The sequence below is a fragment of the Maricaulis sp. B-26 genome (assembly GCF_056857855.1).
In genome coordinates this window covers 226,948-274,506 of record NZ_JBSXNX010000020.1, presented here as the reverse complement: position 1 = coordinate 274,506, position 47,559 = coordinate 226,948, and the positions used below count along the sequence as shown (strand labels likewise).

Annotated in this window: 42 protein-coding genes and 1 tRNA gene (1 of these 43 only partly in view); 13 read left to right on the top strand and 30 right to left on the bottom strand. The window is 62.6% G+C overall.

All coding sequences use genetic code 11. The features are described 5' to 3' along the window. Nucleotides 1-304 precede the first annotated feature (304 nt). From AC13HB_RS07785 to AC13HB_RS07720, 14 genes are all read right to left on the bottom strand, one after another. Nucleotides 305-808 carry an RNA pyrophosphohydrolase gene (locus tag AC13HB_RS07785; RefSeq protein WP_482949174.1) on the bottom strand — a complete coding sequence of 168 codons (504 nt, stop codon included), beginning with the start codon at nt 806-808 and terminating at the stop codon, nt 305-307. Between the two features lie 2 nt (nt 809-810). Next, nucleotides 811-2,151 (bottom strand): divergent polysaccharide deacetylase family protein, encoded by a 1,341-nt coding sequence (locus tag AC13HB_RS07780; protein ID WP_482949173.1) that lies wholly within the window; start codon nt 2,149-2,151, stop codon nt 811-813. 156 nt (nt 2,152-2,307) lie between these two features. Then, a complete protein-coding gene (locus AC13HB_RS07775; RefSeq protein ID WP_482949172.1) occupies nt 2,308-3,612 on the bottom strand; it encodes a S41 family peptidase in 1,305 nt (434 codons plus the stop codon). A gap of 30 nt (nt 3,613-3,642) precedes the next feature. Further along, on the bottom strand, nt 3,643-4,863 hold the full coding sequence (locus tag AC13HB_RS07770; protein WP_482949171.1) for a murein hydrolase activator EnvC family protein: 1,221 nt from the start codon (nt 4,861-4,863) through the stop codon (nt 3,643-3,645). A gap of 31 nt (nt 4,864-4,894) precedes the next feature. Further along, nucleotides 4,895-5,365, bottom strand: coding sequence for a 23S rRNA (pseudouridine(1915)-N(3))-methyltransferase RlmH (rlmH, locus tag AC13HB_RS07765; RefSeq protein ID WP_482949170.1), 471 nt, complete (start codon nt 5,363-5,365; stop codon nt 4,895-4,897). Next, nucleotides 5,366-5,692 (bottom strand): ribosome silencing factor, encoded by a 327-nt coding sequence (gene rsfS / locus AC13HB_RS07760; RefSeq protein WP_482949181.1) that lies wholly within the window; start codon nt 5,690-5,692, stop codon nt 5,366-5,368. 128 nt (nt 5,693-5,820) lie between these two features. Further along, nucleotides 5,821-6,825 carry an L-histidine N(alpha)-methyltransferase gene (gene egtD, locus AC13HB_RS07755; protein ID WP_482949169.1) on the bottom strand — a complete coding sequence of 335 codons (1,005 nt, stop codon included), beginning with the start codon at nt 6,823-6,825 and terminating at the stop codon, nt 5,821-5,823. A 31-nt stretch (nt 6,826-6,856) separates the two neighbouring features. Next, nucleotides 6,857-7,450 carry a nicotinate-nucleotide adenylyltransferase gene (locus AC13HB_RS07750; RefSeq protein WP_482949168.1) on the bottom strand — a complete coding sequence of 198 codons (594 nt, stop codon included), beginning with the start codon at nt 7,448-7,450 and terminating at the stop codon, nt 6,857-6,859. After that, complete coding sequence (proB, locus tag AC13HB_RS07745; RefSeq protein ID WP_482949167.1) at nt 7,447-8,574, bottom strand: glutamate 5-kinase; 1,128 nt, start codon at nt 8,572-8,574, stop codon at nt 7,447-7,449. Before proB ends, AC13HB_RS07750 begins: the two co-directional genes overlap by 4 nt. After that, nucleotides 8,571-9,620, bottom strand: coding sequence for a GTPase ObgE (gene obgE, locus AC13HB_RS07740; protein WP_482949166.1), 1,050 nt, complete (start codon nt 9,618-9,620; stop codon nt 8,571-8,573). Before obgE ends, proB begins: the two co-directional genes overlap by 4 nt. Before the next feature lie 63 nt (nt 9,621-9,683). Further along, nucleotides 9,684-10,214 (bottom strand): GNAT family N-acetyltransferase, encoded by a 531-nt coding sequence (locus tag AC13HB_RS07735; protein WP_482949165.1) that lies wholly within the window; start codon nt 10,212-10,214, stop codon nt 9,684-9,686. 117 nt (nt 10,215-10,331) lie between these two features. Beyond that, nucleotides 10,332-10,601, bottom strand: a complete 270-nt coding sequence (rpmA, locus tag AC13HB_RS07730) for a 50S ribosomal protein L27 (RefSeq protein ID WP_482949164.1) — start codon at nt 10,599-10,601, stop codon at nt 10,332-10,334. A 15-nt stretch (nt 10,602-10,616) separates the two neighbouring features. Continuing rightward, nucleotides 10,617-11,300 (bottom strand): 50S ribosomal protein L21, encoded by a 684-nt coding sequence (locus tag AC13HB_RS07725; RefSeq protein ID WP_482949163.1) that lies wholly within the window; start codon nt 11,298-11,300, stop codon nt 10,617-10,619. Between the two features lie 206 nt (nt 11,301-11,506). Then, entirely contained in the window at nt 11,507-11,824 is a 318-nt protein-coding gene (locus AC13HB_RS07720) for a hypothetical protein (RefSeq protein ID WP_482949162.1), read from the bottom strand. A 250-nt stretch (nt 11,825-12,074) separates the two neighbouring features. Here AC13HB_RS07720 and AC13HB_RS07715 point away from each other — a divergent pair. Both AC13HB_RS07715 and AC13HB_RS07710 read left to right on the top strand, forming a co-directional pair. Then, nucleotides 12,075-12,164 (top strand) — tRNA-Ser (locus AC13HB_RS07715). Nucleotides 12,165-12,257: 93 nt separating this feature from the next. Then, entirely contained in the window at nt 12,258-13,397 is a 1,140-nt protein-coding gene (locus AC13HB_RS07710; protein ID WP_482949161.1) for a LacI family DNA-binding transcriptional regulator, read from the top strand. Here AC13HB_RS07710 and AC13HB_RS07705 read toward each other — a convergent pair. Genes AC13HB_RS07705 through AC13HB_RS07690 form a run of 4 tightly spaced genes read right to left on the bottom strand, consistent with a single transcriptional unit; the run spans nt 13,394 to nt 19,477 of the window. Next, on the bottom strand, nt 13,394-14,956 hold the full coding sequence (locus AC13HB_RS07705; RefSeq protein WP_482949160.1) for a tryptophan halogenase family protein: 1,563 nt from the start codon (nt 14,954-14,956) through the stop codon (nt 13,394-13,396). The two genes, AC13HB_RS07710 and AC13HB_RS07705, sit on opposite strands and share 4 nt — an antisense overlap. A gap of 28 nt (nt 14,957-14,984) precedes the next feature. Continuing rightward, nucleotides 14,985-16,499, bottom strand: coding sequence for a tryptophan halogenase family protein (locus AC13HB_RS07700; protein WP_482949159.1), 1,515 nt, complete (start codon nt 16,497-16,499; stop codon nt 14,985-14,987). Next, a complete protein-coding gene (locus AC13HB_RS07695; protein ID WP_482949158.1) occupies nt 16,492-17,925 on the bottom strand; it encodes a tryptophan 7-halogenase in 1,434 nt (477 codons plus the stop codon). The genes AC13HB_RS07700 and AC13HB_RS07695 overlap by 8 nt, the downstream gene beginning before the upstream one ends. A gap of 22 nt (nt 17,926-17,947) precedes the next feature. After that, nucleotides 17,948-19,477 (bottom strand): tryptophan halogenase family protein, encoded by a 1,530-nt coding sequence (locus AC13HB_RS07690; protein WP_482949157.1) that lies wholly within the window; start codon nt 19,475-19,477, stop codon nt 17,948-17,950. 143 nt (nt 19,478-19,620) lie between these two features. Between AC13HB_RS07690 and AC13HB_RS07685 the strand changes: the two genes are divergently transcribed. The 3 genes from AC13HB_RS07685 to AC13HB_RS07675 all read left to right on the top strand — a co-directional run bounded on the left by AC13HB_RS07685 (nt 19,621) and on the right by AC13HB_RS07675 (nt 27,221). Next, entirely contained in the window at nt 19,621-22,788 is a 3,168-nt protein-coding gene (locus AC13HB_RS07685) for a TonB-dependent receptor (protein ID WP_482949156.1), read from the top strand. 240 nt (nt 22,789-23,028) lie between these two features. Next, nucleotides 23,029-25,572 (top strand): glycoside hydrolase family 3 protein, encoded by a 2,544-nt coding sequence (locus AC13HB_RS07680; protein WP_482949155.1) that lies wholly within the window; start codon nt 23,029-23,031, stop codon nt 25,570-25,572. A gap of 71 nt (nt 25,573-25,643) precedes the next feature. After that, nucleotides 25,644-27,221, top strand: coding sequence for an MFS transporter (locus AC13HB_RS07675; RefSeq protein ID WP_482949154.1), 1,578 nt, complete (start codon nt 25,644-25,646; stop codon nt 27,219-27,221). Here the strand turns inward: AC13HB_RS07675 and AC13HB_RS07670 are convergent. Beyond that, nucleotides 27,218-28,147, bottom strand: a complete 930-nt coding sequence (locus AC13HB_RS07670) for a TSUP family transporter (RefSeq protein ID WP_482949153.1) — start codon at nt 28,145-28,147, stop codon at nt 27,218-27,220. The two genes, AC13HB_RS07675 and AC13HB_RS07670, sit on opposite strands and share 4 nt — an antisense overlap. A 357-nt stretch (nt 28,148-28,504) precedes the next feature. Between AC13HB_RS07670 and AC13HB_RS07665 the strand changes: the two genes are divergently transcribed. The 6 genes from AC13HB_RS07665 to eda are packed head-to-tail and all read left to right on the top strand — an operon-like array spanning nt 28,505 to nt 35,830. Continuing rightward, entirely contained in the window at nt 28,505-30,151 is a 1,647-nt protein-coding gene (locus AC13HB_RS07665) for a sodium/sugar symporter (protein ID WP_482949152.1), read from the top strand. A 37-nt stretch (nt 30,152-30,188) separates the two neighbouring features. After that, a complete protein-coding gene (gene zwf / locus AC13HB_RS07660) occupies nt 30,189-31,658 on the top strand; it encodes a glucose-6-phosphate dehydrogenase (RefSeq protein ID WP_482949151.1) in 1,470 nt (489 codons plus the stop codon). After that, on the top strand, nt 31,642-32,370 hold the full coding sequence (pgl, locus tag AC13HB_RS07655; protein WP_482949150.1) for a 6-phosphogluconolactonase: 729 nt from the start codon (nt 31,642-31,644) through the stop codon (nt 32,368-32,370). The genes zwf and pgl overlap by 17 nt, the downstream gene beginning before the upstream one ends. A gap of 13 nt (nt 32,371-32,383) precedes the next feature. Beyond that, nucleotides 32,384-34,234 carry a phosphogluconate dehydratase gene (gene edd, locus AC13HB_RS07650; protein ID WP_482949149.1) on the top strand — a complete coding sequence of 617 codons (1,851 nt, stop codon included), beginning with the start codon at nt 32,384-32,386 and terminating at the stop codon, nt 34,232-34,234. Continuing rightward, nucleotides 34,231-35,205 (top strand): glucokinase, encoded by a 975-nt coding sequence (gene glk, locus AC13HB_RS07645; protein WP_482949148.1) that lies wholly within the window; start codon nt 34,231-34,233, stop codon nt 35,203-35,205. Before edd ends, glk begins: the two co-directional genes overlap by 4 nt. A 1-nt stretch (nt 35,206) precedes the next feature. Next, complete coding sequence (gene eda / locus AC13HB_RS07640; RefSeq protein WP_482949147.1) at nt 35,207-35,830, top strand: bifunctional 4-hydroxy-2-oxoglutarate aldolase/2-dehydro-3-deoxy-phosphogluconate aldolase; 624 nt, start codon at nt 35,207-35,209, stop codon at nt 35,828-35,830. Between the two features lie 66 nt (nt 35,831-35,896). Here eda and AC13HB_RS07635 read toward each other — a convergent pair whose 3' ends face one another. From AC13HB_RS07635 to AC13HB_RS07590, 10 genes are read right to left on the bottom strand one after another with little or no spacing between them, the layout of a single operon-like run. Next, on the bottom strand, nt 35,897-36,592 hold the full coding sequence (locus tag AC13HB_RS07635; protein ID WP_482949146.1) for a PASTA domain-containing protein: 696 nt from the start codon (nt 36,590-36,592) through the stop codon (nt 35,897-35,899). A gap of 22 nt (nt 36,593-36,614) precedes the next feature. Continuing rightward, nucleotides 36,615-37,757, bottom strand: coding sequence for a PASTA domain-containing protein (locus AC13HB_RS07630; RefSeq protein ID WP_482949145.1), 1,143 nt, complete (start codon nt 37,755-37,757; stop codon nt 36,615-36,617). Then, entirely contained in the window at nt 37,754-38,419 is a 666-nt protein-coding gene (locus AC13HB_RS07625) for a hypothetical protein (protein WP_482949144.1), read from the bottom strand. The genes AC13HB_RS07630 and AC13HB_RS07625 overlap by 4 nt, the downstream gene beginning before the upstream one ends. Then, nucleotides 38,412-39,437 carry a hypothetical protein gene (locus AC13HB_RS07620; RefSeq protein WP_482949143.1) on the bottom strand — a complete coding sequence of 342 codons (1,026 nt, stop codon included), beginning with the start codon at nt 39,435-39,437 and terminating at the stop codon, nt 38,412-38,414. Before AC13HB_RS07620 ends, AC13HB_RS07625 begins: the two co-directional genes overlap by 8 nt. A gap of 48 nt (nt 39,438-39,485) precedes the next feature. Beyond that, the gene (locus tag AC13HB_RS07615) at nt 39,486-40,025 is read right to left on the bottom strand and encodes a hypothetical protein (RefSeq protein ID WP_482949142.1); all 540 of its coding nucleotides are present in this window, start codon (nt 40,023-40,025) and stop codon (nt 39,486-39,488) included. Nucleotides 40,026-40,056: 31 nt separating this feature from the next. Beyond that, nucleotides 40,057-40,806, bottom strand: coding sequence for a hypothetical protein (locus AC13HB_RS07610; RefSeq protein ID WP_482949141.1), 750 nt, complete (start codon nt 40,804-40,806; stop codon nt 40,057-40,059). 15 nt (nt 40,807-40,821) lie between these two features. Then, nucleotides 40,822-41,292, bottom strand: a complete 471-nt coding sequence (locus AC13HB_RS07605; protein WP_482949140.1) for a hypothetical protein — start codon at nt 41,290-41,292, stop codon at nt 40,822-40,824. Between the two features lie 11 nt (nt 41,293-41,303). Then, complete coding sequence (locus AC13HB_RS07600; RefSeq protein ID WP_482949139.1) at nt 41,304-43,070, bottom strand: OmpA family protein; 1,767 nt, start codon at nt 43,068-43,070, stop codon at nt 41,304-41,306. 17 nt (nt 43,071-43,087) lie between these two features. Next, complete coding sequence (locus AC13HB_RS07595; RefSeq protein ID WP_482949138.1) at nt 43,088-43,666, bottom strand: peptidylprolyl isomerase; 579 nt, start codon at nt 43,664-43,666, stop codon at nt 43,088-43,090. Then, nucleotides 43,659-44,741: a hypothetical protein gene (locus AC13HB_RS07590; RefSeq protein ID WP_482949137.1), complete on the bottom strand. Its 1,083-nt coding sequence runs from the start codon at nt 44,739-44,741 to the stop codon at nt 43,659-43,661. The genes AC13HB_RS07595 and AC13HB_RS07590 overlap by 8 nt, the downstream gene beginning before the upstream one ends. 245 nt (nt 44,742-44,986) lie before the next feature. Here AC13HB_RS07590 and AC13HB_RS07585 point away from each other — a divergent pair, with 245 nt between their 5' ends. After that, nucleotides 44,987-46,051, top strand: a complete 1,065-nt coding sequence (locus AC13HB_RS07585) for a helix-turn-helix domain-containing protein (protein WP_482949136.1) — start codon at nt 44,987-44,989, stop codon at nt 46,049-46,051. Between the two features lie 106 nt (nt 46,052-46,157). Further along, a complete protein-coding gene (locus AC13HB_RS07580; RefSeq protein WP_482949135.1) occupies nt 46,158-46,649 on the top strand; it encodes a hypothetical protein in 492 nt (163 codons plus the stop codon). 165 nt (nt 46,650-46,814) lie between these two features. On the opposite strand, the gene AC13HB_RS07575 is transcribed toward AC13HB_RS07580, so the two are convergent. Continuing rightward, on the bottom strand, nt 46,815-47,559 hold the 3' portion of the coding sequence (locus AC13HB_RS07575) for a peptidoglycan-binding domain-containing protein (RefSeq protein WP_482949134.1). The gene runs 167 nt beyond the window's last position; the window shows 745 of its 912 coding nt (coding positions 168-912); the start codon falls outside the window, past its right edge; it ends in the stop codon at nt 46,815-46,817.

Below are 47,559 nucleotides of genomic sequence, written 5' to 3'. Positions count from 1 at the left end.
CGTTCTCGCACCGCTCGAGGCCCGGCCTGGTTCGCCGGGGGTGCGGGGAGTACGGAGCCTGCCCGTCTCTGCTGACTGACCAAAGCAGGGCCCGGTGGTGGCCATCGGTTCGGAGAGGCAGCAAAAGCGCTGACTGTCTGTCCGGACCGGTTTCGAGAGGGAGCCCGTGAGGGCTCCGGTAAATCTCCGTGTGCAGGATGTCCCTGATGTCACTCACACCTAAAGCACTAAACCGGCATCAGCCGGCATCCTGCACCCCTCATACCGCCAGACGGAAACGCCGTGGCGCCATTCCTGCTGCGGGCTAGCTGGCGACGGGCGTCGAAAAAGGGCGGAACGCCTCGGCGACCCGTTCATAGATATCCCGTTTCCAGGGAATGATGAGTTCGGGAATTTCCGACAGCGCGCCCCACCTCCAGGCGTCGAACTCGACCTCGGCATGGGCATCCAGCCGCACATCGCTGTCGGAACCGGTGAAGCGCAGCGCGAACCAGCGCTGTTTCTGGCCGAGATGGCGTTTCTTGTGAAAGCGCGGATCCTCGCGCACGTCGGGGGGATAGTCATAGGCCAGCCAGCCGGGAATCTCGCCGAGTAGCTCGACCTTTTGCGGGGCGATCCCGGTTTCCTCTTCCAGCTCGCGCAGGGCCGCAGCGGCTGCGTCCTCGCCGGCGTCTATGCCACCCTGGGGCAATTGCCAGTTCCACGGCGGAGGTGTGCCCTCGCGCCGGCCGAGCCAGACTTGTCCGTGAGGGTTGAAAAGGGCGATGCCGACATTCGCCCGGTGATGCGGATAGGGATCGTCGGCCACGGTCAGTGTCCGCTGGACGCCGAGGCCCCCGACGTCTCCGCCGCGTCGCCATTATCGGCCCAGCGATGCTCGGCTTCGCCCTCGGAGGCGTGCCCGCCGCTTGAACCCGCTGCTTCCGACTCGAGCCTGGCTTCCAGCCGCCGGCGCGCCATGATGGCCGAGGGCGGGGCCAGCTGATAGCCGCGCATATCGAGACCTTCCGCCCATTCGCGCACCTGGTCGACAGTCGCGGGATAAGCGAAGCCGGTGCCGAGGGCGGACCCGTTCTGGATGGCCAGGGCCTCCAGGGCGAGCAGGCGGTCGTCGATGGCGGCCGGGCTCAGATCCTCGTCGAGTATCCGGTCGGCGATGGCGTATTCGATATTGGTATTGGCGGCGGCACCCTCGATGGCGCTGCGCCGTCCGCCTCCGTCATGGAGGAAGGAGACGCCGCGGGATTCGAGATCGGAGAAGACCTGCTCCATCGCGCCCGGCGAGGCGGAGAAGCGCGCGCCGAGATAATTGGTGACGCCGAAATAGCCCGTGGCCCGGCTCAGGACCCAGGTCAGGCGGCGGCCATTCTCTTCGGCGCTGCCGTCGGCCAGAAGCGTATGCGGGCCCGGATCATTGTTCGGATAGTCGAAGGGCTCCATCGGCGCCTCGATCAGGACTTCGTGTCCGGCCGCGCGGGCCCGGTCGATCCAGCCCTGCAGGTCGCGGGTATAGGCGGCGAAGGAGAGCGCGACTTCCGGCGGCAATTCCTCGATCGCGGCCTCGGTGACGGTGCGGTTCAGACCCATGCCGCCCACGACGATACCGATGGTCGGCGCATTGGGGTCGCCGTGGAAGGGGCGGGCATAAGCCCGCGAGGGGCGTAGCCCGTCGGCGCCGATGACCGGCAGCGGTCCGCCCGGGCCCGGTTCTGTGAGGCGTGCGATCGGTGCCGGCGGGAGGGCGTTCGGATTGGCGGCGACATTCCGGGCTGCCGCGGCCTGCGCTGCTTCGGCGGATGCAGGGTCCGAACCCTGGCCGGTCTCGCGAGCGGGAGCGGGCGGTGTTTCGAAGCCGTCGGAGACACCGTTCAGGCTCGGCTCGGCTTCAGCGTCCGGTTCGACGAAGCTGATCGCGCCGGCCGGAGCGCGGGCGGTCTCGCCGCTATCCACCATGATGGCGGGTACGGGCTCGAACCCGCTGCGCGAGCGCGGCGGATTGGTATTGGCTTCACCGAATATGGCAACACCGGCGATCCCGAGGGTCAGAATCGCAGCGGTCGCGACGCCGGCTATCAGCGGCGCGCGGATCGAGAGCAGGGGCTCGGCATGTCGAAGAACGGCTGTCTGCATGGCGCTGGCACGAATTCGCATTGGCGTGAACGCGTCCGCGGAACGGACGAGTCGATTCACGCTCAAATTGCCAGCCGGGGCTGTAAGAAACGGTTAACGACGTCGGTGCAATTCGCGTCAATAAAAAGCGGCCCCGGTCCGCATGGGAGCCGGGGCCGCCGAACCGTCGAAACTGGCTTACTGCAGCGAGGCTTGCTGGCGCGTCATGGCGCTCTGAAGAATCTCCAGCGCGCGGGCAAGCTGATAATCCTCGTCCTCGGGCCAGTCGGCCGGCGGCTGTTCGATGGCCGCGATATCGGCATCGGCGCGATGGTCGCCATTCTCGTTCTCGAGGGCGCCGGGCAGATCGGCTTCCGAGGCGACCTGGTCGGGCTCGTGCTCCTCGTCGATCGGGAAGGAGGAAATCTGGATGTCCGGCTCGATACCGGTCGCCTGGATAGAGCGGCCGGCCGGCGTGTAGTAGCGGCCCGTCGTCAGGCGCAGCGCGCCGTCGCGGCCGCCGCGCAGCGGGATGATGGTCTGCACGGAGCCCTTGCCGAAGCTGGTCATGCCCACCAGTTCCGCGCGTTCGCGGTCCTGCAGGGCGCCGGCGACGATCTCGGCCGCGCTGGCGGAGCCCTCATTGATCAGGATCACGATCGGAGCGCCGTTCAGGCGGTCGCCGGGACGGGCATTATAGCGCTGTGTGTCGCGCGGATCGCGGGTGCGGGTCGAAACGACTTCTCCGCCATCCATGAAGACATCGGTAACGCCGATCGCCTGGTCGAGCAGGCCGCCGGGATTGTAGCGGACATCGATGATCAGGCCCGGCAGTTCGCCGCCATACTCTTCCTCGAGCTCGGTAATGCCCTCATAGACCATTTCCGTCGTGCGCTCGTTGAAGCCGGCAATGCGCATGTAGGGCAGGCCTTCCTCGAGACGCCAGGCCACGGTGCGCAGCGGAATGGTGTCGCGCACGAGGGTGACGTCGAACGGGTCTTCGTCGTCGCGCGCAATGGTGATGGTGATCGGATCCCCGACCGCACCGCGCATCATGGCGACGGCATCGTCCACCGAAATGCCGACGATATTCTCGCCGTCGACGGCGATGATGCGGTCATTGGTGCGCAATCCGGCGCGTTCAGCCGGCGTTTCGCTGATCGGGGAGACAATGGTGATGAAGTCGTCGCGGCGGGTCACTTCCATGCCGAGACCGCCGTATTCGCCGCGCGTGGTTACACGCAGGTCTTCATAGGCGTCGGGGCTGTGATAGCTGGAATGCGGATCGAGCGAGGACAGCATGCCCTCGATCGCCGCCTCGATGAGTTCGGCCTGGTCGGTATCGGTCACATAATCGGCTTCGACGCGGCTGAGCACGTCTCCGAAGAGTTCGAGCTGCCGGAAGGCTTCCGTACGGTCTTCCTGGCTGCCTTCGGCGGAAACCGCGATCGCGATCGCGCCGACGGCAAAAGCCACCATTGAGGCGAAGACATTGATACGCATTCGAACTCGCGTCCTTTGAGCGCGACAGGGCTAGCCGGTCCCTGAGGTCTGCCGGATCCAGGGACCCGGGTCGACCGCATTTCCGTTACGACGCAGCTCCAGATACAAATCCGGTGCCGCTTGCGTCTGGTCGGGCATGGCGCCGACCGGTTCCCCGGCCAGGACGCTCTGTCCGGCGCTGGCATAGGTGACCGCCATGCCAGCAAGGACAATATAGTAGTCATCCCCGACATTCAGTATCAAGAGACCGCCGTAGGTGTTGAACGGTCCCGCGAACTCGACACGAGCGTCGAAAGGAGAGACTACCTGCGCCCGGGCCCGTGTCCGAATGAAAATTCCTTCAGATGGTGTGCCATCCGGGGTCACCTCGCCATAGCGAAAGGCGACCTCGCCCGCGACCGGCATCTGCAGGCGGCCCCTGGCATCGGCAAAGCGCAGCGTTTCCAGAGGTGCGCTGGGCGGGCGCGCCGCGACCATGTCGCGCGGCGGACGGATACGCGGTGCGGGAATGGCGTCTTCCGCCTCGCGCCGCCTCGGACTGACCGTCGGCAGGACTTCCGCCATCCGGCTCAGCTCGCCGATCAGGGAGCGGATCGAGCGAGCGCGCTCACCGGCCGTGCTCGAGGCTTCCAGATAGCTGACCGCTTCATTGCGGCGGCGCGCCTCCAGCGCCCGGCGTTCTGCGATCAGGACTTCCAGTTCGAGGCGTTGGGTGGCGAGGCTCTCTTCGGCCAGGTCGAGGGTGGATTGTTCCTGCTCGATCTCGTCCCGTACCGCGCGCAATCGCTCGAGTTCTTCGGCCAACTGGGCCGCCCGTTCGCGCAGGGCCGGCGCGACGTCCGCCATCAGGGATGCAGCCCGCGCAGCTTCGGCGGCATCGTCCGGTGCTGCCAGTACCGCCGGGGGCGCCTGGCTTTCGATGCGCTGGATGGCTGCGAGGACGTCGATGAGGCTCTCGCGGTCCGCTGTCAGCCGGTCGAGTATGTCCGCTTCGTCGCGACCAAGGCGCGCCAGCTGGCGCTCCGCGTCGAGGGCGGCGGCTTCGCTGGCGCCGACGCGCTGGCCCAGCTCAACGAGCTGGCGCTGCATGAGGGCGACGTCCTCGGCGAGGGCTTCTGCCTGGCGGCGTGCGACCTCCGCCCGGGCCGCCGCTTCGCGCTCCTCGCGCTCCAGACGTGCCGCCTCCTCCGGATCCGGCGGCGGAGCCGGCTGGGTCTGGGCCAGAATCAGCGCTGAGAACAGGGCGAGCATGGCGCCACGCTAAGAGTAGAACGGTTAACGCTCAATCACGATGATAGGGCGAGCCGGCCAGGATGGAGACGGCCCGGTAGATCTGTTCGGCGAGCATGACCCGGACCAGCTTGTGCGGCCAGACCGCAGGGCCGAAGGCCAGGATCAGGTCCGGCTGCGGCAATTGCGTGCGGTCATGTCCGTCCGCGCCGCCGATGCAGAAGACCGTTTCCCGTACGCCTTCATCCCGCCAGGCGGAGATCTTGCGGGCGAACTCCCGCGAACCCAGCGCCTTGCCGCGCTCGTCGAGCAGGACCAGCCGGCTTCCCGGCTCGATCGTGCCGGCGAGGGCGCGGCTTTCCTCGCTCGAGGATTTGAGATTTCGCGTATCGAGTTCGGTTTCCTCGAGCGGGCCCAGTCCGATCGGGCGGCCCGTCGCGGTACACCGTTCTGCATAGGTGTCGACGAGGTCGCGCTCGGGGCCGGTCTTGAGACGGCCGAGCGCTGCGATGCGAAGTTTCACCTAGGAGGCCGTCACTTCCGGCTCCACCGACCACATCTTTTCCAGATTGTAGAAGGCGCGCACTTCCGGGCGGAAGAGGTGGACGATCACATCGCCGACATCGATCAGGACCCAGTCGCAGGTCTGGGTGCCTTCGATCTTGGCCTTGCCGCGTCCGGTTTCCTTGAGCTTGCGCACAAGATGGTCGGCCAGCGCGTTGACGTGCCGGGCCGACCGCCCGGAGGCGATGATCATGATATCGGTGACTGAGGATTTGCCTCTCAGATCGATGGCGACAACGTCTTCGGCCTTGTCGTCTTCGAGAGAGTCGAGGATCAGGGTTTCCAGGGCCTCGACAGGACCGTCTTCGCCGGTAACGCGAACGTCGGCTGCCGTTTCTTGCTCTTTACGGCGCGATGATTCCGTAGACAGGGCGGGAGTCCTTTCTGACTACCTATACAACAAAGCCTTCTATATCACGCTTCGGCCCCGGGTTCGAGCCAGTGAAGCGAGAAGAGTTCAGCCTTGTCGGACCAGGTGCGGAGCCGGTTGAAGCCGGCAGAAACCGCAAGAGCTTCAAGGCTTTCCGGCGTGAATTTGTGCGAATTCTCCGTATGCATGCGCTCGCCGGCGGAAAAATGTATGTCATGACCGGCAACACGGGCGTCCTGGTCGGCGGTCGCTTCGAGATGCATCTCGATCCGCGAAGCCTCGGGATTCCAGAGTGCGACATGGCGCAGCTTGCTAGCGTCGATATTGCCGTCGAGCTCGCGATTGATGCGCTCGATCAGGTTGAGATTGAAACGGGCGGTGACGCCCTGGTCGTCGTCATAGGCGGCGACGAGTGTGGCCGGCGGTTTCACGCGGTCGGCACCGAGCAGGACGGCATCGCCGGGGCGCAAACCCTTGCGGAACCCGGCCAGTACCGCGCGGGCCGCCTCCGGCTCGAAATTGCCGATCGTTGATCCCGGGAAGAAAATGATCCGCCTGCCCTCAGGCAGTGGCAGGTGATCGATGTCGAGCCCCTGGGTGAAATCCGCGCAGACGGCGCCGATCCGGATGTCCGGGTAATCGGCCGCGAGCGCCTGGCAGGCGGTCTCCAGATGCTCACCGGAAATATCCAGCCCGAGATAGGCGGCCGGGCTGTCCAGGCTGTCGAGCAATTTGCGGATCTTGATACTCGAGCCGGCGCCGGGTTCGATCACGACTGCGCCGGAACCGGCGAGCCGGGCGAGCTCCGGCCCGATCCTGTCGAGGATGCCGAGCTCGGTCCGCGTGACATAGTATTCGGGAAGTTCCGTGATCGCGTCGAAGATGGCCGAACCTTCGGCGTCGTAGAAATATTTGGGCGCCAGAGCCTTGGGTGTTGCGGTCAGCCCGCGAACGACATCGTCCCGGAAATCGCCCGCCGGCGGATGCTGGTCCTCGAAGAAGTCGAGGGCTGCATAGGGGCTCGGGCGGCCGAGTGCTCGGTCGTGCATGGATTCGTCCTATTCGCGATTGGCTGGATAATCAGTTGCGCGCGCGCAGCGCCGTCGACGAGTGGTAGTTTAACCGCTCAGTCAGATAGGTCCATGCCGGAGCCGGCGCCAGAGGGAGGCGGCAGGCTTCGCTTTCACGGATGCGTGATCCCGAATAAAGGCTCGCTGCCGTCGACAGACGGGCGCGAATGGCGTCCTGGGGCCGGGAAACCACGGCGATAGGCAGGGTCTCGAATACCTCCCGCCATTCGGCCCAGCGGTGAAAACCGGCGAGATTGTCCGCTCCCATGACCCAGACGAAATGCACGTCCGGATGCCGGGTCGAGAGATAACGGGCGAGATCCACGGTCCGGTTGATGCCGAGCCGGGTCTCGATATCGCTGACGACCATGCCGGGACCGGATGCCAGTTGCGCCACGCCGGCGAGACGCCGCGCATAGTCGTCTGCCTGACGGGATTTCAGGGGATTTTGCGGCGAGACGAGCCACCAGACCCTGTCGAGGTCGAGTCGACGCATGGCCGTCCGGGCGACGTGCAAATGTCCGGAATGCGGCGGGTCGAAGGTTCCGCCATAGAGCCCGACGCGCATCCCGCGTCCGAGATATTCCGTCTTGCCCGCCGTCACGGCGCCGTCTCCCGCGCAGCCGCCAGTACGAGATCGGCCGCATGGATCAGGGCAGCCGTCCGGCGATAGCCCAGTCGGGCCTCTACCTCCTCGCTGTGGCATCCGGCGATACGCGTGGCGTCGGAATAATCGTAGGCACAGACCCCGCGCGCGATCAGCGCGCCGTCCGGTCCCGTAATGCGAACCGTGTCGCCGCGGGCGAACTGACCGTGCACACCGGTGACGCCGACCGGAAGGAGCGATTTTCCAGCCCGGAGCGCTGCCGCGGCCCCGGCATCGATGCGAATTTCGCCGTTCGGGCTTTCCACCCCGGCAATCCAGCGCTCGCGAGCCGAAGCTGCACTGCGCGCCGGCGTGAACCAGCTGCCGCGGTCCGGATCGGTGAGGCCGCAGACCGGCCGGGGTGAGCTCCCCGATGCGATGACGGTCGCACAGCCGGCCGAGCCTGCGAGCTCGGCGGCCATGACCTTTGTCCGCATGCCACCCGTTCCGACGGCGGCCTCGGCGTTTGCGCTTCCCGCCATGGCGTGGATATTCGCATCGATACGGTCAATGCGGTGAAGCTTTCGTGCGGCCGGGTCCTTGCGGGGGTCGGCGTCGTAGAGGCCGTCGACATCGGACAGCAGGACGAGGATATCAGCCCCCGCCAGCTGGGCGACACGGGCGGCGAGCCGGTCATTGTCGCCGTAACGGATTTCGTCGGTGGCGATCGTGTCGTTCTCGTTGACGACGGGCACGGCGCCCAGTTCGAGCAGCGTCTGCAGTGTCGCCCGGGCATTCAGCCAGCTGCGCCGCGATTCCGTGACATCCAGGGTTATGAGGGCCTGAGCGGTTTCGACTCCGTGCGGCGAGAGCGCCGTGTCCCAGGCCGACAGAAGGCGAGGCTGGCCCGCCGCTGCAGCGGCTTGCTTCTGTTCGAGCGTCAGCGTGCCGGGGGGCAGGCCGAGACGCGAGCGGCCGAGGGCGACAGCCCCGGACGAGACCAGGATCACGTCGACGCCGCGCGCCCGCAGGGCGGCGACATCGTCGGCGATCGGCTGGATAACGGCCGGTCCGGCCTGGAGAAGCGAAGAGCCGGCCTTGACCACGACGCAGCGCGCCGCGTCGAAGTCGATGGGGCTCATGGCTTCCAGTCGTCCTCCCCGGCTTCGGCAGCCGCCTGAGCCTTCTCCTGCTCGCGCACGCGGAGCACATTTTCCCAGGCCTTGCCGCACAGTGTCTTCACGCCGTCGCCCGACACGCCGGAGAGCAGCATGACCTCGCGCCCGGTCGCATCGGCCAGCTGTTTGCGCTTTTCGCTTACGGCCTCGTCGGACATCGCGTCGGTCTTGTTGAGGGCCAGGATTTCCGGCTTGTCGACGAGGCCCCCACCATAGGCTTCCAGCTCGTGACGGACGGTATTGTAGGCCTCGACCGGATCGTCCTGGGTCCCGTCCACGAGATGGATGAGCGAGGCGCAGCGTTCGATATGGCCGAGAAAGCGGTCGCCGATACCCGCGCCTTCATGAGCGCCTTCGATCAGGCCGGGAATGTCGGCCACGATAAAGCGGGAGCCCGGACCCAGATCGACGACGCCGAGATTGGGATAGAGGGTGGTGAAGGGATAGGCCGCGATCTTCGGGTGGGCCCGGCTCACCACGGAGAGGAAGGTCGATTTGCCGGCATTGGGCAGGCCTACCAGTCCGACATCCGCGATCAGTTTGAGGCGCAGCCAGAGCCATCTTTCCTCGCCGGGCCAGCCCGGCGTGGATTTGCGCGGAGCCTGGTTGGTCGACGACTTGAAGCGGGTATTGCCCTTGCCGCCATCGCCGCCGCGGGCGAGCAGGACACGCTGCCCCACCTCGGTCAGGTCGGCGAGCACGTCCTCCTTGTCTTCATCGAGGATCTGCGTGCCGACCGGCACTTCCAGAACCACGTCCTCGCCGCCGGCGCCGGTGCGGTTCTTGCCCATGCCGTGATGACCGGTTTCCGCCTTGAAGTGCTGCCGGTAGCGATAGTCGATCAGGGTGTTGAGGCCTTCGACAGCCTCGACCCAGACATCGCCGCCCTTGCCGCCATCGCCGCCATCCGGGCCGCCATATTCGACATAGGCCTCCCGCCGGAAGGAGACGCACCCGCCGCCTCCATTGCCGGAGCGTACATAAACTTTGGCCTGGTCGAGGAATTTCATCGAATGTCTCTGTTTCGTCTCTGTTCGCTATAGCGCGTCAATGCAGGCTTGGCACCCGTGCGGTCATTGCAACGGGCCGTCCCAGACCATGTCGAGCAGGCGAGCCTTGCCTAGCCGCGCCATCGCATAAACCTTCCGGGCCTCGCCCGTGTAGCGGAAGCCCAGCTTTTCCAACACCCGGCCGGATGCCGGATTGTCGTCGTAATGACCGGCGACGACACGCTGCGCGCCGAGCGCCTGGTGCGCAAATTCGACCATGCCGCGACCGATCTCTGTCGCATAGCCCATGCCCCACCAGGGGCGTCCGACCCAATAACCCAACTCCCAGTCCGACTCTGGGCTGCGCTTGAATATGCCGCCGCCGCCGATCGTTTCGCCATCGGCCTCGATGACGAGGGACTGGTTGCCGTCCGGACGCCATCCAGCCCGGGTGGCGAGGACCCACATTTCCGCTGCCAGCACCGGATAGGGGTGCGGGATGCGCGACGTCATGCGGGAAACGTCAATGTCACCGCAATAGGTGGACAGGTTCGGCGCGTCGCCCATTTCTGGCAGGCGCATCAGCAGCCGTTCGGTTTCGATCCTGGGGCCCATGGGGTGCTCCGCGGGCGGGGAGGCAAAACAAAAGGGGAGGCGGTGGCCCGTCTCCCCTTCGGCGCTAATGCGCTTGCGGGCCCCGCTCGTGCACGGCCCCGCCTATGGCAGTCCGCGCTATTCAGCCGCGTCGGCAATCGGCTCTACGGAGACGTAGGACTTGCCGCCGGACTTCTTGGCGAATTTCACGCGACCTTCGGTCAACGCGAAAAGAGTATGGTCCTTGCCCATGCCGACATTGGCACCCGGATTCACCTTGGTGCCGCGTTGGCGGACGATGATGTTGCCCGGAATGACCGTCTGGCCGCCGAACTTCTTGACGCCAAGGCGCCGGCCTTCAGAGTCGCGACCGTTACGGGACGAACCGCCTGCTTTTTTGTGAGCCATTGATAGGTCCTCCGATTACGACGCCAGCGCTTTCGCGGCGTTGATCCAGTCGCCCTTCTCGGCTTTCGCCTTGAGACCGGTAATGGTCTCGGAGAGGGCCTCCATGTCGGCATCCGTCCACGCCGCGATCTGGGCGTAGGAGGTGATGCCGGCTTCGTTCAGCTTCTTGGCCAGAGCCGGGCCGACGCCTGCCAGTTCGGTCAGGTCGTCATTGGCGGCAGCGGCCTTTTTCGGGGCAGCAGCCTTCTTCGGCGCGGCCGTCTTGGCCTCGGCCTTCGGCGCGGCGTCCTTCTTCGGAGCCGCGGCCTTCTTGGCGGCCGGCTTGGCGGCTTCGTCGGCCTTCGGCGCAGCCGTGGTCGACTTCAGCTTGGTCTTGGCCGTCTCGCCCGGTGCGACGATCTCGGCGATGCGCACGACCGAACCCCACTGGCGGTGGCCCTTGGTGCGGCGGTAGTTCTGGCGGCGGCGCTTCTTGAAGACGATGATCTTCTTGGCGCGGTTCGTGTCGACCAGCTCGCCGATCACCTGGGCGCCTTCAACGACCGGCGAACCGACCGTGACGCCGGCGTCCGAGCCGAGCATGAGGACATCGCCGAGCGCCAGCGTATCGCCGGGCGCGCCGTCGAGCTTTTCGATGCGAATTTCGTCTCCGGTGGCGACGCGGTACTGCTTGCCGCCGGTCTTGATCACTGCGAACATGATCGTTCTATCCTTTTGTCCGACCCCGTCCGGCCCTTTTCCAATAGGCCTGGCGGGTCCTTTTTCTTCACCCCGTATGCCCGGAGTGTTGTTCATACATTATGGGCCCGCGATGGCAGGCCACGCGAGCAGGAGCGGGCGTTATACGCATGCGGACGAGAGAGTCAACGCAAAGCGCAGTGCCTTTGTCCGCAGATCATATCGCTTCAGTCGCTCGGGCCTTCGAACTGGTCCGGCCGGACCGGCCCTCGATCACCGGCGCGAATCGCGTCGACAGCTTCTTCCGTGCGGCGTTGCTGCTCTTCCCACTGGGCGTCGCTGGTGCAGATGCGCTGAAAGCGGCGCGTACCGGTAATCTGGATACGGCGGCAGGTGAATTCCTCGCCGGATTCCGTCATTCCCTGATCCGCGACGGTACTGTCCTGGCCGGACGATCCGTCGCCGGTCGTCGCGCAGCTGCCAAGCGATGCAGCTGAAATGGCAAGAAATCCGATGCTGCCGACTTTTATGAGTGTTCGATGCATGGGCTTGTGCTCCTGATCGTTAAGCGGAAGTTCAATCTATGATATATAAATAGCTCGCAACAACCAAGCGTGGGCGGTGATCCTGTCGGTGCCCGGGGCCGGTGCGATGCGAGCGCTTTTCCGAAGGGATTATGGTCGGGGTGCCGCATTTTGCTCGGCCAGGCACCGGACCGCGCTTTCGTGCTGGCATTCACCGGTACTCGCCCCTTGATTTTGTCCGTCCACTCGGCCAAAACCCCGCTTCCCGTGCGGAGAGGTGCCGGAGTGGTCGAACGGGGCGGTCTCGAAAACCGTTGTACCTTTACGGGTACCGAGGGTTCGAATCCCTCTCTCTCCGCCACCCAGACCCCGCTTTGCGGCCTGGGTCCAGCGGCCTTCCAGATTCCCGCCAAGGCGCTGCCCGCTTTCCATTGGCCACACCCACCGAACGACCTTGTCGCGTCCTGGCCGGGCGCATTCGCTCGCGGCCAGTTTCACCCTTGAGCGAGTATTGCGCTTTGGTGTGGGATGGATTTTAAATGCCGCGATCAGAGTATTGGAGCGTCTTCCAGACATCATGGCGATTGCGAACGCAGACCGGCTGCCGACTATTGTCGACGTGGCAAGAGAGGCGGGTGTTTCGATGAAGACCGTCTCGCGGGTGATCAATAATGACCCGACGGTCAAGCCAAAAAACCTGGAAAAAGTCCAGCAAGCCATCGCCAAGACCGGCTATCGCCGCAATGCCTTCGCACGCGGTCTGAGGGCGAGACAATCACTCATGATCGGCCTGCTCTATGAGCAGGCGGAAGGTGAATATCCAGCCAATATTCTTGCCGGTGCGCTGGCAGCCTGCCGTGAGCGCGGATACCATTTGATGGTTGAAGTCGTTAAGGGCGACAGCATGCTGAACTCAGCACGCGATTTCCTGCGGCAAATGAATTTTGACGGGGTCATCCTGACGCCGCCTGTATGCGACAATCCGGGTGTCATCGACTTTCTCAATGAGAATGACATCCGTTATGTCCGCATCTCGCCGCTGAATTCTCTGCCGCTGGGGCACGAAATCGGGATTGATGACGAGCAGGCCGGATATACGCTGGTCGAACACTTGATCAAGCTCGGCCACCGCAAAATCGCGCACATTCTCGGCGATGAGGGCCATCGCGCCACCATCCAGCGTCTGGCCGGGTACCGCAGAGCTCATGAAGCGGCCGGGCTTTCCTTTCAAGAAAGTCACGTCATAGCGGGCGGGTTCAGCTCCGAGGCCGGGTTCGAGGGCGCGCGCAAGCTTATGGCCATGGATGAGCCGCCCACGGCGATCTTCGCGTCCAATGACGAGTGTGCTGCCGGCGTATTGGCTTATGCCCAGGCTTACGGAATCCGGGTGCCGGATGAATTGTCGGTGGTGGGCTTCGACGGATCCATTATCGCCGATCTGGTTCATCCCACGCTGACGACCATGGTGCAGCCGACCCAGGCCCTGGCGGCCGAGGCGGTGCGCATGATCGTGGATGCCCGCGAGTCGACGGAAAGAAAAATCCTCCCCATCGAGATGCGCGTCAGCAAGTCGACCGCTGCGTACAGCGCCTAGAAGGCGCTGCGGCCAAGCATCGGATTCTGGGCCGGTGCTGTGGCGGGGCGTGCCGCACCCTGGCAGACCCGTTCCAGATATGTTTCGTGATCCTCGAACGTCTCGAGGCATTTGTTCATGGCACGACGCACTTCAGCCAGGCGCTTCTCCAGCATCTCGTCCGACAGGTGGTTGACGCCCGGGTGGTAGCGCTTGGGCCGGATGTTCTGGCCCTCGAAAACGGCAAACCAGCTGTCTTCGCCAAACAGCTCGTTATCGTGCCGGTATAGCCGCCCGTTTTCCTTGTAGATCTCTATGCGCTGCCGAAGCGTTTCAGGCAGCTCCATGGTTCGGACGTAATTCCAGAATTCACTGTCATCACGCTGGGTGGCGCAATAGTGCAGGATAATGAAGTCGCGCACCTGCTCGAATTCCAGCAGGGTTCGCCGGTTGTAATAATCAATGTCGGCCTGATTGAAGACCCTGTCCGGGAAGTTGGTCATCAGCCGGGCAATAGCGGACTGAATCAGGTGGATGGAGGTGGATTCCAGCGGCTCCAGGAAGCCCGAGGCCAGGCCCAGCGAAACGACATTCTTGTTCCAGGGTTTGGCCCGGACCCCGGTCTTGAAGCGCAAGAAACGCGGCTCGGCCATCGGCTCGCCTTCAAGCCCGGCCTGGAGCGTCGCATTGGCTTCATCATCGCTGATGAATTCACTGCAATAGACATGGCCATTGCCCAGCCTGTTCTGCAACGGGATACGCCACTGCCAGCCGGACTTGTGCGCTGTGGCACGCGTATAGGGAAGAATGGTGCCTGTCTGTTCGCAGGCCTGGGCCACAGCGCGGTCGACCGGCAGATAATTGGACCAGTCGATATAGCCGGACTTCAGCGTCTGTTCGATCAGCAGGCCGCGGAAGCCGGAGCAGTCGATAAACAGCTCACCGGAAATTTTCTTGCCGGATTCGAGCTGTACGCTTTCGATGAAGCCGTCTTCGGCGCGTTGCTGAACATCGACAATCTTTCCTTCAATCCGTTCCACGCCCCGCGATTCTGACAGGCCGCGCATATATTTGCCGTAGAGGCTTGAATCGAACTGGAAGGCATATTCCAGGTTTGCCAGCGGCGAGCCCTTGAGCTGGGGTTGGGGCGGGGCAAACTTGTTCACCTTCGAGGCGAGCGCTAGCAGATTGTAATCGCTGGCCGGGGTCGGGTTCTCGCCCATCGCGTGGCGCAGCCAGAAATGGTGAAAATGGTAACCGTCCATATTCACTCCGTAAGGGCTGAAGGAGTGGAAATAACGGTCGCCGACCTGGCCCCAATTCACGAACTCGATGCCGACCTTGTAGGTGGCGTTGGTCTTGCGCAGGAAGTCCGGCTCATCCAGTTTGACCAGCTTGTTGAAATACCGGATGTGCGGAATCGTCGCCTCTCCGACACCGACAATGCCGATCTCGTCGGATTCGATCAGACGGATGCGCACGGACGGGTCGCGCAGCAAGATGGACAGCCCGGCCGCGGCCATCCAGCCGGCGGTTCCGCCTCCGACGATAACGATGTCTTTGATGGCAAGATCTTTCATGCCCTTGGTCCACTTCGTTACAGGTGGGCTAGCTTGCCCAAGCATACTTTTGAAGAAAAGCCTCGTGCGTCGGCATATTGGCGACAGCGCCGCGCATGGCTGATGTCATGGAGTGCAGGCTTCTTGTGATATCCGACGGCTCCACCGCATTGACGATCGGGTCGATGGTTTCCGGCCAGATATTCTGTCCAAGCATGACCGCGATCCAGCTGGGTTTGGAAAACAGCTCGTCCTCATAGCGGAATATGCGACCCGCCTCGCGGAACAGCTCGATCTTCCCGGTGAGGGAGTCCGGGATGTCCATTGTCCGGCAATAATTCCACAGCGCGCTGTCGTCTCGTGCGGTTGCCTTGTAGTGCAGAATTATGAAGTCCCGGACCTGCTCGAATTTCTTCACCAGCTGACGATTATACTCATCGCGCACAGTTGCGGGCATGCCTGCGCTGGGAAACAGGGCGAGGAATTTGCTGATCGCTTCCTGAATCAGATAGAGCGATGTTGATTCCAGCGGTTCCAGGAAGCCGCCCGAGAGGCCGATCGCAACACAATTCTTCTCCCAGAATCTCTGGCGATGGCCGGTCCGGAACCGAATCTTGCGCGGGTCGCCTAGCGGCTTGCCGTCGAGATCGGCGAGCAGGCTGTCGATTGCGGTGTCGTCATCCATCCACTGGCTGGAATAGATATGCCCGTTCCCGGTCCGCTTCCGGGTGGGAATGCGCCACTGCCAGCCGGCCGGTTTGGCCGTGGAGACAGTGTAGGGCAGAAGCTCGCCGGCCTGCTCGCAGGCCACCGTCTGGGCCGTGTCGCAGACGAGCCAATGCGACCAGTCGTTAAAACCGACGTCAAGCGTCTGGCCGATCAAAAGCCCTCTGAAGCCACTGCAATCAAAGAAAAGATCACCTTCGAGCAGGGCTCCGTCTTCAAGGTCGACCCCAGTCAGAAAGCCGGTCTGGCTGTCCTGGTGGGCCTTGACGACTTTGCCTTCCTTGCGATGCACGCCGCGCTCTTCGGAATAACGTCGCAAATAGGCGGCATAAGCCGTGGCATCGAAATGATAGGCGTATCTGACATGGGACATGACCGATCTCGGATTGGGATCGGGCAGTGTGAATTTTCCGTGCTTGGCGGCCATCGCGCTCAGGCTGAAATCCTCGATCGCGCTGTCGGCCTGATTGGCGCGATGGCGCAGCCAGTACTGGTGAAAATCAACGCCATTCATATCCACACCGATCGGTCCGAAAGGGTGGAAATAGGTTTCGCCAATCCGGCTCCAGTTCACGAATTGGATGCCCAGCTTGAAGGTGCCGTTTGTCTCCTTGAGGAATTCGGCCTCGGGAATGCCCAGCATGGCATTGAAGTTTATGACGTCAGGGATGGTCGCCTCGCCAACACCGATGGTGCCGATCTGATCGGATTCCACCAGAGTGATGCGCACTGAGTGAGCCGGCAGCATTCTGGACAAGGCCGCGGCCGTCATCCAGCCGGCAGAGCCGCCGCCCACGATTACGATCTGCTTGATGGGGCGTGAGCGGTCTTCAGACATGGTTCTGCTTCTCAAGATATGCCTTGAAACGTGTCAGGTAGTCATGATGGGGCGGCATTTTCGACACCATCTGCTCGATCGCTGCCTTCAACTGGGCGAGATTATGCTCAGCCTGCTGAACCGGAATAGTGTCGACTTGGCGGTCGTGTTGGCGGGGCGTTCGCCCCATGCCGAGATGGTTTTGCGTCCAGTCTTCTTCATTGAAGGGCTCCAGGTCGTAGCTGACCAGGAATCCACGATTTTTGAACTGGACAATCTTGCGCGACAGCGCCTCCGAGCGAGGGCCTGACGACGGCGGCTGCCAAGGCAAAGTCTCGGAAGGCGTGCCGGGCGAATAGAGCGCGTCATGGAATAAATTCGTCTGTGCCAGATCGTCCTTGAAGCGACGATTGAATTCGCGACGCTCCGTGGTCATGTCGTCGCTGACGGGCACGAGCTCCTGCAGTCGCTCGATATCTCTCTGCAGAAGCATCATCGGCGCCGGCGTTAAAGGCTCGACTGCCCATGCGGCATGCCCCACAGCAATGCAGTTCCCGATCCACGCGTCTTCCAGTTGTCCGAGTGCGATCCGGATTGCCCTGGTCGGCAGGTCATTATCAGTAGCGGTGTCGACCCTGATTTCCAGATTGCCGTCTTGGAGGTGGGCTGCCGAAGTCCAGCCTGACGGGTCAGCTTCAATCTCCCGGCAGGGTGGGCCGAGCTGCGGAGCGTCTTTCCGCTCCGCGCTGGCCGAAACGTGGCGGGTGATCTGATACCGGGAAGCCAGCGCACCGATACAGCGCTGGGCCTGTCCGCTGGCGTCCACGAAGAGATCGCCTGGCACACGCTCCCTGTCCGCGACCTGCACGGCGCTTACTTTGCCTTCATGGTGTTCAACGCCTGTTATGTCATCGCGAATACGCTCAACCCGGCTGCTGGCCACGAGTCGGTCCAGAAGACCGCTCCACTCGTCAGGTGAGAATTGATAGCCGTACTCGGCGCGCGACAAGGGGTTGCGCGGGTCTTCCGGCGGGTGGGCAAAGCGGCCAAGGGCTGCAGCCCGTGCGGAGATCAGCAAGGGTTCGAGCGGTGCGCCGGATCGGGTCAGAAAGTGCCGCAATGGAATGCCGGCCGGTATCGGAAGCGGCGCGTGGTGGCACAGCATCCACGGCTGAGGCGACGCCCAACGCTTGAACAAGGTGCCGTAGGAGAAAGAGGTCCGGGTCTCGAGCAGAAGCGTGCGCTCGTCCAGCCCCAGGGCGTGAAGGAAATTATAGCTCTCCGGCGAGGTGGCGCTGCCATAGAAGATGTCGTCGGCGGGCCTCTCGGCACCCGCGATCTGAACGATCCTGATGTCAGCACCCAGAGTCTTGGCGAGACTCAGCGCGGCAAGATTGCCTGCCAGTCCGCCACCACACACGACAAGGGTCTTTCGAGAAGGGCTCATGGGTACACTTTTCCGCCCCGCATCAGGCCTGAGGCGCGCGCAACGAGGAGCCTGATGCTGCCCCGTATTGCTGCAGGAAGGCTGCCTGGGCCGGGGTTGCATTCACAGCCCGGGTGGTTTCCTGCCGGATGCGCTCCAGCCGGTCGCGAATGTCCTCGATGGAATATCGCCCCACACGAGGATCGTGATTGGCCGGGATCAGGTTCTGGCCCAGCAGCACGGCGATCCAGCTGGGTGGAAGAAAAACGCCGAACTCGTATTTCAGCACATATCCGCGAGACAACCAGGCATCGATCTTTTCCTGCAGGCTGTCCGGCAGGGTCAGCTCACGGAAGTGACGCCACATGGCACTGTCATCGCGCTGGGTGGCCACGTAATGCAGCAGGAGGAAATCGCGCACTCGCTCGAAATTCAGGCCCATGCGCTCATTGTATTCCTCGGCGTCCAGCGGATCGATGCGGTCATTCGGGAACAGCTCGACCAGTGTCGTGATGCCTTCCTGGATCAGGTGTATGGAGGTGGACTCCAGCGGCTCCAGGAACCCGGCAGACAGGCCGATACTGACCACATTGCGATTCCAGAACTTCCTGCGACGACCGGTCTTGAAGAATAGCTGTTTGGGTTCCGCCAGCGCCGGGCCTTCAAGCGTGCTCATCAGCTGGTCGGTCGCTTCATCGTCAGAGATGAATTCACTCCAGTAGACGTGACCATTGCCTGTGCGGTGCTGCAGGGGAATCCGCCACTGCCAACCCGCCTTCCGGGCAGTTGCGCGGGTATAGGGCACCAGCTCGCCATTGGCCTGGCACGGAACAGCCACAGCCCGGTTGCAGGGCAGCCACTCGCTCCAGTCGTCATAGCCGGTCTCGAGCGCTTGCTCGATCAGAACGCCCCGGAAGCCGGAGCAGTCCACAAACAGGTCGGCCTCGATTCTGGATTCGTCATCAAGTCTGACAGCAGCGACGTGGCCGGTGTTCGGGTCAAGCTCGACATCCTCGACCTTGCCTTCCTTCCGCTCGACGCCCCGTTCTTCGCTGAACGTGCGCAGGTAACCGGCATACAGACTGGCATCAAACTGATAAGCGTAACCAAAATTCGAACCGATCTGGTCGATGTTCCCATCGGGCATTTTGAACCGCCCCTGCTCGGCCGCGAGGATGGGATAGGAATACGCATCAAGCCGATCGGCGCCCTCGGCCAGGCGGAGCTTCAGCCAGAACTGGTGGAAGTCGAGATCATCCATGGGCAGGCCATAATCGCCGAAGGGGTGGATGTAGCGATCGCCCAGCTTTCCCCAGTCACAGAACTCGATCCCGAGCTTGAAGGTCGCCTCGGTCGCTTTCATGAAAGAGGCTTCGTCGATGCCGAGGGCCTGATTGAAAAATCTGATGTGTGGCAAGGTTGCCTCACCCACGCCAACTGTCCCGATCTGATCGGATTCGATAAGTGTGATATCAAGGCCCAAGTTACTGAATTTGCGGGAAATGGCTGCGGCGGTCATCCAGCCCGCCGTGCCCCCTCCAAGGATGCAAATACGTGTAATGCCCGTCGCCATCGTCCCTCAGACCTGTTTCCATTTGCGTCCAGATTGACAAGGCTATTGCCAAGCCACAAGGTGTTTTGCTAGCGGTAGAACAAGTAATATTTCGCAGCAAAAAAGACAACGTTGTTTTTTGCTGAGTCCGGGGAGGGTAACCGATGAGTAAAACTACCAAAAACGAGCCTTGGCGTTCTGTGCGGCACGCCTTGCTTGGGACAACTGCCATGGTGGCGGCTGTCAGCTTCCAGAGCGCAATGGCTCAGGAGGCCGATACCGAGAGCAATGACGGGGAAACTACTGACGTCGTTACTGTGACCGGTGTGCGCGGCGCGCTTTTGAACGCCCGAAATATCAAGCGCGAAGCCGATACCTTTGTGGATTCGATCACCTCGAGCGATGTGAGCCAGCTGCCGGATCTGTCCGTCGCCGAGGCCTTGTCGCGTGTTCCGGGTGTGGTGACGCAGCGCTTTGAGCTGGGTGGCAGCGACGGTGACTTCCCGTCGCCGGAAGGCTCGGGCAACATCATTCGTGGCCTGCAGTATGCGCGTTCGGAATTCAATGGCCGCGACGCCTTTTCGGCGAATGGCGGCCGAGCCCTTGAATGGGCCAGTATTCCGCCGGAATTGATCGGGGCGGTGGAGGTTTTCAAGAACCAGACCGCTGACATGATCGAGGGGGGAATCTCCGGTACGGTGAACCTGCGCACTCTGGAGCCGTTCGACCGCGACGGCCCGTTTGCGGTACTGGCTGCCGAGACCATCTACACCGACCTGGCCGAGGAATGGAGCCCGGGCATCAGCGCAATCGCTGGCACTCGCTGGGAAAATAACTCCGGTGAGTTCGGTCTGCTTGGTTCTTTCTCCACTTCCGAGCTGAATTCGAATATCGACGGCTTCCAGTATGGTCCGCCGCTCGCGATCCCGAACCCGGACAATCCCGGCACTACCATGGCACTGCCGGGTGGCTGGCAGGCGCGCGACGCCTCGGTCGGCCGCGAACGGGACAGTTTCTATCTGGCAGGCCAGTGGGCATCTCCGAACGGAGACATAGAGCTCACCGTCAGGGCCATCCGCGTCGAAAATGAAATCACCACACGCGAAAACACGATCGAGTTCTTCACGGATGCAGAATCGTGGGCCAACTGGACAGTCCTTGGCGACCCGAGCACGCGCAGCATCGTTCCGTTTACGTCAGCGGGCATCCCTCAGTGTAACGGTGCCGGTGAAGCTGCAAATGGTGGTATCGGCATTTGCGAAAACCTGATTCCGGTCGATGGCGGCCTGATGGAATCGGGCGTGGTGTCCAACAATCTGCGCGACTGGCTGGGTGAGGGCGGTAATCTGAATACGGCTCTGCAGTCCCTGGCGATCAACCAGGTCGAAGAGTCCATGACCCAGGACTTCAGCGCGAATCTCAAATGGCAGGTTTCTGACCGCCTCTTCGTGGAATTCGATGCCCATTACACAGATGCCGAAGCATCGCTGGAGCGCCTCTGGGCGGGCGGCAATCACATGGCGGATTACCGCTTTGACTTCTCGGAGACCGATAGTCCGGAGATCGAGCTTTTCCTGTCTGACCAGGTGCAGCTGGCTTCCTGGGGCACCACCCGCGGTCCGAACCCCGGTATCCTGGGCGATCTGGGCGACCCGCGTTATGGCTTCCTGCTTTATGCTGCCGATGAATATCAGGATAACAGCGGCGATCTTTTCGCGATCCGTGGTGATGCCGAGTATGAGTTCGACGGTGACAGCTGGTTCGACTCTGTGAAGATCGGCGGTCGTTACTCCGAGCGCGAGCAGATAAATCGCAGTGCTGGTCTGAACTGGGGTGGTATCGCACCGCCATGGGCCGGGGGGTATCTGCCGTACGCGAATATGGACAATCAGGACTTCTACGAGACGTTCGACTTTGCGCAGTTCCAGCGCGGCGGCGTCTTCCAGGGAGACCTGACCTCTATCGTGTACCCAAGTCAGGCGAATATGAGCAATATCGACGCCTTCGTTGAGTCGCTCGCGGCCGAGCCCTTCCTCGGTGCCGGCATTAATGCTGACGGCAACCTACAGATCGGTGACTGGGTGCCGCTTCGCCAGAATGGCGTGATCGACTATGCCAATCGAGGAATCGATGGTTCGGTCAAAGAGGAGACCATCAACCTCTACGGCATGGTCAATTTCAGTCAGGATTTCGATAGTGGTCAGTCCGTAACGGGTAATTTCGGCCTGCGTTATGTGCGGACGGAAAACACCGGTGGCGGCGTTATAGGTTATACGGCGTTTGCACCGGATGATCCGCTAAACAATACTGAACCAAGAGATTTCCTGCCCGAGCTTGCAGCGCTGCTCGACACGCCGAACGGTCCGAACAGCCTCGACAACAGCTATGAGTACTTCCTGCCGTCGTTCAACCTTCGCTGGGATCTCAATGACGAGATGCTGATCCGTTTCGCCGCCAGCCAGGCGATTACGAGACCCAACATTTCGTCCATCAACTCGACCCGCACCACTGTGCCCGATCTGGGTTTTGTGACCGACACGACGGCCACCCCGCCGACGATCGTGGACATTGTTCCGAACCGGTTGAACCAGTACGGCGGAAACCCGCTCCTGGAGCCGATCGAGGCGACCAATTTCGACATCTCCTACGAGTGGTATTTCGGGACTGAGGGCCTGTTCTCTGTGTCCGCCTTCTACAAGGATCTCGATAACGTCATCGTCTATGGCACCGAGACCCAGGACGTGCTCAATCTCGACGGATACCAAGTGCCGGTCGTCTATAACGGCAACATCAACCTGCGTGACGGTTCGGTTGAGGGTATCGAGTTTGCCTATCAGGATTTCTTCACCGAACTTCCTGGCCTCTGGGGCAATCTTGGTGTGCAGGCCAACCTGACGCTCATCTCCTCGGAAGCCGAACCGCTGCCTTCCGTTCGCGACACGGACGGGGATGGCGTTGAAGGCTTCCTCACGGTCTATCGTTGGGGCATTGATGAGCTGCTCGGTCTGTCCGACGTCTCCTACAACCTCATCGGTATCTACCAGGATGACCGGTTCGAAGCCCGGCTGGCCTACAACTGGCGTTCTGAATACTGGAGCTCCTACCGTGATTACATCACCGGTAACCCGATCCGGCAGGACGATATCGGCTTCCTCGATGCCTCGTTCCGGTGGACGGTCACCGATAATCTGGAGCTCAGCGTCCAGGCCGCCAACCTGCTTGATACCAAGTCGACGGCGAGCCAACAGATTGATGCTGCCGGACAGACATATGCGCGTTCGGTCTTTGTGAACGATCGCCGATTCGAATTCGGCATCCGCTACGACTTCTAATGGTGTGCGAAACGTATGACCTAAGAGACTGAATCGAAGGGGCAGGATGCTTGATCCTGCCCCTTTGTATTTCGCCACTCGATCCGTGCTGTCGCGCGGCTCCAACAACAATAAGTCACAGCCTAGCGCCGGCGGGACAGGGTGAGGGTTGCTGATCGAATTGACCCCCGTCTGACTGCCGTCATGGAGAACCAGAATATGATTTATCGGGCAGAATTTCTTCTCAGGGGCAGTGCAATCATGGCGCTCTTGCTCGGTGTTGCTGCCTGCTCGCAGCCCGCTGAGCCCAACCCGTCCCAGCCCGACCAGAACCAGGTTGAAGCCCCGACGGGCATCACGGTTTCAAACAGCACGAGCAGTGTCACCGTGCACCCGGAAATCTGGCCGGAAAGCCAATCGCCTGTTGAGCGTGATCCGCAAACCGAAGCCTTTATCGCCGACCTCCTGTCGCAAATGACGATCGAGGAAAAGGTGGGTCAGGTAATCCAGGCGGATATCGGCACCATCACGCCGGAACTGGCGGCTGAATACAATATAGGTTCGGTCCTCAATGGCGGGAATTCCGCGCCGGGGGGGGATAACTACGCGCCGCCGCAAGCCTGGGTCGATCTGGCCGATGCCTATTATGACGCCTCAACGGATACCAGCGATGGCGGAGTCGGTATCCCGATCCTGTGGGGCACCGATGCGGTTCACGGTCACAGCAATGTGGTCGGTGCGACGCTGTTCCCCCACAATATCGGCCTTGGCGCTGCCGATAACCCTGAGCTGATGCGCCAGATTGGCGAAGCGACGGCGCTGGAAATCCGCGCCACTGGACAGGACTGGACCTTCGCGCCAACCGTTGCGGTGGTGCAAGATGATACTTGGGGCCGGACCTATGAGAGCTATTCAGAAACTCCGGAAATTGTCGCGCGCCTGAGCGAGCAGATCGTTCTGGGTTTGCAGGGCGATCCCAACAGCGAAGATTTCCTCGGTCCCGATCATACCATCGCCACGACCAAACATTTTGTCGGCGATGGAGGCACCCACAGAGGCATCGACCAAGGCGATACCCGCGTCACTGAGGAGGTGCTGCGGGATATCCATTCACCAGCCTATCCGCTCAGTATCGCTGCGGGCGTACAGACAGCCATGGCATCGTTCAACAGCTGGCAAGGCATCAAGATGCATGGCAACCGCGCCATGCTTCACGACGTACTTGTCGAGCGCATGGGGTTCGACGGTTTTGTCGTCGGTGACTGGGAAGGTCACGGCCAGATCGACGGCTGTACCAATGAGAACTGCCCGCAAGCACTGCTGGCGGGACTCGACATGTATATGGCCGCGGGCAGCTGGCAGGGGCTTTACGAGAATCTGCTGGCTCAGGTTCAGGACGGAACCATCCCCATGGAGCGCCTGGACGAAGCTGTTCTGCGCATTCTGAGGGTGAAGGCACGCGCTGGCCTGTTCGCTGGGGTTCGCCCGTCCGAACGCCCCAATGCCGGCAATTTTGATTTGATCGGCAGCGAGGCTCATCGCGAGATCGCGCGCTCGGCTGTTCGTCAGTCTTTGGTTATGTTGAAGAATAATGGCGGACTGCTCCCGCTTGATCCGTCCCAGACCATCCTGATCTCCGGCGACGGTGCGGATAATATTGCCAAACAGGCAGGGGGCTGGACCATCAACTGGCAAGGTGATGGTCACTCCAATGAGGATTTCCCGGGTGGGCAATCGGTCTATGACGGCTTTGTCGAGGCCGTAGACGACGCCGGCGGCACGATCATTCTGGCCGAAGACGGTCAGAGCGATGTGCGCCCGGACGTGGCCGTAGTTGTCTTTGGTGAAGAACCTTACGCGGAATTCGTCGGCGATCGGGATACGCTCGTCTTCTCCGACGAGCGTGGCCTCGAGCTGCTGCGCCAGTTCCAGGCAGAGGGCATTCCGACCGTCGCAATATTCATCAGTGGTCGCCCCATGTGGATGAATCGTGAGCTGAATGCCTCAGATGCCTTTGTGGCGGCCTGGCTGCCCGGATCCGAAGGCGGCGGTGTTGCGGACGTCCTGGTGGCCGATGAAACCGGCGCACCGCGCCATGACTTCTCCGGCTCGCTGACCTTCTCCTGGCCGCGTCTGGCGACCCAGACGGTTCTGAACCCGCACGACGACAATTACGACCCGCTCTTCGCCTTCGGTTACGGCCTCACTTATGGCGATGATGTTGAAGTTCCGGAATTATCGGAAGACAGCGGCGTGTCCATCGGCGGCGGAGCAATGGCATTCGAACTGATGTCGCGTGGTCGGTCTGAAACACCCTTCTCCATCGTGCTGGCTGAGGGTGAGAACACCGCGATCGTGTCCGGGCCTGACGCCTCGTCTCCTGGCGGCGCTGTGTCAGTGACCCTGGATGATCGTGACGTCCAGGATGACAGCCGTCGTATCAGCTGGGCCGGAGAAGGTGATCTGCAGATTACTGGCGAAGGTCTCGACTTTGGCGACCATGGCGGGATGGCCATATCCCTCCTCTACCAGGTCACGGATGCCGGGACCGGCACAACCGAGTTCTGGATGGGCTGCGGCGAAGGCTGTGAAGGTCGTCTGGACATGACACAGTCGATCCAGATCGATGCAGGAAAGGGCTGGCGACGGGCTGAAATCCCGCTCAGCTGCTTTGCAGATGCCGGAGCGGACCTCGCTGATGTGGACGTGGCGCTGGGCGTCTCGGGCACGGACGGCTTGGAGATGTGGTTTGCCGACATCTTCATCGCTGAAGCCAGCTCTGATGGTCTGGGCTGCGAGCTCTGATCACCACGGGCTATACATTCAATCCTGACCGGTCAGTATGCCCGTCTCGGGCAAGCTGACCGGTACAGGATATGGACCCAAAACGACTTAGCGACCGGTCACTCATAAGATTAGCCTCCACCGTCTCGCTTGGCGGGTTTGTCTTCGGCTACGACGCCGTCGTCATCTCCGGGGCTATCGAGCCCGTGGCACAGCGCTTCTCACTCAACGCCTGGCATGAGGGGCTGCTTGTGGCAGTTCCAACGCTGACGGCGATCGCCGGAACCCTGCTTGCCGGGCCATTAAGCGATCGGTATGGCCGCAAAGCCCTCCTCCTGGTGGTGGCAGGTCTTTATATTGTCTCCGCGCTCGCCTCGGCCTTTGCGGCCGATGCCTGGGTTCTCACCTTCAGCCGAGGACTGGGGGGGCTGGCTTTTTCCTCGCTGGTCCTGGGACCCCTCTACGTTTCCGAAACTGCGGCGGCACGGCACCGGGGCCAGATGGTCTCGATGAACCAGATCGCGATCGTGCTCGGACTGTCCGTCGCCTATTTTTCAAATCTCGCCGTGACATCTTTCAGCCACCACAGTGCCGATGGAACGCTTACTTTGTTCGGGGTGCAGTCTTGGCGGTGGATGTTCGGCATTGAGCTGATTCCAGCCACCCTCTGGTTCCTGCTGCTGATTCCGATCCCGGAAGCCCCGCGATGGTTGCTCAGCAAGGGCCGTAGCGCCGAGGCTCGCACTCTTCTTGAGCGGCTTCACGGCGAAACTCATGCGCGCGCATTCTTCGAGCGACTCAAGCCGGAGCTGCAGGCGGAGAAAGCCGAGAAGACCACCCTTCTACCAATGCTGAGGTCGCGGGTTTTTGCGTTGACCTTCCTCATTGCGGCCATCGTGGCCGTGGCCCAGCAGATCACCGGCGTCAATGCGATCTATTTTTACGCGCCGACCGTTTTTCATCAGGCGGGAGCGGGCATTAACGCGTCCCTGTTGCAGGCTTCGGTAATTGGCGCGCTCAATCTGGGCTTCACTTTCGTTGCTTTTTTCCTGGTCGACCGTGTCGGGCGACGGCCGCTATTACTGGGCGGCCTGATCGGTATTGTCCTGTCCATGCTAATCGTGGGTTCGGGGTTTTCAGAGGCCCGATATCTTATTGAGCTGGACGCTCTGCAACGTCTGCCGATGCATCTTCACGCCACTCTGGCCCCGTTAACCGGCGAGATCTTTCAGTCCGACGTGGACTTCAACGCTGCTCTTCGTGACCTGCTGTCGGAGGACGAGTACCGCCAATACCATAACCTGCTTCTGGAGATCGCCGTCGAGATCAATGCTCCGCTCATTCTGTTCGGATTGTGCCTATTCGTGGCCTCGTTCGCCTCATCGCTCGGTCCTGTGATGTGGATCTTTCTGTCGGAGGTTTTCCCCGGTCCGGTTCGGGGGATTGCGATTGCAATGGTCGCTGCGCTCAACAGTCTGACGAGTTTCCTCGTGCAGCTGGCTTTCCCTGTCGAACTGGAGATGATCGGAGCGGCAGCGACCTTCTGGCTTTACGCGGGCACCGCTGCGGTGTTTGCCCTGCTCGTCTGGCGTCTGGTTCCTGAGACAAAGGGCCGGCATCTGGAGGACATTCAATCGGTATTCGAACCGAGCCGCGATCATCGGAACTAGCGCAGGGCGATGAGAACCAGGCTTGAGAGGATGATCCAGATCGAGGCCATCAACTTCAGGCGGGTTGCTCCTAGCCAGTAAGCAAGACGGCGTGCGAGAAACCCCCCTAGCGCGACGCCGGGCGCGGCAAAGAGCAGAATTTCAAGCGCTATGGTGGCTTCTATCCAGTGGTAGATCGATCCTACAGACACGCTGACGGCCGACGCTATCACGGCCGCCGGTGCGCAGATCCGCATGTCAAATCCGCGCAGGAACAGATAAAGCGCAAGAATTTCACCGATACCCACCGAAAACCAGGCTGTAGCCACGCCGCCAAGCGTTGAAAAAATTACAATGCCGACCTTGTCCGACGCGGTTATCTGATGGGGGTCATGGTGCTGGGTCTGCCCTTTTTGAACCTGATAGAGCAGCAGGCAGCCCAGCGTGATGGAAAACAGCTTGAAAGCCAGAAAGCCGAAACCGTCTGGAACTGTAATCGCCCATTGGGTCACCAGCATGGCCGGAAGGCTGCTGCAAAGTGCCAGCACTAGCACAGGCGTTAGTATACGCGGCCAGATTCCTGGCAGCCCTTCCGCTATGCGGTCCCGGGCAATGCGGTTCATCCAGGTTAGACTGCCGATGGTCATGCCGAAGCTCTGGATCGCAAAGCTCAAGCCCACGACCTCTATGTGCGACAGGTCATAGAGCCCGGTTTCCCGCAAAAAGCTGAAGGCCGGCACGAAGACGGCACCACCGCCGACGCCCGTGGAATTGGCAATCAGTGCACCGGCTACACCGAGGCCGGTAAAGGATGAGAGGTGAGCAGAGGCCGCGCTTGTGCCGACCTGCAGCACGATCGCCAGGTAAGCCGCCGTCAGCAGTGCCAGGACCACCAAAGTTGCAACGCGCAGCCTGATTAGATCCGCTTTGATGGTCGTGGCGATCATTGTCTTCTTTCTGGAGGAGGAAACACAACAAACTTAGCCTGGCGAGACCTGATTGCGAGGTCTCGTCGCACGCTCGCAAAAACACTTACTCGGGACGAATCTCCGCCCGATACGACGCGAGGTCCCAGAGATTCAGATCGCTGCGGGGGTGCGAAATGATCGCCATGACAGCAGATCGCTGCGGGAATTTTAGGCAACGTTGTCTTTTTTGTTCTCTCCCCCCTTCCCGGCTCTATTTTTCAAGGTTATTCCTGCCATATAGCGGCAACGCCAAGGAACGCCAACTGCGCCGTCGCGCCTTGCGGGAAAACGGGAGCGGGTCCCGCTAAAAATCAAAAGTCCGGGGAGGGACGACCAATGGCTTTGGAGTTAATCGATCTATTCATCGTGGGGATCTATGCGGTCCTCCTGTTCGGCGTTGCGAACTGGGTCAGCCGGGAGAAGGCGGGGCACAAGAAGGATGCCGAGGATTACTTCCTGGCCGGCAAGGCATTGCCATGGTGGGCTGTGGGGGCCTCGCTGATCGCCGCGAACATTTCTGCCGAACAGATCATCGGCCAGTCGGCACAAGGCTATGTCGTGGGTCTGGCCATCGCCGCCTATGAGTGGCAGGCCGCGATCGTTCTCCTGATCGTCGCCAAATTCTTTCTGCCTATTTTCCTGAAGACCGGCGTCTACACCATGCCGCAATTCCTAGATCTGCGGTTCGGCGGTGGCGTGAAGTCAATCATGGCGGTGTTCTGGATTGCGCTCTACACGGCGGTGAACCTGACGGCTGTACTCTGGCTGGGCGGTCTGGCTATCAGCGCCGTCACAGGATTGGCCGTATGGCCGGCGATGGCGCTTCTCGCCACGTTCGCAATTCTCTATTCTCTCTATGGCGGACTGAAAGCCGTTGCGCTGACCGATATCATCCAGGTCGTGATCCTGATTGCCGGCGGCTTCCTGATTACCTTCGTCGCGCTTGGCCTTGTGGGGCAGGGTGAGGGTGCGCTGGCCGGACTTTCCATTCTGATGAATGAGATTCCGGGGCATTTCGACATGATCCTTCCGACGGGTCATCCCAACTACAGTGACCTACCGGGTATCTGGACGCTCCTTGGCGGGCTCTGGGTGCTTCACTTCTCCTACTGGGGCTTCAACCAGTACATCATCCAGCGTGCCCTGGGGTCGAAGAACCAGGCTGAAGCCCAGAAGGGTCTGGCCTTTGCGGCTGCGCTGAAACTTCTCATTCCGGTGATCGTCGTTATTCCGGGGATTGCGGCCCTTTACCTCGCCGATGCCGGCCTGCTCGACGGAGCGACGCTGGAGGAGCGTCCGGACAGTACCTATGGCGTGCTCATGACGCTGGTTCCTGCCGGCCTTCGCGGTCTCGTATTCGCGGCGCTGGTCGCGGCGATCGTGTCCTCGCTGGCCTCGATGGTGAACTCGATCTCGACCATCTTCACCATGGATATCTATCGGGCCTTCAAGCCGGACGGGAAAACCGGCCACTACGTCACCGTCGGACGCATCACCGCGCTGACCGCGATGCTGATTGCTCTATTGCTCGCGCAACCCTTCCTGGGCGGCTTCGAAAGCGCATTCCAGACGATCCAGGAATATACCGGCTTCATTGCCCCCGGTGTGGTGGCCATCTTCCTTCTCGGCTTCTTCTGGAAACGGGCCAATACGGCCGGTGCCTTCGCGCTCCTGATCTCGTCGGTTGGCTTGTCCTTCCTGTTCTGGCTCCTGGCGAACCCGGCGGCATTTGGCGGTATCGGCAGCAATCTGCTCGCCGGTCTGGGAATGGAAGCGCTCGATCTGCCCTTCGTGATCCGGATCTGGATCGTTTTCCTGTCCTGTCTCGTGATCGGGGTCGTGGTGTCGCTACTGACGCCCGCACCGCGCGCCGACCGGCCGGTGGAGCTGTCGGGCCTCCAATTCGCCACGACACCGGTCTTCAATGCGGCTGCGATCGCGATCATTGCGATCCTGATCGCGATCTATGGAGTGTTCTGGTAATGACCCTTGTGGGCGCACACGCTCCGGGAGGCTTGCCATGTCGCAACTGATCCCGGTCGAACCGTTCGATATCGCGATCTTCGGTGCAACAGGGGACCTGGCGCTGCGGAAGCTGATTCCGGCGCTGTTCCACCGTTGGTGCGACGACCAGATTCCACCCAATTCGCGCATCGTAGCCGTAGCGCGCGAGGATATGGATCAGGCGTCCTATCGTGACCTGGCCGCGACCCACATCAATTTCGCCAAGGACGGACGCCGAGAGCAGTGGGACGCTTTTACCGAACTTCTCACTTATGTCCCGGTCGACGTCTCCTCCGAGAGCGAGGGCTGGCAGCAGCTGGCCGAGACGCTCGACCCGGACCCGGGCAAGATCCGCCTTTTCTATCTGGCTTTGCCGCCTTCGATCTATGGCGTGGTCTGCGCGGGTATCGCCCGGCACGAACTGAACACGGCCAATGCGCGTATCATTCTGGAAAAACCGATCGGCCACGACTTCCATTCAGCGCGCCAGATCAACGACCAGGTCGGGGCCGTCTTCCCGGAGAATGCGATCTTCCGGATCGATCATTATCTGGGTAAGGAAACCGTCCAGAATCTGTCCATACTGAGGTTCGCGAACGCCCTGTTCGAGCCGTTGTGGAATGCGAACGGTATCGATCACGTGCAGATCACCGTCGCCGAGGACCTAGGGGCGGGCAAGCGGGCGGCCTATTACGACCGGTCCGGCGCCCTGCGAGACATGGTGCAGAACCACCTGCTCCAGCTTGCCTGTCTCGTCGCCATGGAGCCGCCGTCGTCGCTGGAGCCCGACGCGGTGCGCACGGAAAAGCTCAAGGTCCTGCATTCCCTCCGCTCGATCGGACCGGATCGGATCGGGCACGATGTCGTGCGCGGTCAGTACCGGACCGGCATAATGGGCGGAGAGACGGTGCCGGGATATATCGAGGAATTGGGCGAAGCCAGCGGTACCGAGACCTATGTTGCGATACGCGCTCACATCGACAATTGGCGCTGGGCCGGAGTTCCCTTCTATCTGAGAACAGGCAAGCGCATGACATCAAGGCGCTCGGAAATTATCGTCCAGTTCCGGAGCGTGCCTCACGATATCGTAGGGGCGATGGAGGGCCGTCTCCACGCCAACCGTCTCGTGATCCGGCTACAGCCCGACGAGGGCGTGAAGCTGATGCTGATGACCAAGGACCCCGGGCCTGGTGGTGTGCGGCTGCGCTACGTCCCGCTCAACCTCTCCTATGCCGAGCATTTCCAGGCCGATTATCCCGATGCCTATGAACGGCTTCTCATGGCGGTGGTGCGCGGGAATCTCGGACTTTTCATGCGGCGGGATGAAGTTGAGGCCGCCTGGCGCTGGGTCGACGGGATCATCCACGCCTGGGATGACCGGGAGGCCGGTCTTCATCACTACCCCGCCGGCACGGACGGGCCGACCCAAGCCGACCTCATGATCGCACGCGACGACCGGGAGTGGTTCGATGCTGTCAGTGCTTAGCCTGATCAGCGAGTTCAACGCGCATCCGAGTCGCGCCGGAATGGCGCAGGCCCTGTGCACGGAATTGACCGAGGTTCTGAGCGACGCCATCCGCGCGCGCGGTCATGCCAGCCTTGCCGTGTCCGGCGGTTCGACGCCGAAGGCGCTCTATGAATTGCTGGCGCAGCAGCCACTCGACTGGAACAAGGTGATGGTTGTCCTCGTCGATGACCGCTGGGTCGATCCGGGCATGGCTGGGTCGAACGAAACCTTCGTGAGGAACGCCTTGTTGCAGGGTCCTGCCGCGAGCGCCGGTTTCGTCGGTCTGAAGACCGCGGCAGCGACGCCTGCGGAAGGCTGTGTGGAGGCCGCCGAACGGCTGTCCTCGGTTGCGCGTCCGTTCGATGCCGTCCTGCTAGGGCTTGGCACGGATGGCCATACCGCGTCATGGTTCCCGCATGCCGCCGGGCTGGAAGTCGCTCTGTCCCCGGAGGGCGCGCCCGTGGCGGCGATCAAGGCCCGGGCCTCGCAGGTGACGGGGCCCTTCACCGAACGGATCACGCTGACCCGATCTGCTTTCTCCGGTGCGCGGCACGTCTATGTCATGATCGCCGGCGAGGACAAACGCGAAGCCTGGAAGACGGCCCAGGGGCCGGGCCTTGTCGAGGACATGCCGGTGCGGGCCCTGATCCGCGATCCGGAATTCGAACTCATCGCCCACTGGTCACCCTGACGGAGACACGCTCATGCCTGCCCTGAACCCGACCGTGAACGAGGTCACCGAACGCATCCGGCAGAAAAGCCGGGGAACCCGCACTGCCTATCTCGACGCGATGAAGGCGGCCCGTCTGGAGGGGCGGAATCGCGGCGTGCTTTCCTGCGGCAATCTCGCTCACGGTTTTGCGGCATGCTCCGGCAGCGACAAGCGCGGCCTGAAGGATGGCGGCCGCGCGAATGTGGGTATCGTCACCGCCTATAACGACATGCTGTCGGCACATCAGCCGTTTGCGACCTATCCCGACCGGATCAAGCAGGCGCTCCGGGATGTCGGCGCGGTCGGACAGGTGGCCGGCGGGGTTCCCGCCATGTGCGACGGGGTCACACAGGGCCAGCCCGGCATGGAATTGTCCCTGTTCAGCCGCGATGTGATCGCGATGTCGACCGCAGTGTCCCTGTCTCACAACATGTTCGATGCGGCACTCTATCTGGGCGTTTGCGACAAGATCGTGCCGGGCCTGCTGATCGGCGCGCTGCGCTTTGGCCACCTGCCGGGGATATTCGTGCCTGCCGGTCCGATGCGGTCCGGCCTGCCGAACCCGGAGAAAGCGCGCATCCGGCAGCTCTATGCCGAAGGCAAGGTCGGGCGCGATGCCCTGCTCGATGCGGAGAGCAAGAGCTATCACTCGCCGGGTACGTGCACGTTTTACGGCACGGCCAATTCCAATCAGATGCTGATGGAGATCATGGGGCTGCACGTTCCGGGCGCCGCCTTCATCAATCCGGGCGATCCGATGCGGAACCTCCTCACCGACGCGGCTGCGCAGCGTGCTGCGGCGATCGTTGACGAGGAGGATTGCATGATGGCGTCCATCGTTGACGAGCGCGTCATCGTCAACGCGATCGTCGGCCTGCATGCCACGGGCGGCTCGACCAATCACACCATTCATCTTATCGCGATCGCGCGGGCGGCCGGCATTCTGATCGACTGGTCGGACTTCGAGTCTCTTGCCGAAGTGACGCCGCTCCTGTGCCGCGTCTATCCGAACGGTCCGGCCGATGTGAACCATTTCCATGCCGCCGGCGGACTGGGCTTGGTAATCCGCGAATTGCTCGATGCCGGCCTGCTCCATGAGGACGTCCGGACTGTTATGGGCAAGGGCTTGCGCGCCTATGCGACCCAGCCCTTCGAGGACGAGGGGGGCGCCCTGGTCTGGCGACCGGTGAACGAAGCCAGCGCGGACACCGAAATCGTCCGGCCCGTAGCCGAGCCCTTCGCCTCCGATGGCGGTCTGAAGCTGCTCGACGGTCCGCTGGGGCGCGCGGTGATCAAGATCTCGGCTGTGAAGCCCGAGCATCGCAGCGTGACGGCACCGGCTTGCGTCTTCGAGGATCAGGACGACTTCATGGCCGCCTTCAAGGCCGGCGAGCTGGAACGGGATTTTATCGCTGTCCTGCGTTTCCAGGGCGCGCGCGCGAACGGCATGCCGGAGCTTCACAAGCTGACCCCGGCGCTCGGTTCCTTGCAGGACAAGGGTTTCAAGGTTGCCCTTGTGACGGACGGCCGGATGTCCGGCGCGTCCGGCAAGGTGCCTGCGGCCATTCATGTCAGCCCGGAGGCGGCCCTGGGCGGACCGCTGGCGCGGGTGAAGGACGGAGACATGGTCACGCTGGATGCGCCGACCGGCCGGCTCGACATTGCCGCCGATGGCTTCGACGCGCGTCAGCCCGCAATCCTGCCAGCGGGCGCGAGGCAGGGCATGGGGCGCGAGTTGTTCGCCGGCTTCAGATCGCTTGCGAGTCCGGCCGAGGAGGGCGCTCTATCCATTCCGGATCTGGTCTGGGCCGCCGAAGCTGCCAGGGTCCATGAAACCGCATGACCGGAATGAGTACCTATATGGTCGCCGATATTGGCGGAACGAATGCCCGTTTCGCGATCGCGACCGGCTCGTCGTCTGCCGGCTACAAGCTCGAGCACATCGCGCGCTACCGGAATGAGGATTTCGAGCATTTGCGCGATGCGGCGCACGCCTTTCTGGAAAGCTGGGCGGGCCGGAAGCCGGATCTCGCCTGTTTTGCGGTCGCCGGTCCGGTCAGCACCGGCAAGGTCCGGCTGACCAATTCCACCTGGCGTTTCTGTCCGAAAGACCTTGCGGCAGAATTGGGGTTGGACCGTCTTGTGCCGGTCAATGATTTCGCGGCCCAGGCACGCGGCGCCCTCCTCGTGGAGGAGGCGGACCGGGTGCTGCTCAATCCCGGCAAGTCGGTATCCGGAGCCAGTCATGTCGTCCTCGGCCCGGGCACCGGCCTGGGTCTGGGCATACTGGTGCCCCGCGGTGACGATGTCGTCGTTATCCCGACCGAGGGCGGGCATGCGGGTTTCGCACCTCGTACGGAGGAGGAGATTGAGGTCGGCCGTTTTATTGCGGACGAGTATGGTTTCGTCTCCTGGGAGAGACTTCTGTCCGGGCGCGGGCTGGTGAACATCCATCGTGCCCTCAGCGTACTGGCGGGCGAGCCTTGGCCGGGACGGCGCCCCGAAGACATCACCAGTGAGGCTCTTAAGGACCCGTCCTCCCTGTCGCGCCGGGCGACGGACATTTTTTGCGCCGTACTCGGTGCCTATGCCGGGGATGTCGCGGTGCTGAGCGGTGCCCGGGGCGGAGTTCATATTGGCGGGGGGATCGCGCCGAAGATCCGGACCCTGATCGAAGAGGGCGATTTCCTCGCCCGTTTCCAGCGCCGGGGACCGATGACCCATTACGTCTCGGCGATTCCCGTTCATCTCATCCTCACCGACAATGCGGCCCTGCTCGGCGCCGCGGCCCTGGCCGAAAAGGGAAGCCTCTGACATGACCCTGACTTCCGACGAACTTCTCGATGCGGCGCGCGTCATCCCGGTCCTCACCGTCGCCGACCCTGCGCACGGGCAGCCGCTCGCCCGGGCGCTCAAGGCCGGGGGGCTGCGGGTCGTGGAGATGACCTGGCGCACCGAAGCGGCTCTTGAGGTCATGGCGGAGATGAAGGCGGCCGAGCCGGACCTCATCGTCGGCATGGGTACCATCCGCACGCCTGGGCAAATTGATGCCTGCCTGAAACAAGGCGTCGACTTCTTCGTCTCTCCCGGGCTGACGCCGGCGCTCGGCGCGGCCCTGCTGGAAAGCGGCGTGCCGGCGCTTCCCGGTATCGCGACCGCGAGTGAAGCAATGCAGGCCCGCGAAGTCGGCTTCAAAGCGCTCAAATTCTTCCCTGCTGAACAGTCAGGCGGAATAGCCTTTTTGAAGGCCTTGTCCGGGCCGCTCCCTGATATCCGTTTCTGCCCGACCGGTGGCATTTCGGCTGAACTCGCGGAAGCGTACCTGGCGCTTCCCAATGTCGGCTGCGTTGGCGGGTCCTGGGTGGCGACCGCGGGTCAGCTCGAAGCCGGCGACTGGAACGGGATTACGCAGAATGCCCGTCGAGCCGCGGGTGCCTGATCCGGACTTGCGCGCCAGCGTGTGGCGTGTATTTGGAGGAAATCCTTCGTTCGCGTCTTTGCCGCACTATGTGTCCGGCGGGACCAGGGTCACGACCAGTTCGCTACCCGCGAGTACGATCGAATTCGCTGGCGGCAGGGTTTCGCTGACCACGAAGCCGGGATCCGGCGTGTCGATATCATTGCCTACGCTATCGATCAGGCGGACTTCCAGATCCAGGGCCGCCAACGCGGTCAGGACCAGGTCGGCCGTGCGCCCTTCGAGATCGGGCACGGCCCGCATATCTTCTGCCCCGGAGGGTGGAGGGACCGGCACGATCTTGAAGGTCAGCTTGGCGCTGGCCGTTGAGGCATAAGCGTATTTGTTGGCGAAACCCGCATCCACGGGCGTCACATAGGTTCGCGCGCGCGGCCGGGCCCGCAAACGCGTCAGCTGGGGTACCGTGGCGCGCAAGGCAGTGGCTCTTGCAGCGGTCGGCGGCGGCATGGACACGTTCGAACCGTTGTTTCCAGATATGCGCATGGAGACGTGAACTTCACCTGTCGTTTCCGGCAGGACGTAAAAGGTCGGCCGGTAGCCGATCTCCCTGAGCGTCGACATCAGCGCTTCGCTGTCCTCGCGATATAGGTCCAGGGTTGCACTGAGCGCGGACTCGTCCAGAGCCCGCTGGGCGTCCGCCACGCCCTCGCCGACCGACGCTATGACATCCCCCAGAGGCGAGGCCAGGACATCGCTGAGCAGGTCCTTGAGTTCGTCGGCCATGATGCTCTCCTTTTCGTCGCGATCAGCTCGCGAATATGACGGTCACGCTCGATCCGCGGGCGGCCCGCTGTCCGGCGGACGGGTCCTGCAACGCGGCCTGGCCGGCTGCAGCGCCACCCATTCCACTCGGCCCCGCCACGGCTTCCAGCCTGAGCCCGATCGAATGGAGGATCTGGCGGGCGGCCGTTTCAGTGAGCCGGCGCACGTCCGGCACTTCGACATCGCTCGGCGCCGCTGCGCCGCCGCCATCCTCGGAAAAGTCGAATTCCAGATCGCCGAGCGCGCCGGCGATTTCCGGTCTTTTGAGGTCATCGGCATCAAGCAGCGTCACATTGGTGCCGCCATCGCCCATCAGCCCCTTCATACGTATCCGCACATTCGCGAGCGCGAGATTGCCGCCCTGCTCCCGGATTTCGCGTTGGGCCTGACCGATCTGGTCGCCCAGATTGGTGGCCATCATGCTCACCGCGACTTTCTTTTCGCTGGGTTGTTTCAGGCGGGTATTTTCCGCCCGCACGGCTTCGAGCTGTTGGCGGAGGTCGGGTATGACCGCAAGATCGCGCCGCAACCCGGCCGCGGTCTCGCGCTCCGAGCGCAATTGCTGCTCCAGTTCAGGCAAGCGGCGAAGCTGTACCGTCAATTGCTGTTTTTCGCGCTGCGATCCTGCGATCTGGTTTTCGAGGCTCCGGATCTTGGCGTCCCGCGTTGCGATCCGTTCGTTGAGCACGCGCAATTGTGGGGCTGCGACCGCCGCCGGGGTCGTATTTGCCATGACCACGGCCTGCGGTGCGCCGCCGACCCGTAAAGAGGTGCGAGACAGCCGTGCGCTCGCCGCAACCGGCGTAACGACTCGCGGCAGATTGACGATTTCGCCGAAATCCACCGAGAGGAGGCCGCTCTGGCTGTTGTATGACAGGCGCCCGCCATCGCTTAGGACGGCATTTTCCTGTGCCTTGATCAGGCGAAGGTTCGGCGCCGAGAGATTATCGGCCTGGTTGAAGGATACGGATATTCTCAGATCGCCCGATGCATCGGTCGCGACGGCCCGGCCGATCGAGACCCAGCGGCGGCTGGAAAGCCTGAAAACCTGCAGGCGGCACGCCAGCGATTTGGAGGGCGATTGGTCCTGGTTGACGATTTTGGCGCTCGCCTGGATCTGTTTCATGATCCACCTCCCGCCTCGATGGAGAGACTGGCTGTCGTGGTGCCCGCCCGGGCGGTGACAACGATGATCGTCTTGTCTCGCTCATTCCTGTCAATGCTGATCCGGGTCTGCGACAGGCCGGTCTTGTCCGTCACGAGGATCGCGTCGACCAGGCGGGTTCCAGTCCGCAGTCCGGCGAACTCGCCACCATTGGCCCGGGTCAGGCGCTCGCTGGCGGCCAGATCGAGATTGAGTTCCACGCGGGTATCGGCCAGCACTTCGCCGGCCGAGTTGAACAGTTCGACATCGAGCGGGCATTGGCCTTCCTGAATGTCGCCGGCTGTCAGGTGGATGATCGGAACGGGCAGGCCCTCGCCGGGCGGAATGGCCACCAGGCGTCCGGATATCTGACTGCGCGTCTCGCGGTGGCTGCGTGTCGAGCCAGCGGGTTTGCGGACATTGGTCAGACGCAGAAGCGGGCGGCCGCCCGTCTGGTGGGTGGTCTCGACATCAACCCCGAGTTCGAAATCGAGATAGGGGATGTGGTAGGCGGGCATCGGGCGGCCGAAGGAATCGATTGGTTCCGCTTCGTTCAGTGCTTCCTGCGCCTCGCGCACGCCGGAGGCCAGGGCGACCAGCAATTCTTCGATGGATTCGGCGACGAGCCGATTGTCGTCATCCATGGTCGGCCTCCCGTCTGCGCTCGCTGGCCCGCCGCCGCCGGTCCTCGTCGCGCTCTTCTTCCTGCCTCGTCTCGCGACGGCGTTCCTGCTGACGTTGCTGCAGGCGTTCGCGACGCTCCTGTTCCTCTTCCTCCTGCCGGCGTTCGGCAGCGCGCCGCTCGCGGGCAGCCGAGCGCAACCGGTCGGAGCGTTCCTGCAATTGCGCCACGCTGCCGGTGGCGACGTTGAACAAGCGCCCCATTCTGTCGCGGAAGCCGCGTTGATAGGTGTCGAAATCAGGGCCGCCGATCCGTTCGCGCCGGGCGAGCCAGTCGTCTTCGATCACGCGTTCCGCGCGGCGAGGCGCATCTGTAAGGGCGCTGACACGGTCGAGATCGCGTCCGAGCCGTTCATTCCCCTCCATCACGTGGTCCAGCCCCATATCCCGCGTCGCCCGCGACAGGTCCTCACGCTCTCTGTCCATGCCCGCCTCGGCCATTTGCCGGTCAGCGCTGCGCAATTGGCGGCGCATATCGGATAGCTGGTCCCGGGCGGCGGAGAAACGATCCGTGTCGAGCGGCGCGCCGCGTTGAGGGCGGCGCAATTGCTCGCCCGGGGTCGCACGCAGGGGCGGGGTTTCGTCGGGACGCACCGGTTGTCGGGGGCGGGTTTCGACCGGCGGCGCCGCGCGCCGGGGCTCGGGCGTGTCGTTCTGGCGCTGGACGGCACGCTGCGTGGCCGCATCGCGGCGTCTTTGCCAGGCGTCGTGTTCGGCCCGTCTTTGCGCCAGAGGCTGGACCTGATAGAGCGCGGCCGTGCGAGGATCCGGTGTCTCCGCGCCGGTGAGGCTGGCCATGCGCGCTTCGAGCGCGCGCCTTTCTTCCAGCAAATCCTGAAGCGGCTCCGGCAGGTCGATACCGGGGGCGGGGCTTCCGGCGGAGTCGTTCCCGGGGACGGGCGCCTGCGCCGCCGGACGGCCGGGGCGGCCCGGCGCAATCGCACCCCGACGCTCCAGATCTCGCCAGCTAGGACCGGGCATGAGACCCTCCAAAGCCGGCAAAAGAAAACGCGGACATGATCACCTCGCCTAACCTTCCCCTTCGCCCTTTGCGACGAGGTTGCGGATGCGTTCCTCGAGCACGGTCGGCGGGGGAATGGGCACAAGCTTGGTTCGCATGATCGAGCTGCCTTCCGCGGCGTACTGATATTTGGACGCGAAGCTGGCGCTGACAGCGCTGACCGAAGCCTTGGCCGAGAAAAAGCCCAGCGACCCCTTGGCCGTTGCGCGGGTGGAGCTGCGGTGGACCTCCACGCTGGAATTCATGGAGATCGACATCTTCAGTTCGATGACCGTGTCGACGAATTGATAGAATGTCGGCGTGAAACCCAGTTCCAGAAGGCTGTATTTCGAACCGTCATTGAATTCGACGAGGTATTTGCGCTCGTCGCCGCTTGCCAGTGGCGGCGGACTGTTCTCCTCGTCTTCGGCAACTTCATATCCGGCCATCATCCGGGCGATGCGCAAGGAAACCAGATCGAGCTGGTATTGCGCCTCGGCAATGCCGACGCCGAGATTGCGCACCATTTCCGGAAATGGGACGGCGAGTAGTTCCTGGCCTACGCCCATGATCGCTCTCCTGGATGATTAGTCTTCGTGATCACTCTGTCGGAGCGGGTAGCCTGGCGCGGCGGCGCGCATCTTCCTGCTCCATGACCGCGCGGATGCGTTCCTCGAGGATGGGCGGGGGCGGCAGCGGCGAGAGTTTGGTCCGGAGCAGGCTCGCACCCTCGGCGCTGTAGCTGTACTTGCTCGAATAGGTGGCATCGACCTGGGAGGTCGATACGGTCTCGCTCTTCTGCGAACTCTTGCGGCTGCCGAAAAGTCCGAACCACGGCCGTTTCGACTTGTTCGCGCGCTGTTCCTCTTTCGAGGTGAGGCGTTGCGAACGGGTGCGAGAGAACGAACTCGAGCGCGTGATCTTGATGGCGATCTTCACCTCGATAATGGTGTCGACGAACTGGTAGAAGTTCGGCGCAAAGCCCAACTCGAGCATCGAGACCCGCATCGGGACACGGATCTCGTCATCATCGCCGGCGCCCTTGGCGTCCTGCGCCTCCAGGATCCGGTTCAGCGCTTCGTCCACACTGCCGCCGGAGAGGGCATCGTCCACCGCCAGGAAGGACCGGGCCTCCGCGACGGTCATGTATTCATGGCCGAAAAAGACCCGGCTGTCGTCGAAGGCGACTTCGCCTTCATCATTGTAGACAGTGCGCAGACCGCCCATCATTTCGGCGACCTCGATCGAGGACTCGTCGAGCTTGACCTGCGCTTCCGCGATGGCGAAGGCCATCTGCCGGATCATGTCGCCCATCGGGACGTTGAGTAGTTCGCGTCCGATCGAGGCCATCAGCGGTCTCCTTTCCTATTCGGTCTGTTGCGTCTCCGCATAGCGGCGGAGAATGGGGGTGAGCTGCTCGGGGGGAGGCAGGGAGACGATGCGTGCCGCGATCGAGCTCTGCCCCTCGCTCGAAACGGAGAATTTGCGGGCAAAGCCGACATCGACACTGGCGGCGACCATGACGAATCCGACGCCGCCGCTGACCTTGGCCCCGACCTTGACCGAGGTCTCCGTGGTTTCCGACATGGAAAAGCTGAGCTTGGCTTCCACTGTGGCCTCGGTGAAGGCGTAGAAGGTGGGGATGAAGCCGATGCTGAGCAGATTGTAGCTTTCCTCGCCGATCTCCACTTCCGTCTCAGCCATCTCCTTCGCAACGGCGACCGAATTGGCGTCGAGCGCGCTCTGTGCCCGAGCGATGGACAGACCCAGTTGCTCGATGATCTGCGGCAGCGGAGCCGACATCAGGGATCGGGAAACGGAAGGAGTCTCGGCCATGGTTCAAATACCTAGGAGAGGTACTCCTTGATCGTGGCCAGGAATTCAGGCGGTGCAGGGATCGCGACGAGACGGGCGGAAATGCTGGAATTCCCCGTAACGTTCATCTCGAACTGTTTCTGGTAGCGAATGTCCAGTGAGGCACCGACCGCGACGGTCCGGTTGCCACTGCGCTCCTGTGTCAGATTGCGTGACTCGCTGCGGCTGAATTGCTGCGTCACCGTGATGTCTTCCGAGCCGGACAGAGAGATTTCCCGGTTGGAAGTGGTCACGAGGGCGAGGGTGAATTTGGCGCCCTGCGGGCACAGATGGACCACATTGCCCTCGGCCCAGGCGCGAACGCCGGCGGCACTGTTGGCATTGATGTCCCGCGCCAGATTGGCCGCATAGCTTTCCGGCGCGTCCTGTACCTGCCCGCCGGCCGGTGATCCGTCGAGCGGGAAGCGGTGCTCGCCGATGTCGACGCGCCGGTCCGATCCCGTCAGGCGCGCATTCTCCGGCTTGTAGACATAGAGGAAGCCATTTCCTGTACCGGCCGCATTGCCGAACTGGGAGGGCTGGGCCTCGCTGCGGACGATCTCGTGCGAGGCATCGCCACGCACGATGATGAAATAGTCCGTGCGGTCGCGCAGATAGGTCTCCGTGATGCGATGGGCTTCGTTGCGCTGGCCGTCCGGCTGGTTTTCGTCGGCCCATCTTTGTTCGCCACGACTGCGGACCTGGTCGGGCGTGGGCAACTGGTTTGCCGGGACACCGAGGGCCAGGAGCCGTTCGCGCATGTACAGCCCGCGGTTTTTACCGAGGCGGAGATTGTAGCCGGCCGGACCGGAGCGGTCCGTATAGCCTTCGATATCGACCGCATACCCGGTGTCGCGCAGGAAGCCGGCGAAGTTCTGCGTATTGTCTTCATGTTCGGCTTTGTAGGGAACGACGTCAAAATCGTGCCGGACCGTGCGCATCAGGCGGCCCGGGCCGCCGATCACGCTGGTCTGATAGCCCAATCCCTGGATCGCGGCGGCGACCGCTTGCGCATGGGCTTCCACGGAGGCGCCGGGCTGGACCTCCACGCTCGTGCCCGATTTAAGCGTATAGGTCTCGGCGGAAACGGGAACTTCGGAGATGCGGATCACGGCGCGGCTGAACGTGCCGGCCCCGAGGAAGGCGACCGTATTCGGGGTCGTCACGATTTTCGAGTGGGTCGGATTGACCGTCGGATTGACCGGGGCGCACTCATGCTCGGGCAGGACGCGTTCGACGCCGCTATTGCTGTCGCCGCGCAAGCGGGAAGCCAGGGTCTCGATCCGCTGGCGCGGGTCCGCGCCTTCGAGCTGATAATTATTGCCGGCAACCTGCAGTGCACCTTGCGTGCTCATCGCGATTTCGATGCGCGCTTCGCGCTGCGTGGTCGAGGTGCGAGACCGACTGGTCGTCTCTGTAGAGCTTTCCGTTCTGTTGTCGCTGGTTTCGGACTGGTCGTTGAAGGAGCCGGACAGGTTGAGGTCGAGCCCGAATTCCTTCTCCACCCGAAGGCTGACCTGGAGCGAAGTCGAGATGTCGGCGTGCTGATAGTGATAGAAGGCCGGAGAAAGGCCCAGATCGAGCAGGGACTTGCCGTCTAGGCTGTCGCGCGGTTCGACGAAGTGGGCGATCTGATTGACGCTGTTCTCATCCAAAGCGGTCTGCGCCTCGGCGATGCCCAGACCGAGAGAGGTGATGAAATCGGCAACGCTTGCTTCGGCGAGAATTTCGCCCGGTGTCATGTCCTCGATGTCGGGCATTGCCTCCGTCTCCTTTTCTATCCCAGCAGGGCTGCTTGCGCGGCCTGCCCGCCCTGGTCCGGTGGCAGGGTGCGGGCGATCGAGCGCTCGACCGCGTCATCACGTACGATGAAGTAACGGTGCCGCCTTTGGGCCTGACGCAGCATGGTTGGCGGCACCGAATAGCCGCGCTTCATCCAGTCACGCAGGGTTTCCGCCAAGGGCAGCTTGCCCTGGCCCGCAATCTCGCAGGCACGCTCCAGCGTTCTGGAGGCGGCTTCGGCCTGCTCGCTGAGCAGGAGGGCGATGGCGAGCCGCTGGAGCAGTTCGCCATGGTCCTTCTTCAGCATCGGGTTCATGTGAGGGATCGTCTCATAATGCGCGTCGGCTTCCTGGCAATAGGCGATGATTTCCTCGAAATCGCCGGCCAGCTCGAGCGCTTCGAGGACGCACTGGGCGTAGTGCCGGTAGAAAATCTCCGGCGCCTTGGCGGATGCGGCCATGCGCAGGGCTTCTCGAAAATGACGCAGGGATTCCTTGTAACGCCCGGCAAGCAGGTGAAGCTTGCCCTGCTCGGCAATACCCAGATGAAGAAGGTGGGTCTGGGCTTCAGCCATGCTGGAGCTCCGCGAAATAGACTTCGGCACCGACCGCTTCGAGCGTGGCGCGAGTGATGCGGGCCTGGGTCTCCATCATCGCCGGGGTCCGCACCGGAAGCGTACCGACCGGAAGGGACAGAGCGCGCAGGGCGGCGTCGAGCCGCTCCGGTTCGCTGGCACCGACAATGTCGAGAGAAACGGCTTGGAAAGTGGTCAGCTCGGCCCGGACCTGCAGTCCGGCGGCAGTGTAGGCGCTCATCCGGTCTTCCAGGCCATGATGCCTGACATCCGATTCCAGCACGAAGGGCGAATGATCGAGAAGACGCTCTGCCGTGTTTTCGGGGATGCCGGCGAGGGTGTGCATCGCCGCGACCCGCTCCGGGTCCTCCGGGCCGGCACGCCGGCCTTCGAGCCAGATTTCGAAATGCAGGAAGTCGCGATTGACGATGCGGATCGATCCCGTGCGGCCAAATGTCCCCCACAGGGCTTCCGCGTCCGCGAAACCGAGATCATCCGCCATGAGGACGCCTGCGCCGAGCGGCTGATATCCGAGTTCGGCGACGGCGCGTTCGAGCCGGCCGAGGACTGTGCGCGACTCGCCATTGTGGATCAGAACGTAACGGGCCTCCTTGATGTCGGAGGCAATGAGCTCTGCCGCATCGTCCGGGAGGGCTGCTTGCAGGGCGTCGGCGGTCGGCTTCGACACCCGGCCCAGCACCACGCCTGGCGGCGTGATCATCATGTTCAATGCACGCTCGGTATCGCAGGCACAAAAACTCGCCAGTGCGTCGGCGACATCGTGCGCGCTGGCCGGGTTGGTCAGACGCAGGGCTATGTCGAAGAGCGGCTTTTCCTCGAATACGGGTGGTTTGTCGGAAACCTCGGTCTCGAGCCCGACCTGCTCCAGTAGTGAGGTCAGCTTGTCGGCGAGATGCGCATCGACATCGCTGACGAGCAGCGACGGTGCGCGATAGATCGCGGTGAGCGTCTTCTCGATCGGCAGGCCGAGACCGTGAGCGACCGCCACCGCAGTACGGGGTCGCGCCTTGCCGATGGAAACCACCGATACGTGTTTCTTGGAAACCGTAAGCACGCACTGCCTCCCAATCAGGAGTTGCGACTATTTAGGATTGTTGCTCTGGAATGTTGCGCCGTCAAGTGGCGTCATGCGACTGTTATGGGCCGGCGCGTCATATCTGGCTCCATCGCCGTTGAGGCGGCCCGATGGGGGGAATGTCACGCTCGGTCCGGCGCGACGTGAACTCGCTTGATTGTCGTCCCTGTTGGCTTCGATCAGGACTTGCGGCGTGCGCTTCGATAGGGTCGAAATGCGTCCCTATGACGTTGTCGTTCCTGGATATCGCGCAATTGCTCGCCGCTTATCACGCGGCGGGTCTCGTGGTGCTGCTCATGCGCCATGTACGGCTGGCCGGCCTGGCGCTGCTGTGCGCGATCTTTTCGGTCCATATGGCCGTCAATCTGGGTGTGAGCCTGGGCGTGGTAGGTCCCGCTTTCGACGTCACCAGCGCATTCGGCCTGCTCTATGGACCGGCCTTCTACCTGTTCGTTCGCGGCGTGACCGCGGAGGGCGCGCGCTGGAGCACCATGACTGCCCTGCACGCTGTGCCGGCCTTTGTCATAGCCGCGTGGCAGCCCGAACCGCCCATCCCGTATCTCTTCGGTCTTCCGAGTCTGGTCATCTATATCGGCCTCGCATTGCGCGCGCTGTGGCGGCACCGGCGTGCGCGGGCGGAGTGGCGGTCCGACGATCTGGCGATTTCCCTGGACTGGGTCCAGCTCGCGCTGGCGGGATTTGTCGCGCTCGCGGTTATCGACATTACGCGCGAGGTGGTCGGCTTTACGTCCGGTGCGTGGCCGGACGACATCGCTCTTTCGATGGTCATCGCCGGGACGATCGTTCTGCTCACCCTGATGACGATGGCTGCACGGGCACATGACCGACGCTGCGGCGCCTTGCCCGATGCCTCGCTCGAAGGCCGGCGCGACGGACCGTCAGGTACAGCCTCCGACGCCGGGTCCGGTGAGGAAGCCGGACGTTTCGCCGAAACCTTCTCGCAGATACAAAGCCTGCTCGAAGCCGAAGAGCTCTGGCGCGAGCCGCGGCTCTCGGTCGCCGATCTTGCACAGCGCCTGCGGCTCAATCCGCGTGATGTTTCCCGGGCGATCAATCTGCACGGCGAGGCGAGCTTCTCCCGCTTCATCAACGGCTATCGGGTTGCCGCTCTGGACGCCTTGCTGGCGGAACCGGTCAATCATGGCCGGACCATCATGGAGCTGGCCTATGAGGTCGGGTTCAATTCCAAATCCACCTTCAACCGGATCTATCGCGACGTGACCGGGCGCACGCCGACGGACGCCTTCAACGCCGCGAAATCCGGCTAATCGGTCCCGGATCAGGTTTCGGGACGTCCGGAGTCGGGAAACGGGACGACAGGCGCATCTCAATGGTGTGTTCACGGCACAATTGAACGTCGAGAAAGGACACATCATGCGCTCACTTCTACTCCCCGTTTTCGCGGCCATGACTGCCTGTGCCTCTGCCCAGGCCGACGAGCTGGGCCTGCCGGAGAACATCGCCTTCGGGGCGGGTCTTGAAGCCATGGCCCCGGTTTTCGAGCAAATGTGCGATGCTCATGACGTTCGCACGCTCGACCCGGCAGACCTGCCGATCGCCGAGACCAGTCATGTCCAGGTCGACTGTCGCGGTTTCGAACATGCCGGCAGTGCGCGCCTCGCCGAGTTCGTTTTCGCCGACGACCATCTGGTATTCGTCTGGGTCCTCACCGAGGCCATCGAGGAAGTCACGCATCTCGCGGCCATGCGAGACCGTTATGGCGACCCCACGCACGAGACGTCCGCCTTCGTCGCCTATGCCGACGATCGTATTGCTCTTCGCCGGGACATTCCCGAATTTCTCTATTACGGCGAGGCTGTAGCGCCCATGTACCGGGCCTGGTTCGATCAGATGGCGGCCGGCTAGAATCGGCGGACTGTGGCCACGCATTCTCCTTGGCGACGCTAAGCCGTCCGGGTCAAATGGCGTCAACTTGCGGCCTGAGTTTTGAGGAAGCCCCGTTCTTCGCGACCAGTTCGTTTTAGTCTGACGCCACCATCCTGGCGCTCTGCGCCAGGTGTCGCTCTGTCATCAAGGAAGGTCTGATGCTTCCAGAAGCGTATAGGTCAGTCTTTCCTTGCGCCGTGCTTCGGACTTTTCGGCCAGGGTCATGAAGGCAGCGAACTTGTCGGCATTCTGGAAGACCTGGCAGCCGGCGGAATACTTTCCGATATTGGCTGTCGTCCCCTGCGCGCTGGCCCGGTGGATATTGATGCCGAACCAGCCCTCATGGACCTTGCCGTCCCGGTCGAGCCGCTCATCCTTGTTCTTGTCCCGCCAGACACGGACTTTTCCTTTCTGGACCAGCGCTTTGTACTTGCCGCGATGGAGGCCGGTCGCATAGGCGCCCACATACTGGCCTGGCACGAGGATGGCAGCGCCGTCGTCATTGAGCAGCTTCACGCGCGTATAGTGATGGCCCGGATCGGTCGTGATGCTGGCTTCCAGAACGCGTTCCTGACAGGCATCGTCGCGATAGACGACGTAAAGCTTGTCGTCGAACGCGTTGATACGGTCGGAGGCGCTGCGAACACCGACAATGTTCAGGGCATAGGGCTTGCCGTCGTCGAACCATTGATAGCCCTTGTTCAGGACGGCACGGCGAATGCGAGCGGCCAGATCGCCGGCCGCATTGTTCGTGGCCGGGCTCTCTGTGTGGTCGGCGGGAGCGGAACTCTTCCCGGCCGGCGCCGTGTCCGTTTCCTCCCGCAGGAGCGCGGTCCAGCTGCTCAGGCCGACCACACCGTCCTGCACCAGACCAGCCTTTTTTTGAAAT

Excerpts from the sequence above, each read along its gene's own strand:
- AC13HB_RS07680 (WP_482949155.1), top strand. The coding sequence starts at position 23,029 with ATGGCGCTCTTGCTCGGTGTTGCTGCCTGCTCGCAGCCCGCTGAGCCC.
- AC13HB_RS07780 (WP_482949173.1), bottom strand. The coding sequence starts at position 2,151 with ATGCGAATTCGTGCCAGCGCCATGCAGACAGCCGTTCTTCGACATGCC.
- AC13HB_RS07605 (WP_482949140.1), bottom strand. The coding sequence starts at position 41,292 with ATGGCCGAGACTCCTTCCGTTTCCCGATCCCTGATGTCGGCTCCGCTG.
- AC13HB_RS07735 (WP_482949165.1), bottom strand. The coding sequence starts at position 10,214 with ATGGGCCCCAGGATCGAAACCGAACGGCTGCTGATGCGCCTGCCAGAA.
- AC13HB_RS07585 (WP_482949136.1), top strand. The coding sequence starts at position 44,987 with ATGACGTTGTCGTTCCTGGATATCGCGCAATTGCTCGCCGCTTATCAC.
- AC13HB_RS07615 (WP_482949142.1), bottom strand. The coding sequence starts at position 40,025 with ATGGGCGTAGGCCAGGAACTACTCGCCGTCCCATTTCCGGAAATGGTG.
- AC13HB_RS07700 (WP_482949159.1), bottom strand. The coding sequence starts at position 16,499 with ATGTCTGAAGACCGCTCACGCCCCATCAAGCAGATCGTAATCGTGGGC.
- AC13HB_RS07620 (WP_482949143.1), bottom strand. The coding sequence starts at position 39,437 with ATGCCCGGTCCTAGCTGGCGAGATCTGGAGCGTCGGGGTGCGATTGCG.
- AC13HB_RS07580 (WP_482949135.1), top strand. The coding sequence starts at position 46,158 with ATGCGCTCACTTCTACTCCCCGTTTTCGCGGCCATGACTGCCTGTGCC.
- AC13HB_RS07720 (WP_482949162.1), bottom strand. The coding sequence starts at position 11,824 with ATGCATCGAACACTCATAAAAGTCGGCAGCATCGGATTTCTTGCCATT.
- egtD (WP_482949169.1), bottom strand. The coding sequence starts at position 6,825 with ATGCACGACCGAGCACTCGGCCGCCCGAGCCCCTATGCAGCCCTCGAC.
- AC13HB_RS07635 (WP_482949146.1), bottom strand. The coding sequence starts at position 36,592 with ATGGCCGACGAACTCAAGGACCTGCTCAGCGATGTCCTGGCCTCGCCT.
- edd (WP_482949149.1), top strand. The coding sequence starts at position 32,384 with ATGCCTGCCCTGAACCCGACCGTGAACGAGGTCACCGAACGCATCCGG.
- AC13HB_RS07775 (WP_482949172.1), bottom strand. The coding sequence starts at position 3,612 with ATGCGTATCAATGTCTTCGCCTCAATGGTGGCTTTTGCCGTCGGCGCG.
- AC13HB_RS07600 (WP_482949139.1), bottom strand. The coding sequence starts at position 43,070 with ATGCCCGACATCGAGGACATGACACCGGGCGAAATTCTCGCCGAAGCA.
- rpmA (WP_482949164.1), bottom strand. The coding sequence starts at position 10,601 with ATGGCTCACAAAAAAGCAGGCGGTTCGTCCCGTAACGGTCGCGACTCT.
- pgl (WP_482949150.1), top strand. The coding sequence starts at position 31,642 with ATGCTGTCAGTGCTTAGCCTGATCAGCGAGTTCAACGCGCATCCGAGT.
- AC13HB_RS07690 (WP_482949157.1), bottom strand. The coding sequence starts at position 19,477 with ATGGCGACGGGCATTACACGTATTTGCATCCTTGGAGGGGGCACGGCG.
- AC13HB_RS07695 (WP_482949158.1), bottom strand. The coding sequence starts at position 17,925 with ATGAGCCCTTCTCGAAAGACCCTTGTCGTGTGTGGTGGCGGACTGGCA.
- AC13HB_RS07630 (WP_482949145.1), bottom strand. The coding sequence starts at position 37,757 with ATGAAACAGATCCAGGCGAGCGCCAAAATCGTCAACCAGGACCAATCG.
- proB (WP_482949167.1), bottom strand. The coding sequence starts at position 8,574 with ATGAGCCCCATCGACTTCGACGCGGCGCGCTGCGTCGTGGTCAAGGCC.
- eda (WP_482949147.1), top strand. The coding sequence starts at position 35,207 with ATGACCCTGACTTCCGACGAACTTCTCGATGCGGCGCGCGTCATCCCG.
- AC13HB_RS07670 (WP_482949153.1), bottom strand. The coding sequence starts at position 28,147 with ATGATCGCCACGACCATCAAAGCGGATCTAATCAGGCTGCGCGTTGCA.
- AC13HB_RS07725 (WP_482949163.1), bottom strand. The coding sequence starts at position 11,300 with ATGTTCGCAGTGATCAAGACCGGCGGCAAGCAGTACCGCGTCGCCACC.
- obgE (WP_482949166.1), bottom strand. The coding sequence starts at position 9,620 with ATGAAATTCCTCGACCAGGCCAAAGTTTATGTACGCTCCGGCAATGGA.
- AC13HB_RS07770 (WP_482949171.1), bottom strand. The coding sequence starts at position 4,863 with ATGCTCGCCCTGTTCTCAGCGCTGATTCTGGCCCAGACCCAGCCGGCT.
- AC13HB_RS07705 (WP_482949160.1), bottom strand. The coding sequence starts at position 14,956 with ATGAAAGATCTTGCCATCAAAGACATCGTTATCGTCGGAGGCGGAACC.
- AC13HB_RS07685 (WP_482949156.1), top strand. The coding sequence starts at position 19,621 with ATGAGTAAAACTACCAAAAACGAGCCTTGGCGTTCTGTGCGGCACGCC.
- zwf (WP_482949151.1), top strand. The coding sequence starts at position 30,189 with ATGTCGCAACTGATCCCGGTCGAACCGTTCGATATCGCGATCTTCGGT.
- AC13HB_RS07665 (WP_482949152.1), top strand. The coding sequence starts at position 28,505 with ATGGCTTTGGAGTTAATCGATCTATTCATCGTGGGGATCTATGCGGTC.
- AC13HB_RS07610 (WP_482949141.1), bottom strand. The coding sequence starts at position 40,806 with ATGGCCTCGATCGGACGCGAACTACTCAACGTCCCGATGGGCGACATG.
- AC13HB_RS07675 (WP_482949154.1), top strand. The coding sequence starts at position 25,644 with ATGGACCCAAAACGACTTAGCGACCGGTCACTCATAAGATTAGCCTCC.
- AC13HB_RS07625 (WP_482949144.1), bottom strand. The coding sequence starts at position 38,419 with ATGGATGACGACAATCGGCTCGTCGCCGAATCCATCGAAGAATTGCTG.
- AC13HB_RS07595 (WP_482949138.1), bottom strand. The coding sequence starts at position 43,666 with ATGGCTGAAGCCCAGACCCACCTTCTTCATCTGGGTATTGCCGAGCAG.
- glk (WP_482949148.1), top strand. The coding sequence starts at position 34,231 with ATGACCGGAATGAGTACCTATATGGTCGCCGATATTGGCGGAACGAAT.